The organism is Flavobacterium sp. IB48, assembly GCF_016405855.1.
GTDB lineage: Bacteria > Bacteroidota > Bacteroidia > Flavobacteriales > Flavobacteriaceae > Flavobacterium > Flavobacterium ginsengisoli.
On the sequence record NZ_JAEFCA010000002.1, the window covers coordinates 620,373 to 678,043 of the forward strand.

The 57,671-nt window shown below is 33.5% G+C and carries 51 protein-coding genes (1 of these 51 only partly in view); 21 read left to right on the forward strand and 30 right to left on the reverse strand.

Features of this window, described 5'->3' with window-relative positions:
* On the forward strand, positions 1-314 hold the 3' portion of the coding sequence (locus JC605_RS09705; RefSeq protein ID WP_198855980.1) for a succinate dehydrogenase/fumarate reductase iron-sulfur subunit. It extends 433 nt beyond the left edge of the window; the window shows 314 of its 747 coding nt (coding positions 434-747); its start codon lies off the left edge, out of view; it ends in the stop codon at positions 312-314.
* Positions 315-530: 216 nt separating this feature from the next.
* Here the strand turns inward: JC605_RS09705 and JC605_RS09710 are convergent, their stop codons facing one another.
* Positions 531-1,280, reverse strand: a complete 750-nt coding sequence (locus tag JC605_RS09710; protein WP_198855981.1) for a 4-hydroxy-tetrahydrodipicolinate reductase — start codon at positions 1,278-1,280, stop codon at positions 531-533.
* A 362-nt stretch (positions 1,281-1,642) separates the two neighbouring features.
* Between JC605_RS09710 and JC605_RS09715 the strand changes: the two genes are divergently transcribed.
* The 11 genes from JC605_RS09715 (at position 1,643) to JC605_RS09765 (ending at position 15,475) form a co-directional block, all read left to right on the forward strand.
* A complete protein-coding gene (locus JC605_RS09715; RefSeq protein ID WP_198855982.1) occupies positions 1,643-2,074 on the forward strand; it encodes a DUF1810 domain-containing protein in 432 nt (143 codons plus the stop codon).
* Positions 2,075-2,277: 203 nt separating this feature from the next.
* A complete protein-coding gene (locus JC605_RS09720; RefSeq protein ID WP_198855983.1) occupies positions 2,278-2,895 on the forward strand; it encodes a hypothetical protein in 618 nt (205 codons plus the stop codon).
* A 225-nt stretch (positions 2,896-3,120) separates the two neighbouring features.
* Positions 3,121-3,720, forward strand: coding sequence for an RNA polymerase sigma-70 factor (locus JC605_RS09725; RefSeq protein ID WP_198855984.1), 600 nt, complete (start codon positions 3,121-3,123; stop codon positions 3,718-3,720).
* A 67-nt stretch (positions 3,721-3,787) separates the two neighbouring features.
* Positions 3,788-4,891 (forward strand): FecR family protein, encoded by a 1,104-nt coding sequence (locus JC605_RS09730; protein ID WP_198855985.1) that lies wholly within the window; start codon positions 3,788-3,790, stop codon positions 4,889-4,891.
* Between the two features lie 10 nt (positions 4,892-4,901).
* Complete coding sequence (locus JC605_RS09735; RefSeq protein WP_198855986.1) at positions 4,902-8,261, forward strand: SusC/RagA family TonB-linked outer membrane protein; 3,360 nt, start codon at positions 4,902-4,904, stop codon at positions 8,259-8,261.
* Between the two features lie 4 nt (positions 8,262-8,265).
* Positions 8,266-9,726: a RagB/SusD family nutrient uptake outer membrane protein gene (locus JC605_RS09740; protein WP_233074079.1), complete on the forward strand. Its 1,461-nt coding sequence runs from the start codon at positions 8,266-8,268 to the stop codon at positions 9,724-9,726.
* Positions 9,713-11,176 (forward strand): hypothetical protein, encoded by a 1,464-nt coding sequence (locus tag JC605_RS09745; RefSeq protein ID WP_198855988.1) that lies wholly within the window; start codon positions 9,713-9,715, stop codon positions 11,174-11,176. The genes JC605_RS09740 and JC605_RS09745 overlap by 14 nt, the downstream gene beginning before the upstream one ends.
* A gap of 174 nt (positions 11,177-11,350) precedes the next feature.
* Positions 11,351-12,493: a cytochrome-c peroxidase gene (locus JC605_RS09750; RefSeq protein WP_233074080.1), complete on the forward strand. Its 1,143-nt coding sequence runs from the start codon at positions 11,351-11,353 to the stop codon at positions 12,491-12,493.
* A 165-nt stretch (positions 12,494-12,658) separates the two neighbouring features.
* Positions 12,659-14,113, forward strand: a complete 1,455-nt coding sequence (locus tag JC605_RS09755) for a sulfatase (protein WP_198855989.1) — start codon at positions 12,659-12,661, stop codon at positions 14,111-14,113.
* A 267-nt stretch (positions 14,114-14,380) separates the two neighbouring features.
* Positions 14,381-15,031: a VOC family protein gene (locus tag JC605_RS09760; protein ID WP_198855990.1), complete on the forward strand. Its 651-nt coding sequence runs from the start codon at positions 14,381-14,383 to the stop codon at positions 15,029-15,031.
* A gap of 45 nt (positions 15,032-15,076) precedes the next feature.
* Positions 15,077-15,475, forward strand: a complete 399-nt coding sequence (locus JC605_RS09765) for a tautomerase family protein (protein WP_198855991.1) — start codon at positions 15,077-15,079, stop codon at positions 15,473-15,475.
* A gap of 66 nt (positions 15,476-15,541) precedes the next feature.
* Here the strand turns inward: JC605_RS09765 and JC605_RS09770 are convergent, their stop codons facing one another.
* From JC605_RS09770 to JC605_RS09790, 5 genes are all read right to left on the reverse strand, one after another.
* Positions 15,542-17,542 (reverse strand): heavy metal translocating P-type ATPase, encoded by a 2,001-nt coding sequence (locus JC605_RS09770; protein ID WP_198855992.1) that lies wholly within the window; start codon positions 17,540-17,542, stop codon positions 15,542-15,544.
* 410 nt (positions 17,543-17,952) lie between these two features.
* On the reverse strand, positions 17,953-19,215 hold the full coding sequence (locus JC605_RS09775; RefSeq protein WP_198855993.1) for an efflux RND transporter periplasmic adaptor subunit: 1,263 nt from the start codon (positions 19,213-19,215) through the stop codon (positions 17,953-17,955).
* Between the two features lie 2 nt (positions 19,216-19,217).
* On the reverse strand, positions 19,218-20,465 hold the full coding sequence (locus tag JC605_RS09780; protein ID WP_198855994.1) for a TolC family protein: 1,248 nt from the start codon (positions 20,463-20,465) through the stop codon (positions 19,218-19,220).
* Positions 20,466-20,503: 38 nt separating this feature from the next.
* On the reverse strand, positions 20,504-23,623 hold the full coding sequence (locus JC605_RS09785) for an efflux RND transporter permease subunit (protein ID WP_198855995.1): 3,120 nt from the start codon (positions 23,621-23,623) through the stop codon (positions 20,504-20,506).
* 107 nt (positions 23,624-23,730) lie between these two features.
* Complete coding sequence (locus JC605_RS09790) at positions 23,731-24,054, reverse strand: DUF6660 family protein (protein WP_198855996.1); 324 nt, start codon at positions 24,052-24,054, stop codon at positions 23,731-23,733.
* A gap of 302 nt (positions 24,055-24,356) precedes the next feature.
* Between JC605_RS09790 and JC605_RS09795 the strand changes: the two genes are divergently transcribed.
* Both JC605_RS09795 and JC605_RS09800 read left to right on the forward strand, forming a co-directional pair.
* Positions 24,357-25,478 carry a hypothetical protein gene (locus JC605_RS09795; protein ID WP_198855997.1) on the forward strand — a complete coding sequence of 374 codons (1,122 nt, stop codon included), beginning with the start codon at positions 24,357-24,359 and terminating at the stop codon, positions 25,476-25,478.
* Between the two features lie 12 nt (positions 25,479-25,490).
* Positions 25,491-26,252 (forward strand): porin family protein, encoded by a 762-nt coding sequence (locus tag JC605_RS09800; protein ID WP_198855998.1) that lies wholly within the window; start codon positions 25,491-25,493, stop codon positions 26,250-26,252.
* Between the two features lie 6 nt (positions 26,253-26,258).
* Here the strand turns inward: JC605_RS09800 and JC605_RS09805 are convergent, their stop codons facing one another.
* Genes JC605_RS09805 through JC605_RS09825 form a run of 5 tightly spaced genes read right to left on the reverse strand, consistent with a single transcriptional unit; the run spans position 26,259 to position 32,825 of the window.
* On the reverse strand, positions 26,259-26,849 hold the full coding sequence (locus tag JC605_RS09805; RefSeq protein WP_198855999.1) for a chemotaxis protein CheB: 591 nt from the start codon (positions 26,847-26,849) through the stop codon (positions 26,259-26,261).
* Positions 26,828-27,640 carry a protein-glutamate O-methyltransferase CheR gene (locus JC605_RS09810; protein WP_198856000.1) on the reverse strand — a complete coding sequence of 271 codons (813 nt, stop codon included), beginning with the start codon at positions 27,638-27,640 and terminating at the stop codon, positions 26,828-26,830. The genes JC605_RS09805 and JC605_RS09810 overlap by 22 nt, the downstream gene beginning before the upstream one ends.
* A gap of 7 nt (positions 27,641-27,647) precedes the next feature.
* A complete protein-coding gene (locus JC605_RS09815) occupies positions 27,648-28,013 on the reverse strand; it encodes a response regulator (protein WP_198856001.1) in 366 nt (121 codons plus the stop codon).
* A 17-nt stretch (positions 28,014-28,030) separates the two neighbouring features.
* A complete protein-coding gene (locus JC605_RS09820) occupies positions 28,031-31,594 on the reverse strand; it encodes a response regulator (RefSeq protein WP_198856002.1) in 3,564 nt (1,187 codons plus the stop codon).
* 10 nt (positions 31,595-31,604) lie between these two features.
* Positions 31,605-32,825 (reverse strand): response regulator, encoded by a 1,221-nt coding sequence (locus tag JC605_RS09825; RefSeq protein ID WP_198856003.1) that lies wholly within the window; start codon positions 32,823-32,825, stop codon positions 31,605-31,607.
* 389 nt (positions 32,826-33,214) lie between these two features.
* Between JC605_RS09825 and JC605_RS09830 the strand changes: the two genes are divergently transcribed.
* Both JC605_RS09830 and JC605_RS09835 read left to right on the forward strand, forming a co-directional pair.
* A complete protein-coding gene (locus JC605_RS09830; protein WP_198856004.1) occupies positions 33,215-34,060 on the forward strand; it encodes an SDR family oxidoreductase in 846 nt (281 codons plus the stop codon).
* A 145-nt stretch (positions 34,061-34,205) separates the two neighbouring features.
* Positions 34,206-34,466 (forward strand): SemiSWEET family sugar transporter, encoded by a 261-nt coding sequence (locus JC605_RS09835; protein WP_198856005.1) that lies wholly within the window; start codon positions 34,206-34,208, stop codon positions 34,464-34,466.
* 60 nt (positions 34,467-34,526) lie between these two features.
* Here JC605_RS09835 and JC605_RS09840 read toward each other — a convergent pair whose 3' ends face one another.
* Entirely contained in the window at positions 34,527-35,339 is an 813-nt protein-coding gene (locus JC605_RS09840) for a hypothetical protein (RefSeq protein ID WP_198856006.1), read from the reverse strand.
* A gap of 439 nt (positions 35,340-35,778) precedes the next feature.
* The gene (locus JC605_RS09845) at positions 35,779-36,120 is read right to left on the reverse strand and encodes a hypothetical protein (protein ID WP_198856007.1); all 342 of its coding nucleotides are present in this window, start codon (positions 36,118-36,120) and stop codon (positions 35,779-35,781) included.
* Positions 36,121-36,332: 212 nt separating this feature from the next.
* Between JC605_RS09845 and JC605_RS09850 the strand changes: the two genes are divergently transcribed.
* On the forward strand, positions 36,333-39,155 hold the full coding sequence (locus tag JC605_RS09850) for a PAS domain-containing sensor histidine kinase (RefSeq protein ID WP_198856008.1): 2,823 nt from the start codon (positions 36,333-36,335) through the stop codon (positions 39,153-39,155).
* Here the strand turns inward: JC605_RS09850 and JC605_RS09855 are convergent.
* Positions 39,145-39,576, reverse strand: a complete 432-nt coding sequence (locus JC605_RS09855) for a response regulator (RefSeq protein ID WP_198856009.1) — start codon at positions 39,574-39,576, stop codon at positions 39,145-39,147. The two genes, JC605_RS09850 and JC605_RS09855, sit on opposite strands and share 11 nt — an antisense overlap.
* 237 nt (positions 39,577-39,813) lie before the next feature.
* On the opposite strand from JC605_RS09855, the gene JC605_RS09860 reads away from it, so the two are divergent.
* Positions 39,814-40,314: a pyridoxamine 5'-phosphate oxidase family protein gene (locus tag JC605_RS09860; RefSeq protein ID WP_198856010.1), complete on the forward strand. Its 501-nt coding sequence runs from the start codon at positions 39,814-39,816 to the stop codon at positions 40,312-40,314.
* 122 nt (positions 40,315-40,436) lie between these two features.
* Here JC605_RS09860 and JC605_RS09865 read toward each other — a convergent pair whose 3' ends face one another.
* The 3 genes from JC605_RS09865 to JC605_RS09875 all read right to left on the reverse strand — a co-directional run bounded on the left by JC605_RS09865 (position 40,437) and on the right by JC605_RS09875 (position 42,517).
* On the reverse strand, positions 40,437-41,150 hold the full coding sequence (locus tag JC605_RS09865; RefSeq protein WP_198856011.1) for a DUF72 domain-containing protein: 714 nt from the start codon (positions 41,148-41,150) through the stop codon (positions 40,437-40,439).
* Positions 41,147-41,878 (reverse strand): DNA-formamidopyrimidine glycosylase family protein, encoded by a 732-nt coding sequence (locus tag JC605_RS09870; RefSeq protein WP_198856012.1) that lies wholly within the window; start codon positions 41,876-41,878, stop codon positions 41,147-41,149. Before JC605_RS09870 ends, JC605_RS09865 begins: the two co-directional genes overlap by 4 nt.
* A gap of 66 nt (positions 41,879-41,944) precedes the next feature.
* Positions 41,945-42,517: a ferritin-like domain-containing protein gene (locus JC605_RS09875; protein ID WP_198856013.1), complete on the reverse strand. Its 573-nt coding sequence runs from the start codon at positions 42,515-42,517 to the stop codon at positions 41,945-41,947.
* Between the two features lie 187 nt (positions 42,518-42,704).
* Between JC605_RS09875 and JC605_RS09880 the strand changes: the two genes are divergently transcribed.
* Positions 42,705-43,226: a hypothetical protein gene (locus JC605_RS09880; RefSeq protein ID WP_198856014.1), complete on the forward strand. Its 522-nt coding sequence runs from the start codon at positions 42,705-42,707 to the stop codon at positions 43,224-43,226.
* Between the two features lie 76 nt (positions 43,227-43,302).
* Here the strand turns inward: JC605_RS09880 and JC605_RS09885 are convergent, their stop codons facing one another.
* From JC605_RS09885 to JC605_RS09920, 8 genes are all read right to left on the reverse strand, one after another.
* Positions 43,303-43,950, reverse strand: coding sequence for a DUF5661 family protein (locus JC605_RS09885; RefSeq protein WP_198856015.1), 648 nt, complete (start codon positions 43,948-43,950; stop codon positions 43,303-43,305).
* 89 nt (positions 43,951-44,039) lie between these two features.
* Positions 44,040-44,204 (reverse strand): DUF1328 domain-containing protein, encoded by a 165-nt coding sequence (locus JC605_RS09890; RefSeq protein ID WP_008463190.1) that lies wholly within the window; start codon positions 44,202-44,204, stop codon positions 44,040-44,042.
* A gap of 76 nt (positions 44,205-44,280) precedes the next feature.
* Positions 44,281-45,375, reverse strand: a complete 1,095-nt coding sequence (locus JC605_RS09895; protein WP_198856016.1) for a DNA topoisomerase IB — start codon at positions 45,373-45,375, stop codon at positions 44,281-44,283.
* 42 nt (positions 45,376-45,417) lie between these two features.
* Positions 45,418-45,657 (reverse strand): Rho termination factor, encoded by a 240-nt coding sequence (locus JC605_RS09900; RefSeq protein WP_198856017.1) that lies wholly within the window; start codon positions 45,655-45,657, stop codon positions 45,418-45,420.
* Between the two features lie 226 nt (positions 45,658-45,883).
* The gene (locus tag JC605_RS09905) at positions 45,884-46,474 is read right to left on the reverse strand and encodes a hypothetical protein (RefSeq protein ID WP_198856018.1); all 591 of its coding nucleotides are present in this window, start codon (positions 46,472-46,474) and stop codon (positions 45,884-45,886) included.
* A 14-nt stretch (positions 46,475-46,488) separates the two neighbouring features.
* Entirely contained in the window at positions 46,489-46,803 is a 315-nt protein-coding gene (locus JC605_RS09910) for a hypothetical protein (RefSeq protein ID WP_198856019.1), read from the reverse strand.
* A gap of 103 nt (positions 46,804-46,906) precedes the next feature.
* Entirely contained in the window at positions 46,907-47,782 is an 876-nt protein-coding gene (locus JC605_RS09915; protein ID WP_198856020.1) for a hypothetical protein, read from the reverse strand.
* Between the two features lie 33 nt (positions 47,783-47,815).
* Positions 47,816-48,856, reverse strand: coding sequence for a hypothetical protein (locus JC605_RS09920; protein WP_198856021.1), 1,041 nt, complete (start codon positions 48,854-48,856; stop codon positions 47,816-47,818).
* A gap of 154 nt (positions 48,857-49,010) precedes the next feature.
* On the opposite strand from JC605_RS09920, the gene JC605_RS09925 reads away from it, so the two are divergent.
* The gene (locus tag JC605_RS09925; protein WP_198856022.1) at positions 49,011-49,598 is read left to right on the forward strand and encodes a DUF4142 domain-containing protein; all 588 of its coding nucleotides are present in this window, start codon (positions 49,011-49,013) and stop codon (positions 49,596-49,598) included.
* A gap of 190 nt (positions 49,599-49,788) precedes the next feature.
* Here JC605_RS09925 and JC605_RS09930 read toward each other — a convergent pair whose 3' ends face one another.
* The 5 genes from JC605_RS09930 to galA all read right to left on the reverse strand — a co-directional run bounded on the left by JC605_RS09930 (position 49,789) and on the right by galA (position 57,034).
* Positions 49,789-50,772, reverse strand: coding sequence for an aldo/keto reductase (locus JC605_RS09930; protein ID WP_198856023.1), 984 nt, complete (start codon positions 50,770-50,772; stop codon positions 49,789-49,791).
* A gap of 155 nt (positions 50,773-50,927) precedes the next feature.
* Entirely contained in the window at positions 50,928-51,980 is a 1,053-nt protein-coding gene (locus tag JC605_RS09935; RefSeq protein ID WP_198856024.1) for an NAD(P)-dependent alcohol dehydrogenase, read from the reverse strand.
* A gap of 221 nt (positions 51,981-52,201) precedes the next feature.
* Positions 52,202-52,609 (reverse strand): cupin domain-containing protein, encoded by a 408-nt coding sequence (locus JC605_RS09940; RefSeq protein WP_198856025.1) that lies wholly within the window; start codon positions 52,607-52,609, stop codon positions 52,202-52,204.
* A 306-nt stretch (positions 52,610-52,915) separates the two neighbouring features.
* Complete coding sequence (locus JC605_RS09945; RefSeq protein WP_198856026.1) at positions 52,916-53,785, reverse strand: AraC family transcriptional regulator; 870 nt, start codon at positions 53,783-53,785, stop codon at positions 52,916-52,918.
* Between the two features lie 429 nt (positions 53,786-54,214).
* Positions 54,215-57,034, reverse strand: a complete 2,820-nt coding sequence (galA, locus tag JC605_RS09950) for a beta-galactosidase GalA (protein WP_198856027.1) — start codon at positions 57,032-57,034, stop codon at positions 54,215-54,217.
* 211 nt (positions 57,035-57,245) lie between these two features.
* Between galA and JC605_RS09955 the strand changes: the two genes are divergently transcribed.
* Positions 57,246-57,626: a hypothetical protein gene (locus tag JC605_RS09955; RefSeq protein ID WP_198856028.1), complete on the forward strand. Its 381-nt coding sequence runs from the start codon at positions 57,246-57,248 to the stop codon at positions 57,624-57,626.
* Positions 57,627-57,671: the final 45 nt, after the last annotated feature.

Here is a 57,671-nt window from a genome sequence, read left to right on the forward strand (position 1 = left end):
TTTCATACGAAACTGCAGAAGCTGCTTTTGATGCTGCTGCCTGTATTGGGTGCGGAGCTTGTGTGGCTTCGTGCAAAAATGCCAGCGCTGCTTTGTTTGTTGGTGCCAAAATAACGCATTTAGCACTTTTGCCACAAGGAAAATTAGAAGCCCAAACACGTGCGGTTTCGATGGCAAAACAAATGGATGAAGAAGGTTTTGGAGCTTGTTCTGATACGAGAGCCTGCGAAATCGAATGTCCGCAGGGAATTTCGGTGCTTTCAATTGCTAAAATGAATTTAGAATATATGAAGGCTTTGACTTTTAGGAAATAAGTTTTTTTTGCCACAAAGACGCAAAGACGCAAAGTTTTTCTTTTTTAAGTTTTAAAACTTTGCGTCTTTGCGAGATTAAAAAATACTTTAAATACATTGCGCTTATCCTTCGACTTCGCTCAGGAAGACAAATAGCGATTCAACTATTTTCAATAAAAAACTTTGCGAGATTAAAAAAAACTTAGTGCCTTTGTGTCTTAGCGGCAAAAAACAAACTTAAACCGTAAAATAAGGTGTCAAGATATCTTCAAAATTATAAAGCCCTTTTTCTTTTCCTTTTAGATTTTCAGCTACAAAAATGACTCCGTTTCCGAAGGCTTCTCTCGAAATCGATTCGTGTATTAAACGTACGGTTTGAAAAGGGAAACCAAAAATAACCTCGTGTTTACCAACTATTCCTCCTGCCCTAACAACATTTATATTTTCTTTATCGACATCAAGTGCTTCAGCAATTTTTACTGCTGTTCCAGATGTTCCTTCTTTGGCTTTAAAATGCTCTTCGTTTACTTCAATATCAACCCAAGGAGCAATTTTCTTTAAAAATTTCGCTGCAAACAATAAATAGTTAACTCCCAACGTAATATTTGGTGACCAAAATACTGTTGTTTTATCTGATAGTTTCTTGAGTAATTTTAGTTCTTTTTCCTTGTAATGGGAAATTGCCGAAATAATTTTTACTTTATATTTTGCTGCTGTTTCTCCATAAGTATAAATTCCTTCGTTAGAAGAAAAATCGATAATTACATCTACCGGATGTTTTTCTAATAATTCTTCAACAGAGGTATGAGAACTAGAATAGATTAATCCGGGTTCATCTGACTGGATTCCAAAAAACTCAGGAACCGATCTGTGTTCCAAAACATTGCTTTGTCTTAAAACCCATTCAAGGCTGAATTTTTTATTTTCTAATAGTATTGAAGCTACTGATTTTCCAGTTTTTCCGAATCCGATTAATCCTATTTTCATAAGCATTTATTTTTTTATGGGCGAAGCGTGCCCGGTTGAAAATATTGATATTGTAAAGTGGCCAATATCAATCCTAATTTTAATTTTTTAAGGCAGTTTTAGAACCGCCTGTTCATAAAAATAGGAAAATCATAACAGAATAACCAACAAAATCTTCATTTTATAACAATAAAAATAGTTATTAGTACGATTCCATTTGTTAATACAAGATGCAAGCGTCATATAATACACTTAAACGTTCTTTTAAATTATTCTATTTAAAATGTTAAAAAATGACTTTAAAAAAAAGATTTGATGATATACAAGTAAACATATTTTAACTAGATTTATGACCTGATATCCCCAAATTAATATCGTAAATAATGGCTTACAATAACAATGGATTACTTCGTTTTCTTGATGCTCAAAACAAATTGTATTTAACAGCTCTGGACGAAATCAAAAATGGCAAAAAAGAATCTCCTTGGATGTGGTTTATTTTTCCTCAAATAAAAGGAATGGGTTCGAGTGATACTTCTAAATTTTACGAAATCAAAAATGCTGATGAAGCAATTGCCTTTCTTGAGCATCCAATTCTAGGAAAACATCTTGTAGAAATTACCTCAGAACTTGTCAAAAAAGAAGAAAATGTTGCTGATATTTTCGAAAGTATTGATATAGAAAAGCTTCAATCGTGTATGACTTTGTTTGCAAGTGTTCAAAACAGCGAACCAATTTTTCAGGAAGTCCTGCATAAATATTTCGATGGTTCATCTGATTTTCATACGCTGCAGCTATTATATAGCAATCTTTAAAATTTTAGAAATATAGAATTGACAAATAAGATAAATAAGTCTGTAAAGACCTTTTTAACAAGGCTTTAGTGTCTTTCTTTTTGGATAAAACTCATTTTAAAAAACTTAACAAACTTTAATGTAAAATAAACTGCCATTTTACTATTTTTGGCCAAATTTTTAGAAAAATCTCAACAAAACAATATTTGCACAAATTAAAATTAATGAAAAAACTACTTTTTATAAGCATTTTATTAGTCCTTGCAATTTATGTATTCAGAGAAACGGTTTATAAACCTTATCTATGGAAAGAAGCTATGGAAACTCCAGAGCATAAACTAAAACTAGGAAGTTTTGTTTTTAGCAAACAAAGAGATGAAAATGGAAATAGTGGAACAGCAAAAAAATATTTTGTTTTTAAAGTCACCGAAATAAATGGCGATTATGTACGTTTTTCGATAGTTCGCAAATTATCTGAAAAAGGAACTAACAAATCTTCTGATTTTTCAATGCCAAGGGAGACTTATAGAAGTTTTAAACGCAATATCAAAAAAGTTACGGTAACAGGAATTTTACGTGAAGATTTAAATAAGGAAGGTGGACATACTGCAAACGATTATCTTTTAAAAAAATATCCTTCGTTAAAAAAATCGCTTTACTATTACGAGGAGATTCCTAAAACGGAAGAAAATATTAATGAACCTAAAGAATATTTTAATCTCGTTTATTCAAAAGAAAAAATCATCGAGAAGAGAAAGCTCATCCCGTATATTGTCTCAGACAATAATATTCCTGAACTAGCAAGGCATTTATCTCAAAGAGTATGTGTAATTCTAAATTAAACTAAGAACTCCCAATCGTTATAATTGGGAGTTTTTTTTTGAAAGTTTTCATCAAAAAGAATCTCTTTCTAAACCTATTCTGAATAATTTTTTGAGAAACGAGTAATAATTTTATTTTATTTAGAATTAATATAAATAAACTTTTATATTTGCCGCTTTCTGAGCAAAATTGAGTAATTCTTTAAACTTACCCTCTATTGCTTTTTTCAAAGTAAATTTCATTTAATGAACAATAATGCCCGTTTCGAATTAGATCTTTTTCTTTCCTTTAAGGAAGGCGACGAAACTGCATTTAAGTTTTTTTACGACAAATATTTTAGAAGAATCCAGTCTTTCAGCGTTCAGTTTATTTATGATCAAGACGAAGCTGAAAATCTTGCTCAGGAAGCCTTACTACATCTATGGCAAAATAAAGAAAACGTAGAATCTGTTAACGGAATTCAAGCTTTCTTATTTACTTATGCCAAATCAAAATGCTTGAATTTAATTCGTCATAATAAAGTGAAGGATAAATTCAAAAATGACCTCTTAAACCACAAAGAAAGAGAATTAGATATCGAAGTTTTAAATTCGATTCAGTTCGACACTTTAGAATTAACCGAATTAGAACGAATAATTCAGGAATCTATCAGCGAATTGCCTCCTAAAACTCGAGAAGTTTTCATCAAAAAACGTTTCGAGAATAAAAAAAATGCAGAAATCGCCGAAGAGTTGGGAGTTTCTTTAAAAGCTGTTGAAGCCCATATGACAAAGGCTTTAAAGATTTTAAAAACCAAATTATCTGATTATTTGTTCTTGATTTTTATCCTTATTTATAATAATTAAGAATAAAAGGTAGGGTATTTTAATTCTGAGGTGTACTTATAATGGCGAGAAGTTTTAAAAAGCATATATGACATCGGAAATAATAAATAAATACCTTTCTAACGAAGCTTCAGAACAAGAAGTTCAGGCACTTTTTGATTGGATTGAAGCATCTGAAGAAAACAAACAGCAATTTTTAAAGACTAAGAAAATTTGGGCATTAAGCACACTTTCTTCCGATTTAACAATTGAAACTATTCCGGTCATTCAAATGAAACCGAAAAACAAAATCAGACAGTATTTACAATATGCTGCAGTATTTTTAGTATTTCTAGGTTTGGGTACGACTATTTATTTATTTAATGGTCAGCCAGAAACTCCAAAAGAAATTGTTCTAGAATTGGGCGACGGCCGTCTGGAATATTTCTCAGGAAAAAACCAGACTACTCTTTTAAATGACAAAGGCGATTTGATTGCCAAAAAATTTCCGACCGAGATTGTTTACTTTGGCAAAGTTCACGATCATAAAGTAATTTATAATACGCTTTCAATTCCGTACGGAAAACGTTTCAAACTTAAACTTTCAGATGGTACCGTTGTGAGTTTAAATTCTGGAACAACTTTACGCTATCCGGAGCAATTTGGCTTAAACGGAAATAGAAATGTTTACTTAACTGGTGAAGCATTTTTTGAAGTTGCCAAAGACAAAATGCATCCGTTCATTGTTCATGCAAATCAGGCAGACATCGAAGTTCTCGGGACAACATTTAATGTGAGCGCTTATCCTGAAAATCCTACAGTTAATAGTACATTAATTGAAGGAAGCATTCGAATGTCTGAAGCTGTTAATCCTTCTAATGCTATTTTGCTAGAGCCAAACCAAATGGCTACATGGCAAAATAATTCTAAAAAACTGGTCTTAAAAGAAGTCGATCCAACCTTTTACGCTGCCTGGACAAAAGGCGAACTTGCTTTTAAAGACACTCCATTTTCTACAATCGCTAAAATTATTCAGCGTACTTATGATGTTGAAATTATCAACGAAAATTCTGATTTGGCCAAACAGAATTTTACGGGTACGATTAAAATCAGCGAATCTAGTGTCGAGAACATTTTAGACCTGCTAAAACGTGACACGCCTTTTAATTATTCTATTCAACAAAAAACCATTACAATCACCAATCCGCGATAAATAAACAAACATGACATTTACGATACAACCCGTTTTAAGAAAAATTCTGTTTTTCTTAGCTATTCTCATATCTGGATTTAAAGGATTTTCTCAGAATAAACTCATCAATATTCACGTAAAAAACAAACCTATAAGCCTAATTATCAAATCTATTGAGGAACAAAGTGATTTTAGAATCATTTATAATGCAAAAAAAATAGACACCGAGCAGCTGGCTGATTTAGATGTTAATGATGCTACTTTGGAAGTTGCTTTAAAGAAACTACTTAAAGGCACAGATATCTCGTACTACATTCAGAAAAAGCAAGTTTTATTAACCAACGCTGCTCCTGTTGACAGATCTAAATCTGCTGTTCAGGAAACAGAACGCATTATTAAAGGAACGGTTTACAGTGCAAAAGACAGACAGCCTCTTCCTGGTGCCACTATTCGTGTAAACGGAACTGGAATGGGTGCAATAACTGATGCAAACGGAAAATTTGCTTATGAACTAAAAGGCGATAATATTAAAGAACAAACTCTTGAAGTTGCTTATTTAGGAATGGAATCGCAATCGCAAATTGCTGGCTACAAAAAAGAATTTGTCTTTTATCTTCAAGAAGTTACAGACGAATTGGAGCAAGTTATTATTACTTCTTCATACGGAACTACTAAATTAAAAGAAGAAATTGTTGGAAGTATTTCGACTTTGCAAGCCAAAGATATTGCGGTGGAGCAAGCTTCTGAAAGTTTTGACAAAATGATCACGGGACAAATTGCTGGAGTTATGGTAGAAAATACTTCTGGTATTGGCGGTCCTGTAAAAATTAATATTCGTGGTCAGGGCACATTATCTTCTTTAAGCGGAGCAATTTCTGGAACTTCATCGCAACCGCTTATTATTGTTGATGGTGTTGTAATGAGCGAAGAATATGCTATTGATAGCAGCTTGTTTAACGGAAGCGGTGATTTTTCAGAAAACCTAGCTAATCCTTTAATGAAAATTGCTCCAGAAAATATCGAAACCATATCTGTTTTAAAAGATGCCGCTGCTGTAGGTATTTATGGTGCCGATGGAGCAAACGGAGTAATTTTAATTACAACTAAAAAGGGTAAAAAAGGAAAAACACAATTTGGCTTTTCAAATCAGCTTGGAGTTTCTTCTGCCGTTAATCAAATTAAATACTTAAACGGAGAACAATATACTGAACTGCGAAATGAGTATATGAAAAATACCACTCCTGGTTATGTTCCTGTTTCTTATAACGGAATAAATACAGATTGGTTTAATATATTAAATAGATCAGGTATTTATAACAAATACAATTTTAATGTTTCGGGTTCGACATCTAAATTTTCATACCGCACTAATGTTAGTTATACCAAAATCGATGAACCGCAAATTGGAAACGAAACAAAACAATTAAACGCAGGAATTAATTTAGGTTACAGCTCTGGCAAATGGGATATTAATTTAATGCTTAATCCTAGTTTTGTACAAAAAGATGCACCAAATATCTTTTATAATTTCGCTTATCTTCCTACTCTCGCAGTTTATAATGCCGATGGTTCTTATGCTGATTTGGGTGTAAGCGGCGCAACCAGAGGAAATCCTCTAGCTGCTATTGAGCAAAATAAAAACGAAGCGCAAACTTTTGGTCTCTTAGGAAGCTTCAATGTATCTTATAAACTTAATGACAACATTAAATTCTCTACTCTTTTTGGTATGGATTATACCGATAAAGACCAAGATCGCTACTTTTCTGCAGCAAATGAAAGCGGACAGTTTAACGGAACTTTTGTTTTGGATAAAATTACCTATCCAGCTTGGGGACGACGCGTTATAAATCAGCGAAATTCTACTAAATGGAACTGGCAAGGACAAGCTTTATTTGATAAAAAATTGAACGAAAGCAATGAAATTGATGGTGTAGTTGGTTTTGAACTTGCAGAAGATAAAGCTGATTTTAATTTCAAATCTGGAGTAGGTTTCTTAAATCCTGAACAGATTCATAATGTTACAGATGCCATAAGAGATGACAATCCAGATACACCAGCAGACGAATCTAAAGGCGGTCAAACTTACAAAAGCGAAATTAGCTATAACTCTAGAGTTTCTTTATTCTCTCAGATAAATTATAACTACAAAAAACGTTATTTTTTATTGGCCAATTACCGTCGTGACCAGAGTTCTGTCTTTGGAGATGATACTGATGTGGCTCATAATGGAGGTTTTGGTGCTGGATGGATTATTAGCAATGAAAATTTTCTAAAATCTAACTCTTGGATTGATTTTTTTAAATTAAAAGCCAGCTACGGTACAACCGGAAACTCTAAAATTGGTTCGTATAGATCTAAAGGTCTTTATAATATAAGCCAAAACGAATACAATGGTTCTATTGGAGCAACTACTGGAGCTTCGCCAAATGGCAAATTAAGCTGGGAAAAAAACACAAAATTCAATGCAGGATTTGATTTTAATGTTTTTAAAAGAGTAGAATTAACATTAGAATATTATTATGATGATAAAAGCAATTTAATTGCTGCGAGAGACATTCCTACAGAAAACGGTTATAATTCTATTCAATTAAATGCTGCTAGTATGTACAATAAAGGTTTTGAACTTACTACAAGAATCAAATGGATAAAAAGCAACGCTTTTAGATGGACAACGGCATTTAATATTTCTACAATAAATAATAAAGTAACTCATTTAAAAAGTTTAGGAAGCGATTATTCTCAGGCCAATATTGCAATGGCACAGAAAGTAGGTTACAGTACAACAACATTTTGGGGAATTAAATGGGCCGGCGTAGATCCTGCAACAGGTAGAGATCTTGTCGAAAAAAACGGTAAAATTTACGATGCTAAAACCTACGGCGAACTATATACCGTTGCAGACTGGGAACCTATTGGAGACAAAACAGCAGATGCTTATGGAGGTTTTTATAACACTTTTACTTTCTATAACAATCTTACTTTATCTGTTAGAGGTGATTATCAAATTGGTGGCGATTTACTAGCTTCAAGTATTCTTATCGATCAATATAATGTAACAACAAACAGAAATCTTTCTGTAAATGCTTACGATTATTGGAGAAACCCTGGAGATAATGTTTCGCAGTCAGCTGTAACCCTTTCGCCTATTCTTCCTAATTTAAGCAAGTATGTTTATGATGCTACATATATCAGAATCAGCAATATTAATTTAAGTTATAATGTACCGCTAAAAAATACTTTTCTAGATGCTCTTTCTGTTTTTGCAGATGCTACAAATGTGGCGTATTGGTACAAAGAAAAGAGCCCAAAAGGAATTAACGGAGTACGTGAGTACAATTATATTTATCCGCAAGCTAGAACAATTTCGCTAGGAGTTAATGCTAAATTTTAAGAAAATGAAATATTCAAAATACCTCTCTATATTTTTTCTAATGCTTTCATTACAAAGCTGTAGTGACTTTTTAGAACAGGAACCAGGAACGCAAACATCTATAGATGAACTTTTAAAAACCAAAACAGGAGTTTTACAGGCTCTTACAGGCCTGTACTCTGAAGTTGACGGCAATCTGCGTCCAGAAATATATGCTGTATATGCTGATCTGCAAGGTGGCAATATAAAATTTACACCTATTGCAACAGGAAGTCTTAAGGGACAAATCACCACACCATCATTAATTGAACAAGCCTATTCTTTTAATGATGTGGCAATTAGTAGTAATTATAAATCATTTTATGATAGCAGTTACGATATAATAAATCAGGCTAATTTAATTTTAGAATATACTCCTAAATTAACAGATGCTACTATTGCAGAGAAAAATCAAATACAAGCGCAGGCGTTGGCAATAAGAGCTTACACACATTTTCTTTTATCTCTTGTTTATGGTCAGGATTACAAATATACTGCCGATGCATCGCATTTAGGAGTTGTTTATAGCACCGAATCTATTAAATCTGGCATACAATACCCGATAAGAAAAACTATGGCAGAAACCTACGATTTAATTATCGCCGATTTAAAAAATGCCATCGATAATTATTCAGGCGCTACAGTGCTTGCTGGTCCAGAATATTCTTTTTTTAACCAAAAAAATACAAAAGCATTATTGGCAAGAGTTTATCTTCAAAAAGGAGATTGGGCAAATGCTTATGAAGTTGCAAATGATGTCATTACCAATTCTGGCGTTGTTTTAACCAGCAAAGAAAGCTTAATTTCAGAATGGGTAAAACCAGATCTTCCAATATCAGAAATTCTGCTTGAATTTACACCTAGAAAAGATGGCGAAGGAAATGTTTCATCATCTATGTCTCAAACTTTCGGTTATACTACAGATGTAAGCTTTCAAAAATACGCTGCTTCAAACGATTTGATTGATCTATACGAAAACACTGACTTAAGAAAACAATTGTTTCTTGTTAAACCGCTTTTTACTCTTGTAAATGGTGTACAAACTTATGTTGACTACAGTTTTACAAGAAAATATCAGGATAATGCCGGTTATGTGGCTTTCAGACTTAGCGAAATGTACTTAATTCGTGGCGAAGCTGCACTTGAAACCAACAGAGCCGATTTAGCAATGGCCGATATTAATATCATTCGTGCTCGTGCCAATGCATCATTACTAACCAATACAGCTAATCTTAAAGAAAACATCTTTTTAGAAAGAAGAAAAGAACTCTGTTTTGAAGGCTTTTTATTCTTTGATATTGCCAGAATGCATAAAGATGTTTCAAGAAATGACGGTTGTATGGCAACTGTTTGCAGTTTGACTTATCCGTCTTTAAAATTTGTATTGCCAATACCAACATTCAACACTAATCTTAACCCAAACTTGCACCAAAATGACTCGTATTAAGATATTCAGTATATTATTTACAGCCCTATTATACATTTCATGTTCTAAAGATGATTATAAAATAGGCTCTGAAATTGATCCTTACTTAAGATTTAATTTTTTAGTAAAAAGCGATAACACACCTCTAGAATACCCAGCTGTAAACGGAAATTTAGTTCCGCAATCAACTTATGAAAACAAAGCCATAAAAACCTTAAAAGTTCCTGTAGCCTTAACCACACGTGCCTTAAAAGGAACTGTTACTGCCAATTTTAGTGCCGAAACAAATGGTGCTAGTGACAGTTTTAGCTTAAAGCCTGCTAATCAGCTTTCATTTCAGGGAAGCAAAATAACCGATACTATTTTTGTATCATTCGATAAAAGATGGACTAAAGACCAAAGTATTACGCTAAAATTGGAAACCGTTTCTGATCCTGATATTCACATTGGAAATCTGAATACAGAATATCCAAACAATACTTTCAAAATCGATTTAACAAGCGTTGCGACTAATTATACATTTCCTGTAACGCAATACAATATAAAAGGCGAAATAGGCGAAAAAATAGATTTTAAAGTAAATTATCCAAATGGATTTTTTCCTGAAGAAATTGAAAATGTCGAAATTTTTAAATTTCAAAATGGATTCGAATATTCCTTAACACATGACGATTACCGAGATAATAGAACTTCTGTAACCTATCATCTAACCCTTTTAGAGGATCTTCAAAATGATGATGTTCGATACGAGTCAAAATTAACGTTAATCAATATTCCTAATTATACTGCTACAGGAAACATCAACTTAACTATTGCAAAACCTATAAAATCAGAAAGAGACGTTCAAGCATATCCAGCATCTAAATTTACAGATCCTACCAATGCCTTTTTTTTAACGTATGGAGAGCACTGGTTTAATAATAATGGAAATTGCGCATGGATGACTTTCAATGCTTTAACATTTCCGATTATAGTTACAAAAGACGATCCGAATGCAATATTATACAGTGATAGAGGAACTACAAATCCTAACGATGATATTTATCACGATGCTTTCAAAATTGGATTTAATGTCGCAAGCGGAACCAACACCGTAAATTCTTTTGGTTTAAAAAGATGGTTCTCTAACGAAAGTAATTCTGCAGCAATCTCTCCTGGATTTAATATCACTTCTGCCTTAGAATTTTTTCCAGCAAATGGAAATAGTAAAACTGAAGGAACTGTTTTGGTAATTCCGCAGGATATTACAATTGGATCTAGCGCCACAAATACTTATCAAATAGCTATTTCAGGAGAAGGAACGTACAAAGAAGTTAGCAACGGTTTATATGAAATTTCATTTGAATTAAAACTTACAAACGACAAACTGTTTGGAGGGACAGTTTCTACACAATACAGAATGTACAACAGTAAAACATATCCAAAACCAACTGCTTTAAGTATTGATTGTCCTAAAGAAGTTACTTTATAATTGTGAATTGTGAATTATGAATTGTGAATGTTATGCATAGCCAACTTTGTCAAAGTTCTAAACTTTGGCAAAGTTTTCGGAAGTTAAGACCGCCCGACTGTGACTAAGACTGAAAACTTGAAACTTGAAACTTGAAACTTAAAACTTGAAACAAAATAAAAAAACAAAAAAGAATTGAAAAAACTAATCATCCCAATCTTATTCCTGCTAAGCTTAATGGCTTATAAAAGCTTGGAAAATCCTGATTACATCGATATTCAGGAATTAAGGAAACGCTATTCCAGCGGAGATGCTTCAAAATGGCCTGCTGCGGCATTACATGAAAATATCGATAAATCAAAATTTCAAGATATTGGTGTGCTTCCTGCAGTTCCTTATCCTGCTTATAATCCGTATTCAAAAGAAAAAGAAAGTTTGGGAAAGATTCTGTTTTTTGATCCGAGATTATCTCGAAGCGGACAAATTGCCTGCGCTTCTTGTCACAATCCAGAATTGGGATGGACCGATAATCTCACGCGTTCTTTTGGCCATGACCGTCAAACGGGAAAACGTAACTCTATGACGATTCTAAATTCAGCATATGCCACTTCTCTATTTTGGGACGGAAGAGCTTCTAGTCTAGAAGATCAAGCGCAGTTTCCTGTTCAAGACCCTTTAGAAATGAATGAAAAACTGACAATTGCGGTTGACAAAATTGCCAAAATAAAAGGCTACAATTCGCTGTTTTCAGAAGCTTTTGGCGATAAAAAAGTGACCTTAGAGCGAATTCAATATGCCATTGCCACTTTCGAAAGATCAATTAATAGTCCTAAAAGCAAATTTGATCAGTTTGTAAGCGGAAAATCAGATATTTATACCGATCAACAAGTAAAAGGAATGCATTTGTTTAGAACCAAAGCACAATGCATCAATTGCCATAATACGCCTTATTTCAGCGATAATCAATTTCATAACGACGGCCAAACTTTATTCGGAACAAAAAATGAAGACTTCGGACGTTATAATGTTACTAAAGATGTAAAAGATATCGGCAAATTTAGAACTCCGACACTTCGTGAAGTCGCTAACACAAAACCATGGATGCATCATGGGCATTTCCCAACTTTATTAGATGTTGTAGAGTTATACAATTTAGGTAATCCTTCTCCAATTCAAAAGAAATATCTGGGAACTGCTAGAGATTCGCTCATTCCAAAAGTAGATCCAATGCTAAGAAAACTAGATTTGAGCAAAGAAGAGATTGGCGATTTATTAGCTTTTATCGAGACTTTAAGCACGCCAACGAGAAGAATCATTATTCCTGAAATGCCAAAATAAGTTAGTTGATGATTTGCACTTGCCCCAAAATTTGCAAATCTGTTAAGCCCATTTCTTTTTATGAAATGGGCTTTTTTTGTTTCTAAAATTCATCTTTTCAATATATTTGTGATCAACCAAACTTACACGCCATGCAATTATTTATTATCTCAAAAACCACAAATTATGAAAAGAAGCTTCTTCTTGATCTTGCTTTCTGCAATTTCCTCTTTAGGCATTGCACAAAGTAAAAACCGTACTTCTAAACCCAACATCATTATCATCAACATGGATGATATGGGTTATGGCGACACCGAACCGTATGGAATGACGGGAGTTAACACTCCACATTTTAATCAGATCGCTGAAGAAGGAATGCGTTTGACTAACTTTAATGCTGGACAAGCCATTTGTACGGCGTCTAGAGCTGCTTTGCTAACGGGCTGCTATCCAAACCGAATCGGAATGTCGGGCGTATTGCTTCCTGGAGCCAAACATGCTTTAAATCCGAATGAGGAAACTATTGCGTCACTTTTAAAGAAAAACGGATATAAAACCGCCAATTATGGCAAATGGCATTTGGGTAACGAATTACCGTACTGGCCAACTAACTATGGCTTTGATGAGTTTTTCGGAATCCCTTATTCTCACGATGTTTGGCCAATTGATTACGACGGCTATTCGAAAGTTACAGACGCAAAAGATATGCGTTCAAGCTTCCCTCCGCTTCCATTAATCAATAATACAACGATTATTGATACAATTGAAAACATTAAAGATGCTTCAAAATTAACGACTCTTTTTACCGAAAAAGCAATTGGTTTCATCCAAAAAAACAAAAAAAATCCGTTCTTTTTATATCTCACTCATCCTTTACCTCACGCGCCTTTGGCTGTTTCAGACAAATTTAAAGGTAAAAGCGATTTAGGACTTTTTGGCGATGTAATTATGGAACTGGATTGGTCTATTGGCGAAATCATAAGCACTTTAGACAAAGAAGGACTTGCCAAAAACACCGTTTTAATTGTAACCAGCGATAATGGACCTTGGCTTGTTTTTGGTGATAATGCTGGATCTTCAGGAGGTTTTAGAGAAGGAAAATCTACCACTTGGGAAGGCGGTACAAGGGTTCCGTTTTTAATTCGCTGGCCAGGAAAAATAAAAAATGGTACCGTAAACAGTTCTCTAATGACCAATATGGATTTATTGCCCACTATTGCCGCAATTACTGGCGCATCGTTACCAAAAAACCAAATTGACGGTTTAAATTTTCTTCCTTTATTGACGGGAAAAACGACTAAAGGGCCAAGAGAAGTTTTCTATTATTATTTTGGAGTTGGAAGCAATAATCTAGAAGCTATTCGTTACAAACATTGGAAATTGGTTTTCCCTCATAAAGGCACAACTTATAATAAAAAACTGCAAGGAAAAGACGGTTATCGTGGCGAAGGCGCTTCTGCAGAATTCCCAATGGCACTTTACAATTTAGCACACGATCCAGGAGAAGTACGAGATGTACAACAATTATATCCTGAAATTGTAGCCGAAATTCAGAAAATTGCCGAGACAGCACGAGAAGATCTTGGCGACGATTTGAATCATAAGATTGGAAAAAATATTAGAAAACCTGCAACATACTAAAACACAAAAGCTCGATAGTAATCGAGCTTTTTTATTTAAATGCAAAGATTAAATATGAAAGATTTTTTAAGAATCTCGTAACAAAAACTGTTTGCCTTTTTTGTAGCTTTAATAGATTATTTAAAGATGTCTTTTAACGTCAATCAATAATTATTAATTATTCTTTCATTGATGCATAAAATAGCGCTGTAAGTCTAATATAATTGACGTTTCTTAAATTTGTTCATCAATCAAAAAGAAGCTTTTTCTTTTATAAAATATACTACGATGAGAATAGATCAAATACAAATCAAAACAAACGATATTCAAAAAACGAAAGCATTTTATCAGAATATTTTTGGCCTTTTTATTCTGGAAAATGATCAAAAATCGATCACGTTTCAGGCTGGAACTTCCATTTTAAAATTTATTGAAGATCCCAGCTTTGATTCTATATATCATTTTGCTTTTAATATTCCCGAGAATCAGCTTGAAGAAGCCATTCAATGGTGCAAAGACAAAGTTGATTTAATTGTTTTGGAAGATAAAAGTGTCGTGACGAATTTTGAAAATTGGAATGCGCATTCTATTTATTTCTTCGATCACAATGGAAATTTACTGGAATTTATTGCTAGACATGATCTTAATAACGAACAAGTTGGCGACTTCAACGCTGCATCTATTTTAAGCATTAGCGAAATCGGAATTGTTACGGAAAGTCCATTACAATTAGGAAAACAATTAGTTGAAGAACACGGATTGCATTTTTTTACTCAAAATACAAATACCGATAAATTTGCTGCCATTGGCGATCATAATGGTTTATTAATTCTCGTTCAGCCCACTAGAAATTGGTATCCAACTCAAATTCCTTCTGAAAGTAATCCTGTGAAAATTACTTTGGAGAATAATGAAAATATAATTGAATTGGATTTTTAGTAATTAAAAGTTCCGTAATTTTATTTAAAATTTAAATGAATTAAAATGCCTTTCGTTAGAATCAGTCTACCAAAAACGCTTTCCCTTAAAACCAAAAATAATATTTCAGAAGTGGTACATCAATCTTTGATTGAAGAATTTAATATTCCTGTAGATGATTATTTTCATGTTATTGAAGAATTAGAGTTTCATCAGATAAAATATCCTAAAAGTTATTTAGGAATTTCACATTCTGAAGAAATCGTTTATGTGCAAATAACTGCTGGACAAGGAAGAACCTTAGAACAAAAGAGGAAATTGTATCAGCAAATAGCAACAAAAATCAGTGCCTCAACAGAAATTACAATCAATAATGTAATTATTGTTTTGCTCGAAAATAATGGTCTGGAAAATTGGTCTTTTGGTAATGGAGAAATTCAAGAGCCAAAGCACTTAAAGAAATAATTCTAAATATAAAAAACCCAATTCATTTGTTTGAATTGGGCTTTTCTATATAACTCAAATAATTATTTAAAACTTCATTCTCTGAATCCTAACCGCATTCAGAATTGCTAAAAGTGCCACGCCAACATCTGCAAAAACAGCTTCCCACATTGTTGCAAGTCCGCCAGCGCCAAGAATTAATACAAAAGCTTTTACTACAAAAGCCAATGTAATATTTTGCCAAACAATCTTTTTAGTTTGTTTTCCGATGTTAATAGCCATTGCAATTTTACTCGGTTTATCGTCCTGAATTACAATATCAGCAGTTTCGATTGTGGCATCACTTCCTAAACCACCCATTGCAATCCCGACTGTACTTAAAGCAATTACAGGCGCATCGTTAACACCATCGCCAACAAAGGCAATCGTTTCATTTTTAGCTTTAATTTCGTTGACTTTATTTACTTTATCTTCTGGAAGCAAATCGCCAAAAGCATTCTTAATACCGACTTTATCAGCTACAAATTGAACAACATTAGACTTATCGCCACTTAACATCGTCAATTTTACCCCTAAAGCTTTTAGTTTAGAAACCGTTTCTTTCGCATCTTCTTTAATTTCATCCGCAATAGTCAAATAACCTGCAAATTTACCTCCGTAAGCAATTGCAATTGTAGTGTAAACGATTGTTGAAGGATCGATATCATACGAAATGTTGAACTTATCCAATAATTTAAAATTCCCGACATGTAAATCTTTCTCCTTGTATGTAGCTTTTAATCCGTGCCCTGAAATTTCTTCAATATCTTTCAATTCTACCGAAGAATCAATGGTTCCAACATGATTATGAATTGCTGTTGCCACAGGATGAGAACTTTTATTTTCTAAAACATTAACCAGTTTTAAAATTTCGTCTTTATCAAATTCTGGTTTTATAATGACGTCCTGAACTTTAAAAACGCCTTCTGTCATCGTTCCCGTTTTGTCAACTACAACATTTTGAATCGTCGAAATGCTGTCTAAGAAATTACTTCCTTTAAACAAAATTCCGTTTCTGCTTGCAGCGCCAATTCCTCCAAAATAACCAAGCGGAATACTGATAACTAAAGCACAAGGACAAGAAATAACTAAGAAAACCAATGCTCTATATAACCAATCGGTAAAAACATAATTAGACACAAAGAGCATCGGAACCAAACAAATTGCAATTGCCAAATACACTACAATTGGTGTATATATTTTTGCAAACTTTCTAATAAACAACTCCGCAGGCGCTTTTTTTGCAGTGGCATTTTGAACCAATTCCAGAATTTTAGACAACTTACTATCGCTGTAAGCTGTTGTTACTTTTACTTCGATAATAGTATTTCCGTTTATCATTCCTGCCAAAACAGTATCGCCTTTCTTTTTGGTAGCCGGCTTGCTTTCTCCTGTTAAAGCAGCTGTATTTACAAAAGCAGAATCGGATAACAATTCGCCATCCAAACCTAATTTTTCTCCAGCTTTAAGCTGAATAATAGCTCCAATTTGAACGTCTTTGGCTTTGACTTTTACGGCAACATTATTTTCTAAAATATGCACCTCATCAGGACGCTGATCCAACAGTTTTTTAATGCTTGTTTTTGCTCTCTTAACTGCCATTCCTTGAAAAGTTTCTCCAATCGTATAAAACAGCATTACTGCAACACCTTCGGGATATTCGCCTATTGCAAATGCGCCAATAGTAGCAATGCACATGAGAAAAAACTCCGAAAAAACGTCTCCTTTTAAAATGCTTTCGTAAGCTTCTCGCAAAACAGGAATTCCAACAGGAAGATAGGCAATTGCATACCATACAATTCTAACATATCCCGCAAACCATTCTTGCTTAAAATAGTTGTCAAAAGCAATTCCTACAATCAGTAAAACAAAAGATATTATGGATGGCAGAAACAGTTTAAAAAGACCTCCATCTACATTGTGTTCGTGATCGTGTCCTCCGTGATCATGTCCGTCATTTTCAGAGTGAACAGGTTCGTCATGAGAACAGCAGCAGGAAGGTTTGGCTTTATTTTTTGTACTTTTTACTTCTTTATCTTGATGTATCATTTTTTGAATTTCAGGTTTAATCCCGATAGCTATCGGGACAAGTTTTATGTTCACAAAACTTTGTTTAAATTATGTCCTAAATTTAAGCATTTTGTATTAAAGTTTATTGTCGCAAAGACGCAAAGTTTTTATTTAACTGTGGCGAATTAATCTCGCAAAGTCGCAAAGACGCAAAGTTTTTTCTCATTTTATGTCATTTCGACGAAGGAGAAATCTCCGCGAGAAACTCCACAAAGATTAGATTTTAGGAACAGAGCTACTTACGGAGATTTCTCCTTCGTCGAAATGACAAATAATACGTTTATTCTCTATATAAAAAACTTTGCGTCTTTGCGACTTTGCGAGCAAATTCCACTCCAACAAAAAACTTAGTCCCTTAGTATCTTAGCAACTTAGCATCTTTAAAAAAACTAGTGCGAATGCTCTCCTCCGCCCTTCATTGCCGAAAGTAGATAAAATGCACCTTTGGTCACAATCTTAGCGTTGGCCGGAATATCATTTACAAACTTAACTTCTGTAAAACCTAAATCCGTTGTTCCTGGAATAACCTCAACAGCTTTAAAATGCACTTCTTCTTCATGAGCTTCTTCTTTTTCCCCCTCTTTATGCTCGTGTTTTTCTGCGGCCTGAACATCTTCTTGAATAAAAACAAAGTATTTATCAGCATTTCTCACGACGGCATCTTTTGGTAATGCTGGAACTGTTGCATTTACAATATTAATATTTGCAGAAACGTACATTCCTGGAATCAATCCTTTCGCATCAGCGGGATCAATTTTGGCGTGTACGGCAACCGTTTTACTTTCGTTAGAAAAAGATTTATTGATTCCGAAAATCTTTCCTTTAATTGATTTATTGGATTGATTTGTTAACACAAAATCAATTACTTGACCAATCGAAATCGAACCTAAATCTTTCTCATAAACATTTAAATCCAAATGCATCTGACTGTTATCAACGACTTCAAAAAGCGAAACTCCTGTATTTGCAAAAGCGCCTTTCGCAATATTGATTTTTCCAACAAAACCGTTTATTGGCGAAAGAATTGGTACAACTGGTGTAGATCCTTTTATATTAACATGCAAAGCATCAAGTCTATTTTTTGCTGCCTGCGCGCGAGCTTTTTCGGCCGCTAATTTGGCTTTTACTTCCTGAAAAGTCTTTCTCGGATTCACATTTTCGTCACTCAACGTTTTCTGACGATTGTATTCTAACTGCAGATATTCTACATTCGCCACCGCCGATTGGTAATCTTCCTGCATTCCTATAACTTCCAGATTTTGAATGGTTGCCAAAACTTTTCCTTTGTTTACGAATGTTCCCTCCAAAACAAAAATGTCTTTTACAGTTCCTCCAATCAAAGTCGAAACCTCAGCAGAATTTTGCGGAGGAACAGTTGTATAACCATTTGCTTTGATGATTTTATTCAGATTTCTATCTTCTACAATTCCTGTTTCAATTCCTACTGTTTTGTATTGAGAAGCGGTTAAAGCAACTTCTGTAGTAGATTTTTCTTCTTCAGAAGTTTCTTCTACCTTTTTTTCATTGCATGCTGTTAAGGTAACCGCAAAGCACGCAAAGACAAAGCGCAAAGTACGCAAGGAAACTAAACTTTGTGCTCTTTGCGTAATCTTAGCGTTCTTTGCGGTTAAATTCATAAGTATATTTTTCATGATTAATTGTTTTTGATAGTTGGAAATTGAAGTTCGATAGCACTTTGATTATAGCTGTGCGTTGCCTCTGCAAATTGTTTTTTAATATCAATTGCCTGATTTAAAAAACTGATATACGACCAATAACTCATGTCACCATTGGCATAACTTTTTTGGGCAGTTTCAATAATTTGATTGGCGTATTGCGACCCTTCATTTTGGAAATAGGCTAAATTCTTCTGCTGTTTTTCAAAGTTGTTTTTCAATTCTTCTCTTTGCAGATTCAGTATCATTTTATTTTTGTCTAAAGCCAATTGTGACTGCGAAATACTGATTTCAGCCGCTTTTGCTTTAGTTGTATTAACTCCTCCAAACAACGGAATTTGCAATCCTGCTGTAAAACCTTGAAACAAAGATTCTGTATTTATTGTCTGAGCAAAATATCCTAAACCTACTTTTGGCGTACGCAAAGCTTTAAATGTTCCAGCTTCTTTTTGATAGACTGATATTTGCTGCTGATAAAAATCGGTCATTAAAGCTTCGGCTGTTGTGTTTTGCTGGTTTTCTATAAAAGTGTATTGCAAAGCCGTATTCTGGTCTGGGGCAATATTTTCATCTGTCTGAATGAAAAATTGCAATTGCTTCTGATAAATTGCTAAATCATATTCTAATTGCGCTTTCTGAGTTTCAATTTCTTTTACTTTAGCTTTAGCACTAATGACTTCTATATTTCCACTTTCTCCTGTTTTAAAACGCAGTTCGGCATTTTTTAGAAATTTGGTATAAATATCATTCAATTCTGAATTGAGTTTCTGAATCGAAACGCCATACAAATATTGATAATATGCCAATGTCACTGCTTTTTCGATTTCATATGAAGACAAAGCTTTTCTTTTTTCGGCCAGTTTTGCCAGTTCTTCCTGTAATTGCCTATTGGCTTTTGTAATATTCCCTAACGGAAAAAACTGTTGCACAGAAACGTTATGATCGTAATCTGCACTATTGAACTGACCGCCTTGATACTGCACTTGAAGCGGATCTGGCTGAAAAGCTGCTTTTTTAAGAACAGTTTGTTTTTCGATTTCTTTATCGGCAATTTTTAAATCGATGTTGTTTGATTTGGCGAGTTCTATTGCTTTTTCTAGACTTATAGGTTGCTGTGCAAATGTTGCTGTACTTGCCAATAGGAACGCGCTTAACCGCAAAGTTCGCAAAGGAAGCGCGAAGTTCGCAAAGATTATTTTTCTTAAATTATATAGTAACTTTTTCATTTTCTTTTAAATTTTTCTTTGTGTCCTTTCCGTAAACCTTAGCGCTCTTTGCGGTTAAATCTCTCCAACAATAAATACAAAATCGGTAAAACAATTAAGGTTAATAAAGTTGCTGAGATTAATCCGCCGATTACTACGGTTGCCAAAGGTTTTTGCACCTCTGCTCCGCCACTTGTTGATAATGCCATTGGCATGAATCCTAATGAAGCTACGGCTGCGGTCATTAAAACAGGACGCAAACGTGTTTTAGTGCCAATAATAATTCGTTGAAATGCATCCGAAATACCTTCAGATTTTAATTGATTGAAATAGGAAATCAGTACAATTCCGTTTAAAACTGCGATTCCAAATAAAGCAATAAAACCAATTCCTGCCGAAATACTAAACGGCATTCCTCTCAGTGAAAGCGCAAAAACACCTCCGATAGCTGATAATGGAATCGCTGTAAAAATTAATAATGCTTGTTTTACACTTTTAAAAGTGAAATAAAGCAAAACTAAAATTAGTCCCAAAGCAATGGGTAAAGCGACAGAAAGTCTTTTTGAAGCTTCAATCAGATTTTCAAACTGTCCACCGTAAGTCACATAATAACCCGCAGGAAGTTTGAAACTTTTATCTAGTTTCGCCTGAATTTCTTCCACAACACTTTTAATATCTCTTCCACGAACGTTTAATCCAACAGTAATTCTTCGTTTTCCGTCTTCGCGGATAACCTGTACAGGGCCTTGCTCGTATTCAACTGAAGCAACTTGTGATAAAGGAACTTGTTGTCCACTCGGAAGCGGAATAAACAGATTGCTCACATCGGTAATATCGCCACGATTGTTTTCATCCATTCTTACGACAACATCAAATCTTTTGCTTTCGTCATAAATCTTTCCTGCAACTTCTCCCGCAAAAGACGAACGAATAATTTGGTTGATGTCTGAAATATTCAATCCGTAAAGAGCGATTTTATCATAATCGTATTTAATTGTAATTTGTGGCAGTCCTGTAACTTTATCGGCTTTTAAATCTCCTATTCCTTCAATTCCTTTTATTTTCGCTATTAATTCTGTTGCCTTAGCGTCTAGAATTTCCAAATCATCACCAAAAATCTTGATTGCAATATCAGATCGGCTTCCTGTCATTAATTCGTTAAAACGCATCTGAATTGGCTGAGAGATTTCGATATTTGCTCCTGGAATAATTTCCATTTCCTTTTTCATGGCGTTTGCCAATTCTTCCCAATTGTGGTATTTACCTTTCCATTCTTTTTTGTCTTTTAGAACAATAATCAAATCGCCGCTTTCAATTGGCATTGGATCAGTTGGGATCTCACCGCTTCCTATTTTGGTTACGATGGTTTTGATTTCTGGGAATTTGGCTTTTAGAATCTGTTCGTATTTAGTAGTCGTTTCAACCATTTGTGTGAGTGAACTTCCTGTCATAATTGTAGCATTGATTGCTAAATCGCCTTCTTCGATTGTTGGAATAAATTCACCTCCCATATTTTGAAAAATGATAAACGCTAAAGCAAATAATGCAACGGCAATAGAAAGCACCACTTTTTTAAATTCTAGAGCTTTTTTTAATAATGGCGTATAACGGCTTTCTAACCAAGCAATCATTCGGTCGCTGAAGTTTTCTTTGTGTTCTGTCTTTTTGGAAAGAAACAAAGCACTCATCATCGGAATATAAGTCAACGAAAGGATAAAAGCTCCAATAATCGCAAAACCAACCGTCATCGCCATTGGTTTAAACATTTTTCCTTCGGTTCCAATTAAAGCTAAGATTGGCAAATAAACTATAAGAATGATAATTTCACCAAAAGCGGCACTATTTCTAATTTTTGAAGCCGAATTATAGACTTCTTCGTCCATTTCTTCCTGCGTTAGTTCTTTTTTGTTTTTGAATTTCTGCAGATGGTGCATAGTGGCCTCGACGATAATGACGGCTCCGTCGACAATAATTCCGAAATCTATAGCACCAAGACTCATTAAATTTCCGCTTACGCCAAAGGCATTCATGAGAATCACAGCAAACAACATTGCTAACGGAATAACCGAAGCAACGATTAATCCTGCACGAAGATTTCCTAAGAATAAAATCAAAACAAAAATCACGATTAATGCTCCTTCTAATAAATTCTTAGCAACGGTTTTTATAGAATTATCTACGAGTTTTCCTCTATCAATAAAAGCTTCGGCAACAACTCCCTCGGGAAGACTTTTATTTATTTGCCCCATTTTTTCGTGAACACGATTTACAACAGCGCTAGAGTTTTCTCCTTTTAACATTAAAACCATTCCCGAAACGATTTCTCCTTTCCCGTCTTTTGTTGATGCTCCATAACGCAACGCAACGCCTTCGCGAACTTGCGCAACATTTCGAACCAAAACTGGCGAACCATTTCGGTTTTTTACGACAACATTTTCAAGGTCTTTTACGCCTTTTGCCATTCCGACACCACGAATAAAATAAGTGTATTGATCTTTTTCAATATAAGCGCCGCCTGTATTTTGATTGTTTTTTTCTAAAGCATCAAAAATTTCGGTAATTGTTACCCCCAAACTATTGAGCATATTGGGATTTACGGCTATTTCGAATTGTTTTAGTTTTCCGCCCCAAGTACTTACTTCCGCAACACCTTTAATTCCTTGCAATTGCGGAATAATAATCCAATCTTGAATGGTACGCAGTTCTACAGCGCTATATTTGTTTTCGTAACCTTTTTTAGCGTAAACATCGTATTGATAAATCTCTCCTAAACCTGTAGAAATTGGTGCTAATTCGGGAGAATTTACATAATCTGGAATGTTTTCTTCGGCTTGTTTTAGACGCTGGAAAATTTGCTCGCGAGCCCAGTAAATATCGACATCGTCCTCAAAAACAACCGTTACAACCGATAATCCAAAACGGGAAATACTGCGAAGCTCTATCACATCTGGAACTGTTTTTACAGCTCTTTCTAATGGATATGTAATTAATTGTTCGACTTCCTGGCTTGCCAATGTTGGCGCCGTTGTAATAATCTGAACTTGATTGTTGGTTACATCTGGTAATGCATCCAATGGTAATTTTTTAAGCGAATAGCTTCCCCAAGCAATTAGTGCAAGGGTAAATAATAGTATAACGAATTTGTTTCGTATACTAAACTGTATGATTTTATCTAACATTTGAATATATAATGACGTGAGAAATTAGACAATTAAATTGCCTGTAAACGTGTGGAAAATCCACAACTCTCTCGCCCGTTTCGATTTTCATCGAACAGGCATAATCATTATGCTATTTGAGGGGGTTGCCAAATACTTCCGTAGAAATTGGAAATAAAAACAGAATTATAACTTGGTAAAGCTATTGAAATTTGATTGTAAGTTTTAGGAAATTCAAAAGTTACAGCAGAATGGTAACTTAAAACCTGTGCACCGCAACAGTTACAGACGCAAAATGGAGAACATAAATCATTTGCTTTATCATGCGAATGATTATCTTCTGAAGTAAACTGAGCTGTTTTATGCATGGCGCTGTTTACTTCCATATCCGCACATGGCATATTAGATAATGCCATTAGGTAAATTGATAATATGATTGTTATCCATTTCACAGCTGTAAAAGTACAATTTATTTTTATTTTTTTTTCAGTTAATTAAAATTGATGATAGTAAAAATAAAATGCTAGTTAATGACCTGACAATTATTTCAATAGATTTTTTATTTTCTTTAAAAACTTTGTTGGAGGTAAGAAAATTTCGTTAACTTTAACAATAATTAACAATTCTTTAAGTCCCTCATTTTAACCTTTAAAAACACTTTTTCTATACGCCAAAAAAAATAAGCAGAGATTTCTTTACACCCATTAGTACAATTTATTTTTCGCAGTTTAATTAATTTTTAATACTCTAATCAATGAAATGTAAGACACTAATATCAGCCTCTTTATTATTTTTCAGCATACAGATTTTTGGACAAGTTTATACCGACAAAATTGTTGGAAAAAAAAATGAAGATTTAAAAGACAGTCTTAAAGTAGAAAAATACCCCTACGCTCTTCCTATCTGGGGCGAAAAAGTAGCCCAAAAAGGCTATAAACTTCCTTACTCCGCTGGAGTATCTGTAAATTATTTTTGGCAAACCTCTGATATAATTATCAATAATTTAAATGTTGGTTTTAATAATGGGCCTCAGTATAATTTGGATGAGATCGTTCGTTTTGACAAATCTTATGTTGAAGCTGGAGCGCTTACTATTCGTCCAGATATATGGCTACTTCCTTTTTTAAATATCTATGGCATCTTTGGAAAAGCCAATACTTCAACAAACATCAATGCCGGAATTTACGTTCCGGATGCTGATAATAACTGGTCAGAAGTTGCTCATTTTAATACAAAAGCAAACTTTAATGCTACAACTTTCGGTATTGGTATGACTCCCACAATTGGTATTGGCGGAGGCTGGTTTGCACTTGATATGAATATGGCTTGGACCGACATAAGTTCGCTTGATAAACCTGCTTTCTCTTATATCTTCGGTCCACGATTTGGTAAGACTTTTAAATTCAATAAACCAGATACAAATATAGCAGTTTGGGTCGGAGGTTTTAGAGTACACATTTCTGGAGATACTAATGGAAATTTGCCATTGTCTAATTTTATTGATCTTACCGGTGCGCAGGCTAAAGTGGATAGCGGTCTTCAAAAAGTATCCGAAAACCAAACAAAAGTAGATAACTGGTGGGATGGCTTGACTCCAGCTGAACAAAAAAATCCAGTTAATATTGCCAAGCACAACACGGCAGACAGAGCTTTAGACAGAGCGGGGACAATTCTTGCAACTCTGGATGGAGCATTGAGTACGGCCGAAAGCTCGTCTGTTCAATATTCGCTTCAAAAAAGGCCTAAAGACATGTGGAACTTTATTGTTGGATCGCAGTATCAATTCAGCAGACATATTATGTTTCGTGCAGAATGCGGTTTCTTAGGCTCACGTACACAAGTTCTGGGCAGTCTTCAGTATCGTTTTGGACTTTAATTCGGAAATCATATGAAAAAAGGTTTTCTAATCTTTGCCACTTTTTTTTGTATTACCACAGCACAATCCCAAGTCCTGATTTCCTTAATATTTGGAGATAAACTCAATTCGCAGTTTTTAGAGTTTGGTCTTGAAGGTGGTGCTAATTTTTCTACCATTTCAAACATGGGATCTTCCGCCTTAAATCCAGGTTTCAATCTTGGTTTTTATTTTGATTTGAGATCTAGAAAAAATCCAGCGTGGATGATCAATACAGGAGTAATTGTAAAATCACCCATGGGAGCCAAAGATATTCCAGTTTATTCTTTAAACGATGAAAATTTGGACAATACTTTTGCAGGTGGACACGTTAATCGCGAAATACGTTATTTTAATGTTCCTATATTGATTAAATATCAATTTAAGAATAATATCTACCTTAAAGCGGGTCCGCAATTTGGATTATTAGCCAAAGCATTTGATGAGTTTAAAAACGAAATCAACAACGACGATGTGGTCTACAAAAAGAACATTCGTGATCAAATTCATGTTATTGATGCTGGACTTGCATTTGGCGCCGGTTATCATTTGAATGTTGGACATGGTTTAAATCTAACAGTTCAATATTATTACGGGCTTGTTACTGTAATGAAAGGAGATGGACCAAACAATCAATATAACAGATCTTTGTATGTTACAGCAGGACTACCTATCGGAAAAGGAAAAGCTGCACAAAAAAGAGCTGAAAAAGAAGCCGAACTTAACAAAGTGGTTCTGCCAGAAGATGAAAAATAATATCTTTTATTCTTCCTGATTGGTTTCTTTTATAAATTCAAGAATCTCATCGGTGCTTAAAACAAAATCAGGTACCGTATGCAAAATGGCATTATTGGGCATAAAAGGCATGTCTGCAGAAAGCGGATTCTGGACAACGCTTATTCCGCCAAATGCCTGAATAGCCCTCAATCCGATTGTTCCATCAGAATTGGAACCCGAAAGTAAAATTCCGATCAAATGATTGCCATATATTTCTGCAGCAGACTCAAATGAGACGTCAATACTTGGTCTGCTGTAGTTTATTTTTTCTGAAGTGTCTAAAGACAGTGTTTCGTTTCTTTCAAATAATAAATGATAATTGGACGGCGCGATATAGATAAATCCTGGTTCTAGTTTTACCTTGTCTTCTACTTCTTTTACTATTATTTGCGATTTTAAGGCAATTAAATCTTCTAAGGTTTGTTCATCTGAATTTTTTCTATGAACTACTATTACAATGGCAAAAGAAATAGGCTTTTCTATAAAAGGCAAAATTTGCAATAATGCCTGTAAGCTTCCTGCCGAACCTCCAATTATAATTACTTTACAATTTGTTATTCTCTTACTTTTCTCCATATTTTCTCTTTAGCAAATTGTTTATATTTGGTTTGAGATATAGAATATTTTATCGTTTCTTTTGTTCCGAGTGCCAAAAATCCTAGAACAGCCAAGCTATCGTCGAATAGATTCACAACTCTCTTCTGTAGATTATTATCAAAATAAATTAAAACATTACGGCACAAAATAAGGTCAAACTCATTAAACGAATTATCTGAAACTAAGTTATGCTGTGAGAAAACCATTTTCTCAGAAAGATTCTCGTTAAACTTTGCAAAACCATAATTGGCAATGTAATAATCTGAAAAATCCTGTTGTCCGCCTGCATCGCGATAATTGTCTGCATAATCTTTTATCATTCGTAACGGAAAAATACCGCTTTTGGCTGTTTCTAGCACAGATGCATTTATATCTGTAGCATATAATATTGATTTATGAAGCAAGCCTTCTTCTTTCAACATAATTGCCATAGAATATACTTCCTCTCCCGTAGAACAGCCTGCATGCCAAATACGAATAAAAGGCTTGGGGCCTAAAAGTGGTAGGACTTCTTTTCTTAATGTTAGATAAAATGATGGATCACGAAACATCTCGGTTACATTAACCGTGATTTCGTCTATCATTCTTTTGTAATATTCTGGATCTGTGCGGACTTTAGATAAAAATTCATGAAAATGTTTAAATCCATCTAAATAAAAAACCCGGCTTACTCGTCGTTTAAGTGAAGCTCTCGAATAACTTCCAAAATCAAAACCGTAATATTCGTAAACATCATTTATAAGAGTTTCTAATTCAATATCTTCAATCATAATTCATTTAGATTTCTTCCAAAATCTGAAGTAATTTATCAACATCTACTGGTTTAGAGATGTAGGCGTCTGCTCCAGCTTGTAAACATTTTTCTCTGTCTCCTGCCATTGCCTGTGCTGTAACGGCAATTACTAAGGTAGATTCTTGCGACGGAATTTCTTTTATAAGCGGAATTGCCTCATAACCATCCATTTCTGGCATCATCATATCGATTAAAACTGCATCTATAGATGAGTTTTCTTTTAGTATTTTTAGAGCCTCTTCGGCGCTTAAGCAAGATAAACAATCATACGATTTTGCTTTTAAAGTGTTTACTAAAGCAAAAATATTCCTCGAATCATCATCTACGATCAAAACACGTTTCTTTCCCATTTACAGCATTTTAAAGATTAGATTTTATCATAAAGCCACACTCGCAGTAACGATAAAAGCTGGTCTACATCGACAGGTTTTGTAATATAATCTGAAGCACCAGCTTTAATACATTTTTCTCTGTCTCCAGTCATTGCTTTTGCCGTTACAGCTATTACAGCTAAGTTAAGGAATTTCGGGTTACTTCTTATCTTTTCTGCTGTTTCGTAGCCATCCATATTAGGCATCATCATATCTAGCAACACCACATCTGTATCTGGGTTTTCATCTAAAATTTTAATAGCCTCTTTTCCATCAAAAGCTGTAATTACATTCATTTTAAAGGCTTCTAAAGCTTTTGAAAGCGAATATATATTTCGTACATCATCGTCTACAATTAATACTTTTTTCTCAAACAAAATATTATTTAGCGAATTCAGCTTTTTGTGGTTTTCCTTTGCTGTGCCTTCTTTCTTTTCTTCTACTAAGTGAAGGAAAAGCGAAACCTCATCTAGCATTCTTTGGTATGAATGAGCCGTTTTTACAATAATCGAATCGGCATATTTTCTAATTTTCAGTTCTTCCTTTATAGACAAACTTTTTCCTGTAAAGACAATTACAGGAAGATTTTCTAATCCTGGACTTTTCTTAACTCCATCTAGAATTTCGTAGGCTTGTTTATCTGGGATTCCCATATCAAGAATTACGCAATCTACCTCTTCTTTTCCTAAAGCCGATAAACCTGCCGAAACTTCACTCTTAATTTCCGAATTGATATTATACGTTTCTAAGAAATAAGCTAAAGCTTTTGCGTGTTTCGGATTATCTTCAATAATTAAAACCTTCTGAGATTCTTTATTGATGATGTGCTCAATTCGCATAAAAACTTCCGGAATCTTGTCAAACGCAACTGGTTTATCTAAGAAATCTACAGCTCCTTTTAGCAAGCTTTCTTGCTTCAATTTATGCGATGACATAATGTGCACCGAAATATGTTTGGTGTGCGAATTATTCTTCAATTCTTCCAAAACTTCCCAACCGCTTTTAATTGGCAATTCGATATCTAATAAAATACCAATTGGTCTATAGATTAAGGCAAAATTTAAAGCATAATCTCCTCTTACAGCAACAACGCCTTTGTAACCTTTTTTCTGTGTAAAAGCTAATAATGATTTAGCAAAATTAATATCATCTTCTACAATCAAAATTACTTTGTCGCCTTCTACAATAGAATTTCTGTCGTCTTCAATTTCTGCTGGCACAACATCGCTAATGTATCTTGGTTTTTGTTCTTCATTTTCAGATTGAACTTCAATTTCTTCTGCCTCTGGAATTTTATTTACTGACACTTTATTGATTGCAAATCCTAATACAGGCAAACATAACGTAAACGTACTTCCTTCGTTTACTTTGCTGTGCAGGATGATTTCTCCTCTTAATAATTTAGCTAGTTCACGGCTAATTGACAATCCTAAACCTGTTCCTCCGTATTTGCGTTTTGTAGAACCATCAGCTTGCTGGAAAGCCTCAAAAATTAATGGTTGTTTTTCTAACGGAATTCCAATTCCGGTATCTTTTACAATAAAGCAGATTATTTTATCGTCGTCTGTATCAACCTTAATTTCAAGAGAAACAGTTCCTTTTTCTGTAAATTTAATCGCATTTGAGATCAAGTTTTTTAGAATTTGCTCCAAACGCATTTTATCTGTTTTGATAACAATTGGTGCTTCTTTGGCAATAATTTCAAAGTTGATATTTTTCTCTTTTGCTACCAGATAAAACAAATTATAAAGCGTGTCTGTAATCTCTTTTGTCGAAACATCTAAGAACTCTAGATCCATTTTACCAGCTTCAATTTTAGATAAATCCAGAATTTCATCGATTAATCCTAATAAACTGTTTCCTGAACTCTGAATTACTTTTGCAAATTCAATTTCTTCATTGTTCATTGTTTTATTGTTGTTTTCAGAAAGCAAACGGCTCAATAATAAAATCGAGTTTAAAGGCGTTCTCAACTCATGCGACATATTAGCTAAAAATTCTGATTTGTAGCGAGTTGTTAATTCTAAAGCCTCTGATTTCTTCTGAATTTCTGTATTTTTTTCTTCTAATAAAACACTTCTTTCTGATAGTTCTTCATTTGTTTGCTCCAATTCTTCCTGCTGTACGCGAAGTTCTTCTTCTGATGCTTGCAGTTTTTCAGTTTGCGCTTCCAATTCTGCATTTATAGCTTCCAATTCGCTGTGCTGAATTTGTAATTCTTCTGCTTGCGATTTGGTTTCTTCCAACAATTCTAAAACACGTTTACGATTTTGAGTCGCTTTCAGGGCAATTCCAATATTATTGGCTACAATGTTTAAAAATTCCAATTGCAGTACAGAAAAACCATAAATACTTGCCAATTCTACTGCTCCTTCTACTTTGAAATCCATAAGCGGAAGCGCTACAATATGAGTTGGTTTTATTTCGCCTAAAGCGTAATTAATTTGAATATCATCTGGCGAAAGTGTTTTCAATTCCAGCATTTTTCCCGAAACAATTGCCTGTCCGATTAAGCCTTCACCTTTCTTAATTCTTTCTCTATTTTTACTCGGAATATAACTGTATCCACCAGAAATTGTCATTTCTTCTCCGTCCAAAACATACAAAACTCCAGCGCTGCTGTTGGTATATTGGCACAAAAATTCGATTACATCTTTAGATAACTTCTGGATTGTTTTTTCGCCTAACATTTTATCATTTAAAGTCGCAACACCAGACTGAAGCCATTCTTTTTGAGATAATAAGTCGAACGAATTTTTTAGCGAATTTTTCATTTCATGAATAGAAGCTCCAAGCGCACCTAAAGTATCTGCTTTTCGATCATCGATTTGAACATCATAATTTCCTTTAGAAATTTGTGTTGCAATACCGCCAATTACTTGCAATCTATCAGCTGTTTCTTTATCCTTTTTTATTAATTCTTGTTGCAATAAAGTTCTTTCATTGTAATCTTTCAGAATTCTAATCAGGAAAACTATAGAAATAAGGAAGGCGATAAAGAAAGCAATCGCAATTAAAGCCAAACTATATCTGCCATAACGCTCTGAATTTGAATTGCGTTCATCTAAAAGCTTTTGTTCTGTATTTTCGACCTTTTTGATGATTGCACGCATTTCGTTCATCATATTTCGGCCCTCATTCAAATCAAAGATCAGTATTTGCTTGCTTAATCTCTTTTTTACAATCTGATTGTTTAGATATTTAAAGAAAGCTGAACGTTTGTCACGCAATTCTTCTAGTAATTTAGTTTGCGAAGGATTATCAGCTGTTAAACCATCCAACTTTTCAAAATAAGCATTGGCTTTTGCTTCAGAATCATTAAAACGGCCAACAAATTGCTCGTCTCCTGTAAGCAAGTATCCTCTCATGCTTGTTTGAGCTTCGGTAAGAATTGAGGAACCTTCATTTAGGTTGTAAATTACATCCTGAGTATGATTAACCCAAAAATTGCTGTTTAAAAGACTTTTAATGCTTATAAACGAGGCAACCGAGCTAATGGTAAGTACAAGCAACGAAACTAGCGAACTAATTAATAAATTCCTTTTAAAATTACCGTTCATATATGTCTAATTATTTTAATTCGTATTTTAAAGGAAGCACAATAATAAAGCTTGCTCCCTCGCCTAATTTGCTTTTGGCAGTGATTAATCCGTTGTGTTTTTCTATTATTTTTTTTGCAATCGCGAGTCCAATTCCTGTTCCTTCGTAACTTTGGCGGTCATTCAAGCTTTGAAAGATAATAAAAATACGGTCAAGATAAATTTCGTCAAAACCAATTCCGTTATCTTTTACCATAATTCTGCAGAATTTGCCATCTGGTGAAGTCGGGCTATCTATTGATTTTTCTAAAATGGTTTCAGAAGTGATCTCGATTACGGGTTTATATTCACTTCCAGAGAACTTCAAAGCATTTCCTATCAGATTTTGAAAAACCTGACGCATTTGACTCGGAATGCTATCTACTGTTGGAAGTTCGTTTGTTTTAATTGTAGCGTTTTTGCGTTCAATTAAATAATCAAAATCGCCCAATACCTCTTGTAAAACAACATTTAAATCGGTTCTTTCTGGTTTTACTTGAGCCGAAAGTCTAGAATAAGCTAACAAATCGGTAATTAAAGTCTGCATTCTTTCTGCCGATTTTATTGTCCTATCCACATAATCGATAGCTTTGTCGTCTGCTTTTAGATAAAGATCTTTTATTATTTTGATGAAGATTTGAATCTTTCTAATGGGTTCGTTTAAATCGTGCGATACTACCCAAGAAAACTGTTGCAATTCGTGATTTCGAAGCTCTAGTTCTTCATTTTTCTGAACCAATTCTTTTGTTCTTTCTGCAATTTTGATTTCGAGATTGTCCTGCGCTTCTTTTCTAATTTTGATTTCTTTAGAAAGCAGATCTTTCATCGCTTTAAGTTCGTTCTGCTGTTCGTAGATTTTAATGAAGGTTTTTACTTTCAGTATCAGTAAATCGCTATCTACTGGTTTGGTAATATATTCAACAGCACCAGTTTCATAACCTTTAAAAATGTATTTTTTCTCTGTGTTAAGTGCAGAAAGAAAAATAACAGGTATATCTTTTGTGCGTTTATTTCCAGAAAGAATTTTTACTACCTCAAAGCCATCAAGTCCAGGCATTTGAACATCCATAATAATAAGGCAGTAATCTGTTTTAAGGATTTTTTTGAGCGCTTCTTCACCAGATTCGGCACTATCAACATCGATATTATGCAGTTCTAATGTTTTCTTCAGGGCAATAATATTGGCCCTTATATCGTCTACAATTAATACCATGTCGGAAAGCTAAATCGGTTGTAAATCAAAATAATTGAATTTAAAATAAATATAAATATTTTCTTATTTTTTTAATGAATTGCAAAGTGCACCTCTTAAAAATGGTGCAGAAATTCTCAAATGTATAAAAAAAATAACGGGGAGGTTTTTTATTTAAACCGTAAATAGTTACAAAATTCCCATCTTTTCTAATCAGTTTGGAGATTCTACATGATTCTTAACTTATTAGAAATTTCTTATTCTTTAACATTTTTACAAAATGAATGTATTTTCATACAGGATTGCCCTTTTATTTTGATTGGAGCAAACAAAATTTCTTTTAAGACAAGCAAAATTTTAGTTAAGAACTAATTTTAAAAAGCAAATAAAAGCTTAAAAAGAGAGAAATCATGAAAAAGAAACAGACATTTCCCGAACAAAAACAAACTCTTCCTGGCAATGAATACTTGATGACACCTGAGCCAGAAATTATAAGAGAGAATTATGTTGGAAGCGGAAAATTACTTGGAAAAACTGCTTTTATTACTGGAGGTGACAGCGGTATTGGCCGAAGTGTTGCGGTTCATTTTGCAAGAGAAGGCGCAAATGTCGCAATTGTCTACTTAAAAGAAGACAAAGATGCTCTAGAAACAAAAGCGATGGTTGAAAAAGAAGGCCGAGAGTGTCTCTTAATTAGTGGTGATTTGAAAGATGAAAAATTTTGTCGCACTGCCATAAAAAAATGCCACACGACTTTTAAAAATATTAATATTCTGGTAAATAACGCAGCTGTACATTTTCCGCAAAATGAATTCGAAAAGATTACAAATGCTCAGCTTCACAAAACTTTTGAAACTAATATTTATCCTTTTTTTTATGCTACTAAAGCTGCTCTTGCTTTTTTAAAAGAAGGCGATGTTATTATCAATACGACCTCCGTGACTGCTTTTCGCGGAAGCGAACACTTAGCCGATTATGCCAGTACAAAAGGCGCAATTGTGAGTTTTACTCGTTCGCTTTCGAGTATGCTCGCTAAGAAAAAAATTCGTGTAAACGGTGTTGCTCCTGGCCCAATTTGGACTCCATTAATCGTAGCAAGTTTTGATAATTTATCTGATTTTGGAAAAAATAATCCGATGGAACGAGCCGGACAGCCATCTGAAGTTGCGCCTGCTTATGTTTTTCTGGCTTCTCAAGATAGCAGTTATATTACTGGGCAGTTCATTCATGTGAATGGTGGTGAATTGGTGGGATAGGAAAGTTTCTAAGATACTAAGACACTAAGATTCTAAGATGCTAAGATTCTGAGTTTTTCTTTTTGTAATCTACGCAATGAGTCTGATGACAAAACCAACGAATATCTTAGAATCTTAGAAACTCAGAACCTTAAAAAATAAAAAAATGAATTATATAGACATCATCGGACTTTTTGCTGGAGCGTGCATTACATTATCTACGATTCCGCAAATTATAAAGATTTGGAAAACAAAGAAAGTAAAAGAAATTTCGCTTCGCATGTTCTGCATTTTAACGTTCGGAATTGCAATGTGGATTCTGTATGGGATTCTAAAAAAAGATCTTCCCATTATTCTAACCAATAGTATTTCTTTTATTCTAAATCTTATTATGGTTTATTTCATTATCTACTATGAAAAAGAATAAGCAAAAAAAAACAGCCTGATCAAAGCTGTTTTTTTTGTAGATAAAGATATGGTATGCTTACTAGCTAGCTAATTTTTGATCAAATGACTTTAATTCCAATTGGTATTTTCGAGGTTGTAAGTTTCGTTTTAAAAACTGCACTGGCGCTGTAATTGCGGTTAGTTTCATATGAGATAGTTTTTTAATCTCACTTATTTGTTTTACTGCAAAGTTCAAAATAGGCTCAAACGGAGTAAAATAATTATAACTATGTTGTGCTATCTCTAGTTCTAAAACTTCTCTGAGAATACTTTTCATTAATAAATAACGAACTGCTCCTCTATTTGGAATTCTTTTAAGTTCCTGAAATTTCTCTCCAATTTTATGATTTTCGTCGCCTATATAAATATAATTTCCAGAATTGCTCGTAAATATTTTTTTCACTTGAGAAACAAAATCAGTTTCTTTATTTTCGATTGTTGTTGGCATTCCAATTATTGAAAATTGAATCTGCTGATGGCTTTGAAAATACAATACACTATTAATCATAGAAGAATTACTCATAATACCCGATTGTTGTTTTTTAAGACAATTAGTAGCTCCATCGGCACCAAAACTATGCAAAACATTTCCTTTCTCGCAATAAGCAAAAAACACAGGCGAAAACGGATTAGATTCGATGCTTAAACTAATTTCTTGATTGAAAGTTAAATCAAAACTGAGATAAGTCATTTCTTTTTCAAAACGAACTCCAGAAATACTCCCTCTTGCCCATTTTGATTTAATTGTTAATCTATATTCATTAGCATTGACTTTTAAGCTTCCGCCAAAACTCTCTTTCAAATTATTAAAAACAGCATCAAAGCTTCCAGTATTTAAGTAAAGTTTTTTCATAATAGGGTTTTGATTTAGTAAAGTGGTTAGTAACTATTTACGTACAAAAACTAACCTTGGTTTTTAACTTAATTTCTATATTCCAAAGTTCGTTTATATTGCCAATCAATTCCTTATACAATTTTGGTGAGATATTTCATAATTATTATTTTAAGGTTCTGAGATTCTAAGATGCTAAGGTTCTAAGGTTCTCATGCTTCAAAAAATAAAGAGCAAAAAAACTTAGTAACTTAGAACCTCAGTAGCTTAGAAACTAAAAAAAAAAGCAACCTAAAAAACTAAGCTTCTACCTTTCCCACTTTTCATAAACAGTAAGAAAAAAAACTTAGCATCTTAGAACCTCAGTAGCTTAGAAACTAAAAAAAAAGCAGCTGCCTCAAATAAATTTGAAACAACTGCTCATCAGCAAAATAAAAATACTAATCTATTTTTATTCTTTTTATGTTAATTCGTTTATGTCTGAATTTTTGGAATAATTGGCTTTCGGAATGTCTTTAAAAAATTCGGCTTCTTCCAAATCTGCCATTGGACCATATCCTAGCAAATGAGTTCCTTTTCCGCCATCTTTTGTTTCTATTACATATAAAATAGACATGTCATCGGGATCACTCATACCTTCATAACGATGATGCGCCACAATAAAAACATCTTCTGGTTTATAAGCAACTTTACTTTCTGAATCTATCAGACGATCACTTTCAAATAAATAATTTACCGTGTAGCCTTCATCTTGATATCTCTTTATATTATCGGTTTCGTGTTTTGAATCTTCCCTTTTCATTGCTTTTTATTTTTAACTGTTATTCAAATTTCCGTATAGAAAAGAGATAAAATTAACTCTAACGATTTTAATCTTGCCTCATTCAAAAATCGCATTTCTGCGAATATTTATTTTCACTAATTTTAATAACGCTTAATTAAAAAAACAAAAAATACCACATTTTGTGCCAATGAAAATGAACTCATTGGCAAGACAATAAAAACAAATTTTTAATGAATAATTACAACTATGATTTTTTAGCAAATGGCGGAGAAATGGGTAAACTTACCCGTACTAAAGATTGGAGCAATACAGCTGTTGGACCAGTAGAATCATGGCCTCAAAGTCTTCGCACTACTTTAGGAATTCTTCTAAACTCTAAATTTCCCATGTTTTTATTTTGGGGACCAGATCATATTTGCTTTTATAATGATGCTTATCGTCCAAGTTTAGGAAATAATGGCAAACATCCTTCTATTCTTGGAGAAAAAGGCGCTGATTACTGGTCTGAAATCTGGGATTTTATAAAACCTTTAATCGATCAGGTACTACAAAAAGGTGAAGCCACTTGGCACGAAGACCAATTACTGCCAATTTATAGAAATGGCAAAATGGAAGATGTTTACTGGACCTTTAGCTATAGTCCTGTAAACGACGAAAACGGAAAAACAAATGGCGTTTTGGTTATTTGCAATGAAACGACTAAACAAGTCATTACTCGCAAAAAACTCGAAGAAAGCGAAAGACGTTTTAGAAATACTGTTAAACAATTGCCACTCGGAATTTGTATTTTAAAAGGAGCCGATCTAATTGTCGAAATGGCCAACGCAACGTATCTTCATATCATTGATAGAGAAGAAAACGCAATTCTAAATAAACCTATTTTTGATTCTGTTCCCGAAACCCGAGAAACAACATATCCTATTTTAAAAAATGTTTTCGAAACAGGAGAACCTTATTATGCAGATGAATTTGCTGTAACCTTAAATCGTTACAACAAACAAGAATTAGCTTATTTTAATCTTGTTTTTTATCCTGTAAAAGAAGACAACAACATTACTGGAGTTACCGTTGTCGCTTATGAAGTTACTGAAGAAGTTAAAACTAGATATTTACTGGCCGAAAGAGAAAAAGCCTTTCGTGGCATTGTTATGGATTCGCCAATTGCAATGGCGATTTTTAGAGGCAACGATTTAACAATCGAAATGGCTAATAAAAGTATGATGCATAATATTTGGCAAAAAGAAGAAAAGGATTGTATTGGAATACCTTTATTGAAAGTTTTTCCGGAGTTAGAAAATCAAAAATATCCCGAATTATTGCATGATATTCTTGCAAGCGGAAAAACAATTCGCGAAAATGAAGCGATTGCCTATGTTGATATTAAAGGCAAACTGAAAAAATTCTACCTTGACTACGAGTATACACCGCTCTACGAAAAAAATGAAAAGGTTACGGGCATTATGTGTACTGTAAACGATGTTACTTCTAAAGTAAAATCAAGAAAAAAAGTTGAAACTGCAGAAGCAAGAGCACGTTTAGCTGCTGAAATTGCCGAAATTGCCATGTGGGATTTGAATCTTAAAACTAAGGAACTAATCTACAGCGATACCATTCTAGATATTTTTGGATTTGAAAAAGATAAAAAAATTGTACATCAAGACATTCGAAGCCGTATTCTTCCAGAAGATGAACATATTGTTTTAGACGCTTTTGCGGAAGCATTAAAAACGGGAATTTATAAATATGAAGCCCGAATTTTAAAACTAGACAATTCGATTGCATGGATTAAAGTACACGGAAAAATCTTTTTTGACGAAAATAAAGAACCATCTAAAATGCTGGGAACTGTAATGGATTTTACCGCCGAAAAAGAAAGCCAGCAGGTTTTGATGAAAAGCGAAAAAAAATTCAGACTCCTAGCCGATTCTATGCCGCAACTTATCTGGACAAGCGACACTTTGGGAAATCTAAATTATTTTAATCAAACAATATATAATTATTCTGGATTGTCGAAGGAAGAAATTGAAAAAAATGGCTGGCTTCAAATTGTACATCCAGACGATCGCGAGGAGAATGTAAAACTCTGGATGGAGTCTGTAAAAACAGGAAATGATTTTCTATTTATTCACCGTTTTAAACGTTACGATGGCGAATACAGATGGCAACTCAGCCGTGCAATTGCACAACTAGACGAATTTGGAAAAGTGCAAATGTGGGTTGGAACTAGTACTGATATTGAAGAACAGAAAAACTTTACCAATCAGCTTGAAGATCAAATTATACAACGTACCACACAACTGGAACTCAAAAACAGAGATTTGGTTAATATGAATATCGAACTGCAGTCGTTTGCTTATATCTCAAGCCATGATTTGCAGGAACCTTTGCGAAAAATTCAGACTTTTGCCAGTCGATTGACCGATTTGGACGAGCAGAATATGTCGGCGAGTGCCAAAACTTATTTAAGCAGAATTGAGTTTTCGGCAAAAAAAATGCAGAATCTCATTCAGGATTTATTAACCTATTCTCGCGCCAATTCTGCCGATCGTGTTTTTACATTAGTCAAAATAGACGAAATTGCAGAAGAAGTAATAAGTGATTTTTCTGATCGAATTGAAGAAAAAAATGCTATTGTAGAATATCATGATTTAGGAGAAGCTATTCTTATTCAGTTTCAGTTTAGACAGCTGTTGCATAATTTGGTAGAAAATGCTTTAAAGTTTTCTCTTCCTGGTGTAGCTCCAAAAGTAACAATTTCGGTTACAAAAGTTGATGGAAAATCACTTCCAAATGCTGAATTTAAAGACAAAATGTACCATCATCTTCAAGTGAAAGATAACGGAATTGGTTTTGAATTGATTTATAAAGAAAAAATATTTGAGGTTTTTCAGCGCTTAAATACTGAAAGCGAATATAAAGGAACCGGAATTGGTCTTGCCATCGTGAAAAAAATCGTCGAAAACCACAAAGGCTTCATCACAGTTTCTAGCGAAAAAGGTAAAGGCTCTACTTTTAATATTTACTTTCCAGATTTATCTGAAATTAATATTTAAACACAAAATTAGATTGCGTAGGAATAAATTTTTTCCAATCAATCTGCATTGCATGTTCTATAGATTTTATAATGTCGTTCATTAAAACTGGCTTTGTAATAAAGCAGTTTGCGCCAAGACTACGGCATTTTTCAATAATGCCAGGTTCACTTGAAGTAGAATAAATTACAACTGGAACATCTTTTTTACAATCTGACTTTCGAAGTTCTTCTAAAACATCAAATCCGTTTTTTCCAGGCATATTTAAATCCAAGAAGACTACGTATGGCGTAACTGGCAGATCAGAAATAGCGTTTAAGAAATGTTGTCCTCCAGAGTACGTTTGAAGTTTAATATTCTGGGGGATAGACTCTACTGCATCAGCAAAAATACACAAATCATCTTCGTCGTCATCGGTATAGAATATAGTAAAATCTGTCATTGTGTCTTTTGGCTTAGAAATTTAAATCTCAAATATAATGTAATTTTATGTAACAAAGAGATCTTGAACTAATTTCTTACAAAACGCAGCAAATTGAAATCTCATAATTTCTAAGTTTAATTATATAAGCTGTAAAAGGGTAAAAAGAACCAACTTTACTTTTAGCTTTTTCAAGTACAAGTAAAACTTTATTTGTCAAGCAATTAATTATAAAATATAACTTAAAAATATAATGTTATGGGCGATCATAAAGACCTTACAGATGAATTTGCAGTAGATAAAATAAAAGATCTTGCTGCACATATAAAAACGTGCATGTTTTGCACATATAACGAATACAGAATTCAATCTCGACCAATGTCTGTTCAGAAAATTGACGACTTGGGACAGCTATGGTTCTTATCTGACAGAAATAGCGGTCAGAATGCCGAAATTACTTTAAATCCGATGGTCGAAATTTTCTTTGCAGAACCTCACGATAAGTTTTTAACGCTTCATGGAACCGCCAGTATTTCGTACGACCGAGAAACTATTGAGGAATTATGGAATCCCGCAGTAAAAATCTGGATGCCGGGCGGTGTAGACGATCCGAATTTGAGTGTTATAAAATTTGTTCCTGAAGATGGTTATTATTGGAACAACAAAAACGGAAAAATGGTTGCTATTGCTAAGATGACCGCTGCATTAGTAACGGGAAAAACAATGGATGACGGAATTGAAGGAAGTTTGAAATTGTAGTTTTCTCTTTAACCGCTAAGTACGCAAAGGTTTACGCAAAGTTCGCTAAGATTATTTTTCTTTTGCGTGCCTTGCGTAAACCTTTGCGTACTTTGCGGTTAAACAACATTTCTAGAATAAAATTAAACAGTCATTCTTTTCAATTCTAAAGCATTTAAAATACCTGCTTCGCTTGCTGTGTTATTAAAATAGACAAATCCTTTCTTAGATTGAATTTTATGGTTTATGTGCTGTAATTCTTTTGTAGAATAGCTAGAATGAAACAATCTCGGAATTCCATGAAAACGAATGTAAAGCATTGGAAAATCTTTGAAAATAGTCTGAGGAAGATTGGGATGGCTCACACTACAGAATGTAATATTATTTGCTTTAAATGCATTCCAAACCTCATCATTCCACCAGCTTTCATGACGAAATTCTACTACATTTTTAAAATCGTAGTTTAAAATTCCTAGTATTGCTTCTAGTTTTTCTTTGCTAAAGGCATAACTCGGCGGAAACTGAAATAAAATAGCTCCAAGTTTATCATTCATTCCTTCTTTACAAATATTATAAAAATCGTTTAAACGGCTTTCGCAGTCTATCAGTTTTTTGATATGAGTAATTTCTTTTGGCACTTTGATCGAAAAGATAAAAAAGTCTGGCGTTTTGTTGTGCCAATTTTGAAAAATGCGAACGGTCGGAAATTTATAAAAACTGCCATTAAATTCATAAGTGTCAAAATGTTGGCAATAAAATTCAAACCATTTTTTAGTGGGAAGATTTTGAGGATAAAAAACAGTTTTCCAAAAACTGTTGTAAAAGCTGGAACAACCTATTTTTACTTGATTTTTCATATATATAATTGTTGGCAGTTAGGGCAGAAAAAACTTCTGCGTTTTCGTTCTCCAGTCTGTTTTTTTTGAAATGGCAGATTACATCTTAAACAAACACTTTTAGTATAGGCTTCCCAATGTTTCTTGAGTTCAAACTTCTTCTTCCAATACAAAAATTCGAAGCTGTAAGTCGAACATTCGCCAATAATCTGACTTTTTACATGAGGAGGAATTTTTTCTACAATCGATTCGGGATGAACATAACAGCGATATAAAACTTCATTTTTTATGATGTTCCCCACTCCAGAAAAAATATCTTGATCCAGAATCACATCGCAAATCATTTTTTTGGGCATTTTCTCAATACTCATCTGTGCTTTCTTCGGATTCCAATTTTCATTCATTACATCAACACTCCAATCGTAATACGAATTAATGTCACCTTCTAGAATTTTAATCGAACAGGTATAAAAATTAAGTTCTCCATCATCAAAGACTAAACTTAATCTGGGTTTAGATACCTTACGTTCGTTTATTCGATAGGTTCCAAACATCAACAGATGAATTTTTACAGTAAAAGAATCAAAACAAATTAAAAAATGTTTTCCCCAGGTTTTAAAAGCAAGCACAGTTTTACTGTCTAGACGAGAAATATCTGCATGAGTATTCCCAGAAACAGAAATCACTTTCTGTCCTGTAAACTGTTTCGCTTCTTCTTTTAAGATTACTATAGACGGACCTTCGGGCATATATATTATTTTTATTTAACTAAAAAATGCAGTTCGAAAACTGCACTTTCATTCATTTTTGAAGCTTTATTCAATTTCGGCGGCTTCGAGATTTATAGCATTTACAGCAACTTGTGTAAGCATTTTATCTGCTCCTTTTTCTTCATCAAGCGTTTGTTCCAATAAAGTAGCGGCTTCTGGCAAACCTAACGTTTCTGCAAATTGTCTTAAAGTACCGTAAGTGGCAATTTCGTAATGCTCAATTTTCTGACTCGCGGCAATAATTGCGGCATCTCGCACTACTCCAATTTCGGTTTCTTCCAACATTCCTTTGGCTTCTTCAATCAAACCTTCCATCGCGTCGCATTTTTTGGCTGTTGCTTTTTTACCAACAATTTCAAATACTTTTTCCAAACGAGTAATTTGCTCTTCCGTTTCAGTTAAATGATTATCAAGTGCATCTTTTAATTCAACAGAAGAAGCATTTTTCACCATTGTCGGCAAGGCTTTTGTCAATGCTTTCTCTGCCCAATAAATGTCTTTTAGACTATCTTCAAACAATTCTGTAAGTCCCGATGCGGCGTTCGACTTGGGCTTTGTTACTCCTCTTGGAATCGTTTCTTTTGCAGTAGCTGCTGTTTTATTATCTGTAGTTTTCATGGTATTATTTTTAATGATTAATAGGATTATAAAATTACTGCCTGTGTTTTGAGGGAGGTTATAAAATTTTAAATTAAAATTCCATTCTAAACACCTGTTAATTATACAATTACACTTCATGATTCTATAATAGATTCGCATCTCTTCATGGTAGCTTTGTAATTACTAATTATAAAAACTAGATGTCATGAACACTATCAATAATAAAAACAGAATTAATCGAGATTTGAATGAGCATATCTCAAGCGATAGAAATTTGAGCGAAGATCTTAAAGCTGATATCAAAAAACCTGATAACGATAACCGCGAAATTGCAGAAAGAGGTTATACGGTACGAAATGGTCATAATCCGAATAAACCGAATCCTGATCAAGATGATTATATCAACGATGATGATTTGGACGATTTAAATGACGATTTTCATACTGACAGAGATCTTGAAGACAATAACGATGATATTTATGAAGTTGAATTGGAAGATGAAAATGACGAATTCGATAATCCTTCAGATTTAAAAGAAGATGAATTTGACTTCAACGAAACTGAAGATGTTTTGGAAGATATTGACGATGAAGATTTTGATGATGATGATGAAGACGATTATGTTGAAGAAGATATTGATGAACACGAAAATGATTATATTGAAGATGATGTTCAAGAAGACAAGGATGATGAAGAATATCCAGAAAATGATCCACGCAAATTCTAATATCTTATTCTACTAAAAAAGAAAAAACCGTCTCGTAAATAACGAGACGGTTTTTTTGAGCATAAAATTTAACTACTTAATCTCCAATAATCTTCAATACTGGAATATCGTCCATACGCGCCAAGCGTTCTGCTAATCCTGCTCTGGCTTCGTTAAGTTCTTGTTCGGCTTTGCCCAATTCTATATACCATTTTTCTTTTCCAACTGGCGATGTTTCTAATTTTCTAACAATTTCGTAGATTTCTCCCTCTGCTTCCATCACTTTCAGTCTTTTATAATAAGTCAAACTTTCCGTCATGTGTGCAAGTGCAATCATAGCAGTTAAAAAAGGATGATTATTGGTCACATTTACATCTTTTACTCTGCCGTGTTCCAATTCAACTTTTAAGGCAAAAGCAAATTCTTCCATATTAAAAGCTTCATGTTTACTTTTCGGATCCAAATAGGCTTTTATCGCATGCACATTATTCATTGTCGAAAGATCAACATCGGTATGTTTTTTATCATTTAAATCTTTAAAAACAACATTTGCAATAGCTCTTGCCTCTGCAATTGTCGGGTCATTTTTAGGATTTTCAAAATCACGAACCGACCAATCCCAATCTTTAGGATGAATCGGTTTTATGTATTTTTCACAAAAATCTACCACATCATTTTTTAGGCTTACCATTTGATCTTCTCTTTTAATGTAAACATCCTGATAAGCACCGCTTTTTGTTCCCATGACTTGCTTTTTTTAATGAAACCACAAACGACACATCTACTAAGTGAAATGTGCCGTTTTTGATTTGTTTGTATTTACTGATATTTCTTCTATACTCTTGTTGATCTTCCGCTGATTAAAGAAATAACGAAAAGAACTAAAAATATAAAGAATAAAATTTTAGCTATACTAGCAGCTCCAGCGGCAATTCCGCCGAAACCAAATATTCCCGCCACTATGGCTAGAATAATAAAAGTGACTGTCCAACGTAACATAATAATAGTTTTTTAGTTAATAAAGATTTTGTTTGCATTTCAAACTTTAAGCTTTTGGAGAGATGCAGTAACTCTTTTATGAACAAGGCGTTTCTAAATTGATTTCGTAATTCTGAATCAATTCCGAAAACGCTATTTCCGATTTTGTAAAATATTTTCGAGTGCTTCGGCTTTTCTTTGCCAAATCGAAATATTTCTGAATAGAACCGTCTTCGTAAGTGGAAATCAAAAGCGGGTGAACGTAATAATCTTTGCATACTTTTCTTGTATTTCCAAGAGCTTCAGCTGTTAAATCAAAAGCAGTTATGATATTCTGCTTGATTTCTTTTTCTTCTGAAGTGATTCCCATTTCCATTAAACTTTCAAAGAAAATAATTGATGCTGCCCAAGTTCTAAAGTCTTTCGCACTGAAATATTCTCCCGAAATATTGTGCAGATATTCGTTTACAGCATGGCTATCCAAAACTTTTCTTTCGCCATTTTTATCGTAATATTTAAAAACTTCGTAACCTGGAATTTCTTCGCAACGGCTTACCAATTTTACCAACTTTTTATTGCGGGTTGTAATGGTATGAAGTTTTCCTTTTTTACCAATAAATTCAAATCTGAGTGAATTTTTATTGATGTTAATATGTCGTTTTCTAAGAGTCGAAAGTCCGTAAGATTTGTTGTCTTTGGCATATTTCTCATTTCCGATTCGAATATGCGTCTCTTCCATTAATCGGATTACCAAAGCGATAACTTTTTCTTTAGACCATTCTTTCTTTTCCAAATCAGTATCAACTTGTTTTCTTATGGATGGAAGTTTAGCTCCAAATTCAGCTATTTTATAAAACTTTGTTTGGTTTCTAATCAGATTCCATTTTGGATGATAACGATATTGTTTTCTGTTTTTTAGATCTGTTCCAACAGCTTGTAAATGACCATTTGTAACACCTGTGATGCGAACATTTTCCCATGCGGGCGGAAGAACCAAACTATTAATTCGTTTAATTTCGTTTTTGCTCTTCACCTCTTTTCCGTTCTTTTTATAAACGAAATTCTCTCCTTCGCGGCAACGAACAATTGTCAATTGCTTATCATTAATGTATTCTAAATCCAGTTTTTCTATTACTAGATGTGGCGCTTTTATTAGCTGATTCATTAAATTTTCTTTTCTCGCCGCATTCATGATATTCAAATTTTTATCACAGAAACAATACTGTATTAAAGTTTAATTATTTCTTAAAGAATCAATTAGTTTCTCTTTATTCATATAAGATCTTCCTTTTATTCCCACTTTACTGGCTTGTTTCAAAAGTTCTTCTTTAGTCCATTCGTCATAAGGCTTTGCTTTTCCGCCTTTCTTTCCCGCATCTGGCGTGTTGGCAATACGTGCCGATTTCTCTTTGCTGTATCCTTTTTTTACCAATGCTTCATATTGCGCTTCATTCTTAATTCTTGGATTTGGCATGATTTCTATTTTTTATTGGATTAAATTCTAAAAATCTGATAAATCAAAGTTCCTCAAAATGTTAAGCGAATCTGTTATAGAATTTTGGTCACAAATTTCATATTTGTAGGATGGGAATTGTGAAAGTGGAAATGTAAATTTTTGTTTTTTTGTGAAATGTAAAATGTTAGGTGCAAAAAAAATCCCAACTCTTTTGAAGTTGGGATTATAATCATCTTTTCTAATCTTATTTTTCTAAATAGCAATATCCTTTTAATTTAATTGTTTTTAAAGCAGTTACAAATTGATTTTGAGTCTTCTCTTTTAAATCAAAACCATAGAAAGCCATTTTTACCTTATTAAAATCTTTAGAATTTCCTTTTAAACTATCAATATAAATACCTGTTGCACCAAATTCTACATTAGTAGGTATTGTCATTTTAGCTTTAAAACAATCTATGGAATAAAAAACAGATTTATATTTTTGATATTTGCCAAAGTCAATATCTACAGACAAAGAATCAACGATTAAATGTTTCGTTTTTTTCAAAAGCTCTTTTTCCTTTTTCGTTAATTCAGCATAACTGTTTTTATCAAAAACTAAAGCAAAATCATTTGAAACATCTCCAGAATACAAGCCAATATCAAAAATCAAAGAATCTTTTTCTGGTGTAATTATTCCACCCACATAACTATCAGTTCCTTTAACTTCTAATTTATTCCATTGCTCTGGAACTGTTATTTCAAAATCTCCAAAATCAATCGTTTTAACTTCTGATTTGGGTTTACATGAAATTATCAAAATAGACACTAAAATTATAACAATTATTTGTTTCATTTTAAATGTTTTTATTAACTCCAACTCATATTGATTAAAACTTTATTTCCCGTAATTTCTACCCTTCCGCCATAAGATTGTAAGCTTTTCGGATGAATTTCATAAACTTTAGTATTTTTTCTAATTTTTGGAATATTATTTTGGAAACCTTTGCTTTGTTGCATCCATTTCTTTATTTCAGATTCAGAACTTTCAAATTCAATTATAAATTGTCTAGTAAAAATTGAACCTCTTTTTTCCATACTAATAATTTCTGCTTTCTCAGGAAGATTTTCAAGTTGTCCCCAACTTAGGGCACATTTAATAGCATCTTCTTTCTGCCAAGGCATTACAAAAGATGAAAAGCAATTTAGATATAGAAAAAATATTATAAGTAAAAAAAGTATTGAAATTATCTTAGCGATCTTCATTTAATAATAAATTTAAAAACAATTAATCACATTTTATATTCTTATAGTCCTGAGTTTTTTCATCATATTCCATACAAGTCCTTTTTATTAAAATCATTTTATTGTTAACGACTTTATATTCTGCTCTTTGAATGCTTCTTCCTGCGCAACATTGATTGTGTTCGTAAATTCTTTTAGCTGTACTATCAAATTCTAAAGAAGTGCCGCTAAAGCTACTCTCAAAATATTTTCCTGTTTTTGGATTATACAAAAAGTATATTCTCGAAGTATTTGGTCCTGCATAACTAGATTCAAAAACAGAAAAATCTTCAAATCCGTCAAAATTATAATCACCAATATCTATGTTATCCAATCCCCAAAGCTGGCATTCTACATCGACTTTCTGAATTAATTTATCGGTCTTTTTTTCTATGATTTTCACGCCCGAAACCTTTGAATAAAAACTGCCTTTTTCTTTAGAAATAACCAATTTAAAATATTTGTCTCTAAAAGAAACAGGTTGCAAAATTTCTATTTCTGTCCATTCTACATCATTTCCATGCTTAACATCAAACTCTTTGGTCAAACTAATTTTCAGTTCTTTTCCAGAATTTAAATCTCTCCAAACTCCATTTAGCTGCTCGCTTTCTTGGTCGTAATTTTCAAAAGTTAGTTTTGCTGTTTCTTTATCATTTTTATCTTTTTCAGTAAAAACTAAAGTTTTCCCGGTAAGCTTAGCGTTTAAAACTATTGGAGTATCATAATTGGAATATGCATAAATTGCAGATCCTTGTCCATCAGAAAAATAAACTTCAGACACAAACTCGATTGGATATTTACCAATGAAACCTTTGTAATTGATTTGGGCTGATAGAGAAGCTATCGCTAAAAGAAATAGGAGTGTAATTTTTTGCTTCATGAATAAGATTAAGAAATAATTATAAATACCAATTTAGTTTTTCCTCATTGCTAGATATTTTTCCATCTGACTTAACTCTTCGCTCATAAAATGAGGATCATTACTAATTGTTCTAAATTGATTTATGGCATCAATATTTGCTAAAACTCCTTTAATAAACCAAGGAAATTCGTTTGCTAAGGAATTCAGTTTGGCAATAGCTCTAAGTGATTCACCTTGATTACTTAAAGAAACGGCATGCTCATATCTGAAATTTGGACACCAATAATACTCTTCAGCCAATTTGTCCCAAGTATCTAAATCGCAATTCCCCAGCGCCAGAAATACTGCTGCAAACACAGAAGAATCTATATAATTTTTAGAAAAAACAAAATAATTCAGTAATGGAATATTGCTTCTCTCGTCTCCCTTAATTTTGCTTTCAATAACTTCGTTCATTAAATCATGTGCTTTCTTTCTATCATCTTCATTATCCGATAAATGTAAAACTGTAGCATATTCAACTTTTACTATTTCTACGTCTGGCCTCGTTTCATAGGCTCCTTTTGCAAAATGTAATGCGCTTTTATGCGAATCCAGAACGCGATAAAGTTTAGACATCGAAACCGCTAATCTTATATTATCAAAATCTTCTTCTTTTACATTCTTTTCATAAAATTCAATAGCTCTAAGTCCATACCTATCTTTTATGAATCTTTCAATTACTTGCCATTTTAGCAACTTGGCAAATTCTGTTTCATCCCACAAAAAAAACAATGCAGACCTTCTATCCCAAACCGATCTTATACTCTTCCAATCATTAAAAGTTCCCTCAAATGCTTCGTGTTCTTTGTAAGAAACACCATTATCATCTGTTAAATTTAATGACGGATTAAAATCTGGAGTTGAATAATATCTATTTAAAGAATCATACAACTCATTTTTAAACAATTCAGATGTATTTGTTGTCAAAGTACTTTTAGCTAAATATTCTTCTAAAGGATTATTAGTCTTTTGAATAGTTTCTGTTTGTTTATCATCTTCCGATGAGACATTTTTATCACTCTTTCCAAAAATTCTTTTGAATAAACTCATATTTACTATTTTGTGATTTTAAGATTTGTTTTACAAACATACATTTTAAAATGATACATAAGCATCCAAATCCTATAACAATCTCTAAAAATCCTGTAAGGTATTCCTTTAACTTCTCAATAATTTTACATTATAACATTAAACTATTAAAATCATGAAAAAGTTATTATTAGCCGGAAAAGCCATTTTAGGAGCTGGACTTATCATTATATTCCTTCAATCTTGTAAAAACGAAACCAAACAGGAAGATCCAAAAGAAGTTGCTGAAGATGCAAACGAAGCAAAATTTGATTCTATTGACAGCAAAGAAGATGACTCTGAATTTTTAGTAGATCAAGCCGAAATTAATTTAGCTGAAATAGAAATTGGCAAACTGGCTCAAACAAAAAGTACTAACGCCGAAGTGAAAAAATTTGGTAAAATGCTTGTCGATGAACACACTAAATCGGCTTCTGAAGTGAGTGCTTTAGCAAAAACAAAAAACTTTACTCTGCCAACTTCTTTAACTGAAGAAGGTCAAGAAGAATACAATAAACTAAACGAAAAATCTGGTGTTGATTTTGATAAAAAATTTGCCGATATGATGATTGACGGTCACGAAAAAGCCATCAAAAAACTAGAAAAAGCGGCAAAAGATGCTAGCGATCAAGAAGTAAGAACTTGGGCTTCTAATAATATTGCAGGTTTAACAGCACATTTACAACACGCTAAAATGCTAAAACAAAACCTTGATAAAAAGTAAAATAATTAAGATGCTAAGATTCTAAGGTTCTGAGATTCTAAGTATAATGTATCTAAGAACCTCAAATCTTTGCTAAAAAACCCCTCAAGAGTTGAATTGCTTGAGGGGTTGTTTTTTTTTAGATGCTAAGATTCTGAGCTTTTCTTTGTGTTAAAATCTTAGCAACTTAGAATCTCAGAACCTTAGTATCTTATTTACCCGCTATCTTCTGCAGATGCTCTGGATATCTTGAGCCTTCAATTTTAATTTTTGAAGCAGCATTTTCGATTTCTGATAAATCTTGTGCTGAAAGTTTTAGATCGACAGCGCCAAGATTTTCTTCTAAACGATGTAGTTTAGTAGTTCCTGGAATTGGTGCAATCCAAGGTTTTTGAGCCAAAATCCATGCAAGAGCTACTTGTGCGTTTGTTGCTCCTTTATCTGCGGCAATTTTAGACAATAAATCAACCAACGCCTGATTTACTTTTCTTGCTTCTGGTGTAAAACGAGGTAAAGTGTTTCTAAAATCGGTGCTATCAAATTGCGTATTTTCGTCAATTTTAGCAGTTAAAAAACCTCTTCCCAACGGACTGAAAGGCACGAAACCAATTCCTAATTCTTCTAATACTGGAAAAATTTCTTCTTCTGGAGTTCTCCACCAAAGTGAGTATTCGCTCTGAAGCGCAGTGACAGGCTGAACTGCGTGCGCACGACGAATGCTTTCTACGCCCGCTTCTGAAAGTCCAAAATGTTTTACTTTTCCTTCTTGAATTAAATCTTTTATCGTTCCTGCAACGTCTTCCATAGGCACATTCGGGTCTACACGATGCTGATAATACAAATCGATTACATCTGTATTTAATCTTTTCAGTGAACCTTCGATGCTTTTTCTAATCCACTCTGGACGGCTGTCTAATCCTTTTTTAGAATCGCCTTCCAAAAATCCGAATTTTGTAGCAATTACAATTTTATCACGAAAAGGCGCTAAAGCCTCTCCCAATAATTCTTCGTTTAAAAATGGTCCGTAACATTCAGCTGTATCAAAAAAGGTAATTCCTTTTTCATAAGCCGAACGTAACAAACTTATCATTTCTTTTTTATCATGAGCTGGTCCATAACCAAAACTCATTCCCATGCAGCCAAGTCCTAATGCTGAGACTTCTAAGCTGCTATTTCCTAGTTTACGTGTATGCATGTTTTTAAAGTTTCTAAGTTACTGAGATACTAAGGTTCTAAGTTTTTTTACTTTGAGCTGAATCCCAGCGTCTTGGATTATTAATTTCTAAAATAGCCAAAATTATAGACACAAAAGAAAAACTTAGCATCTCTGAATCTTAGCAACTTAGCATCTTATTTAAGTGATGCCATATCAATAACAAAACGATATTTGATATCGCCTTTTAATAATCTTTCGTAAGCGTCATTTACATCATTTACGCCAATTACTTCTACGTCTGCCGTAATGTTATGTTCTGCACAGAAGTCAAGCATTTCTTGAGTTTCTGCAATTCCCCCAATTGCTGAACCTGCAAAACTTCTTCTTCCTAAAATCAGACTGAAAGAAGTTACAGGAAGAGGATCCATTGGTGCTCCAACAAGTGTCAATGTTCCGTCTACTTTCAGTAAATTTAAATACGAATCAATATTATGCTCTGCAGAAACACAGTCTAAAATAAAGTTCATACTTTTTGCATGTTTTGCCATTTGCTCTGGATCTGTAGACAAGATAACTTCATCTGCACCAAGGCGTTTCGCATCTTCGAATTTAGACATTGAAGTGGTTAAAACCACTACATGAGCTCCCATAGCTTTAGCCAATTTGATTCCCATATGTCCTAAACCACCAATTCCTACGATTCCAACTTTTTGTCCAGGACCAACTTTCCAGTGTTTTAACGGAGAATACGTTGTAATTCCTGCACATAATAGTGGCGCAACAGCCGAAAGTTCTAATTTATCTGAAATATGCAATACGAAGTTTTCATCAACAACAATACTTTGAGAATAACCTCCAAAAGTTTGTCCTCCTAAATGTTCGTCGGGAGAATTGAATGTCAAGATGCTTCCTGGATCACAATATTGCTCTAAACCTTCTTTACATTGCTCACATTCTCTACAAGAATCTACCATACAGCCTACTCCTGCTAATTGACCAACTTTGAAACCTTTTACATGTTCTCCAACTTTAGTAACACGGCCTACAATCTCATGTCCCGGAACAATCGGATAAATAGTGCCATGCCATTCATTTCTAGCCGAATGCAAATCAGAATGACAGATTCCACAATACAAAATTTCGATTTCTACGTCATGCGCCTGTACAGCTCTTCTTTTAATATCTAAGGTTTTTAATGGTGCTTCGGCAGCTTCTGTACCAAACGCTTTAATGCTTTTTGTTTCCATAATTTTTTTATTTGTTGTTATTGTTTTTTTGTTTTAGGTCTAAAACTGTTGAGAAATCGCAATAGAAATCTGGCTGATTTACATTGATTTACAAATAGTTATATAAATTTCGATTATTTTAACCTAATCAAAAAATAAAATCTGTTATAAATCAGTAAAATCTGCGTAAAACTAAAAGTTCTTAAAATTTTAAAATCTCAGAAGCTTAGAATCTTAGTGTCTTAGCATCTTTCAAAAGAATAATATTCTTCATCAGTAACACTGTCCAGCCATGTTCCAGAACCTTTGTCTACTTCTGTAACAATGGTAATATGAGAATACTTTATTTTTGGAGTTGCTCCATACCAGTGTTCTACTCCAGGTAAAACTGTGATTACTTTTCCTTTTTCGATAAGATTAATTTGTCCGCCACGTTCTTGGTAATATCCCATTCCATCGGTTACAATGATTAATTGCAGACTTGCATTACTGTGCCAATTACTTCTTGCTCCAGGTTCAAAAGAAATATCTTTAATTACAGTATTTTCAGGATGAATTTCGCTTGTCTGCTTTTTATATGACACTTCGCCTGTCATATAAGTATTTGGAATTTTACCTTCTTCGATTACAGCAGTGAAATGTGTCGACATAATTTCGTTGTTTTTAGGTTAATAATTAATTTTAAATTCTTATAAGCTTATTTGAATGAAATAATCAGTACATCGAATCTCTTTTCAGAAAGAGATTTTAATTTTAATTAATACTTTAAAAATTTATATTTTTCTATTATCAAAATTTAAAACTAAATGCAAAGCGGAGCATGCTTTTGTGAAGTGTTATTTAGTCATTAAAAAAACTGATACAAAGATTCGTTGTTTATTTCAGGGCAAATGTAGAACAATACTACAATGCTGAAATAACAATATTCAAACAAAAAATTAAGAAATTGAAACAATTTACATTCGAAGCGATTTCGGAACTGTTCCTGTAAGTCTTTTGAAGTAATTATTGAAATAACTCGGATATTCAAATCCTAGCGAATAACCAATATCCGAAATACTCCAGTCTGTATGCTGTAATAGAGCTTTTGCTTCGTTGATAACTCTCTCGGTAATATGAGCTGTAGTCGGTTTTCCTGTAATTTCTTTTACAGAACGATTTAAATGATTTACATGCACAGAAAGGCTTTGTGCATAATCTTGAGGCGTTTTTAAAGCTAAAGGCTGGTTTTTAGTCTCAATTGGAAACTGTCTTTCTAGCAATTCTAAAAATAAAGAAGTAATTCTTGAAGAGGCGTTTTTATGTTTGAAAAAACTCTCTGAAGGCTGCATTTTCATTGATTCATGAATAATCAAATTGACATAACTGCGCATTAAATCGTCTTTGAAAGCATAATCGGTTTCGTATTCTTCGATCATTTTTTGAAATAACGAATCGATAAACACTTTTTGTTCAGGAGTTAAAGTAAAGATCGGTGTTCCTCCTATTTTAAATAGAGGTGATTCTTGAAGAGTTTCTGAACGATCTTTTGTTTTAAAAAATTCCTCAGTAAAAACGCAGGCATAACCTTCAAATTTCTCAGAAACCGTTTCCCAAGAATATGGAATAATCGGATTGCCAAAAAACAGAATCGTCCCGTCTGTTTCTATTCCGCGGTCAGCATACTGTATAATGCTTTTACTAGTGTTGATACAGATTTTATAAAAGTCTCTTCGGCTATAAACGGGAACTTTACTAAAATCTCCATTTATAGGATACACTTTAAATCCCTTCATTTTTAAATCTGAAGTAAAATCGCAATTCTGAGTTTCTGTCTGATTATTCATTTTGCAAAGTTATGAAAATCAAACATTATTCTTTTGTTAATTTTTTGTTTCAGGTTTAAAGTTTTAGGTTTTCGGGTTTAACCGCAAAGAGCGCGAAGAATTACGCAATCCCGATAGCTATCGGGAGCAAAGTTTTTAGTTTTGAGAAAGAAATAGCTCGCAAAGTCGCTAAGACGCGGAGTTTTTTTTTAATTGCCTCCAGTTTTAACTGGAGGTTTAAAAAAGACAAGCATAGAAAAGGCTTTAGCCAAACCGAGAACTGTTTGGCTAAAGCCCTGATAACATTACAATCATTTCACATCCAGCTAAAGCTGGACGCAATTCATTTATAACTATTTTAAAAAGAGCCTTTGCGTCTTAGCAACTTTGCTAAATTTTATTTTTTAGCGTCCTTTGCGCAAATCTTAGCGTGCCTTGCGGTTAAAAAAACTAATTATTTAAACTCGCTGATCGCAATCCTTTTCCAGAAGCAGATAAAACAACTTCCTTCACATTTTCATCTTTCTGAATTATGATTTGAGCATAACCATTAAAAAGCTTTCTTTTCCAAGATTCCGCTGGTGTTATTACTTGAATAATTCCTGGATCCGTATTCATAACATCCCAGTCTTTTACTTTCTGTAATGGTGTCGCTGCAATGTGAATCGTGTTTTTGCCTTCTTTTAAAATAGATGCATTTAGAATATATTTTTGCGAATCTTCTTTGCTTGATTCTACTTTATTTCCATTTACAAAAACTACCGTTTCTACTCCTATTTTTTTATAAAAGAAACTTACCACATTTGAAACTGAATTATTTTTCAAATCAAATTCTCCTTTATAAATATAGGATGGTGCTTGTTTTTTATAATCTCGATCTTTAAAAGCTTCTGTCCATTCTTTCTCTAAATAACTTGGCAATTGCTGTGGCAAAGTTGCATTTGCTTCTTCTCTTTCCTTAAAATTATTTATAGCAACCAAACTAATGTCATCAATAAACTGATCGCTTTCTAATGAAGTTGGATCGCCATTTCCAACTCCTAAAATTTTTCCGCCTTTTATCGAAAATGTGATTTCGTCATTTGCAGTTGGAACATGCAAACCATTTTTATCAGTCGTTTCAACCGTTACAACAGAAACATTTCCTTTTAAAACATTTTCTTTATCTAATGACAATTTGATGTTTTCTGCTTTTCCCGTTGTTTTTTGAACTTCAGAAAGTACTTTTTTACCGTCTTTATATCCAACAGCTTCCAAAGTTCCGGGAGTATAATTTACTTTCCATTCTAAATGGCTATTTTGTTCCATTTTCTTTTTTCCTAAACTCTTTTTGTTTAGAAAAAGCTCTACTTCATCGCAATTCGAATACGCCCAAACATCGATTTCTTTGCCTTCCATTCCGCTCCAATTCCAATGCGGAAGCAAGTGCAGAACTGGTTCTTTTCCCCACCACGATTTTAAGTAAAAAACATTGTCTTTCGGGAAACCGCAAACATCCATCATCCCGAAATAAGAAGTTACAGATGGCCAACCATAAGGCGTTGGTTCTCCGCGATAATCAAAACCTGTCCAAATAAACATTCCTGCCAAATAAGGTCTTTCTGCATAGAATTTCCAACCTTCTTCTATACTGTAAAAAGTTGGTCTTGGTTTTTTATCATAAGCACTTTGATAATGTTTGGCATCATCTGTAAAGTAAATTCCTCGTGTTGCAAAAGTCGAACCTTCTTCGGTTCCCATTCCTGGCTGTTTCTTAAACTGACTTCTGTGTGCATCAATATCTCCGTTTCCTAAATAATTATACCCCATAATTTCAACCACAGAAGAAATTCCGCTTTTAAATCCGCTGCTGATTCCAACTGTGACAGGCCTTGTCGGATCAATGCTTTTGCTGAAATCCTGCATGATATTGGTAATTCTTTCACCAGTAATTCCTCCCTCGATCTGCCATTCTTCATTTCCAACCGACCAACAGAAAATACTTGGATGATTGCGATCTCGTTCCATCATTCGTTGCAAATCATTTAAATGATAATCGTTTATTCCCATTAAACGGGTTTCATCAATAACTAGCATTCCAAGTTTATCGCAAGCATCTAATAATTCTGGCGTTGGCGGATGATGTGAACAACGATAGGCATTCGAGCCCATTGCTTTCAGTTTTGCGATTCTATAATACTGAATTTCATCAGGAAGTGCTGTTCCAATTCCTGCGTGATCTTGATGATTATTAGTCCCTTTCAGTTTTACATGTTTTCCGTTAAGAAAAAAACCATTTTCTGGATCGAATTTTATGGTTCTGATTCCAAATGAAGTTCTATATTCATCAATTACTTTTCCTTCGCTTTTTATTTCTGTAATTAACTGATATAAATTAGGTGAATCAATATCCCATAAAAGCGGATTTTTGACATTCAATTTTGATGAATATGTTTCTGATTTGTAAAATTCTGGAGCCGAAACATTTTCAGAATTCGTTGCTACTTGCTTTCCTGAAGCATTTAAAATAGTTTGACTTATTTCTACATTTCCTTTATAATGGCCTTTATTTTCCAATTTAACTTCTGCATTAACTAAAGCATTATCATTTGAAATTTCTGAAATTACATAGGTTCCATTTTGTGCCACATGAAGTGGATTTGTTTTTTGCAAATAAACATGCCTGTAAATCCCTGCTCCTTCATAAAACCAGCCCTCTTCCATCGAAGCATCAACTCGAACAACAACTGTATTTTCTCCGCCATAATTAACGTAAGCCGTTACATCATATTCAAAACCATTATAACCGCTTTCTTCGGTTCCTAAATAAAATCCGTTAAAAAATACTTTTGAATTTCTAAAAACGCCATCAAATTTTAGAGAAATAATTTTCCCCAAATCTTCATTCGAAATGGTTATTTTCTTTCTATACCAACCAATGCTCTTTTCAGGATAGTTTTTTCCTGCTGCTTTAAATCCGTGACTAAAACTTGCGCTTTCGTTAAAAGGCTGTTCAACTGCCCAATCGTGTGGCAAATCCAGTTTTCTCCAAGCTCTATCATCAAAATCTTTTGCGGCAGGTCCGTCGGCAAATCCAGTTTTGGTCAAATACGAAAAATAACCTTCTGCGTGACCAAAATCTTTTTTTGTGTCATATAAATGACCGAGTGAAAAACGCCAATCTTTATCAATCAGAATAAGATCTCTGTCCGATTTGCGCTGTGCAAAAACAGGAATTGAAAATAGAATTAAGAAATAAAGAATAGTTCTCAAGAAAAAATTGGTTTTCATAGGTTTGGTTGTTAATAAAATCAAATAGCGATAAAAATAAAGCTTTTAACAAAGAAAGATTAATAGTATTTTATCAAAACATGATAACTCATTCATAACAAATAGTTATAAAGCGGTTTCTAAAATTTAGAATGAATCTAATGGCTTCAGATTCAAAAATGATTTTCTTTTGATGTAATTTTATATTAAAATCATAAAAAGCAATTATACGATGAGTACTATTATCAACGAAAATAGACTACAAAGTACTTTTAAAAGCCTTGATCATAAGATTAACAAACTTAATGATCAGAAGATTACCGCTTTTTTTGAATCTTTAGGATTGTTAGAAAGAAAAGACGTTCCGAAAGACTTTTTGAATTGGGAAAACATTCTAATCGTTGTTCCAAATCGACATGTTTCGCACGAACTGAAATACTATAAATATACGATTTCACGAATTTCATTTTTAACAAATCCTTACGCAGATCAAATTCATATTTTTGATCTCAAAGATTGGAAAAGCGCATCGGGAAACAAAACGCAGTTTCAGATTAGAGAAATGCTGAAAACTAGTTTTGGAGGTGTAAAGAAAGTAATTAAAGAGTCTTAGAGAAAATTAAAAATTTAGAATTAAAAGCCCAATCTATATTGGGCT

Bases quoted from the DNA above. Each gene is read 5' to 3' on its own strand.
- JC605_RS09865 (WP_198856011.1), bottom strand. From the start codon at position 41,150: ATGAAAAATCAAGTAAAAATAGGTTGTTCCAGCTTTTACAACAGTTTT.
- JC605_RS09810 (WP_198856000.1), bottom strand. From the start codon at position 27,640: ATGATTGAAGATATTGAATTAGAAACTCTTATAAATGATGTTTACGAA.
- JC605_RS09860 (WP_198856010.1), top strand. From the start codon at position 39,814: ATGGGCGATCATAAAGACCTTACAGATGAATTTGCAGTAGATAAAATA.
- JC605_RS09835 (WP_198856005.1), top strand. From the start codon at position 34,206: ATGAATTATATAGACATCATCGGACTTTTTGCTGGAGCGTGCATTACA.
- JC605_RS09900 (WP_198856017.1), bottom strand. From the start codon at position 45,657: ATGCCAAATCCAAGAATTAAGAATGAAGCGCAATATGAAGCATTGGTA.
- JC605_RS09880 (WP_198856014.1), top strand. From the start codon at position 42,705: ATGAACACTATCAATAATAAAAACAGAATTAATCGAGATTTGAATGAG.
- JC605_RS09785 (WP_198855995.1), bottom strand. From the start codon at position 23,623: ATGTTAGATAAAATCATACAGTTTAGTATACGAAACAAATTCGTTATA.
- JC605_RS09935 (WP_198856024.1), bottom strand. From the start codon at position 51,980: ATGGAAACAAAAAGCATTAAAGCGTTTGGTACAGAAGCTGCCGAAGCA.
- JC605_RS09745 (WP_198855988.1), top strand. From the start codon at position 9,713: ATGACTCGTATTAAGATATTCAGTATATTATTTACAGCCCTATTATAC.
- JC605_RS09925 (WP_198856022.1), top strand. From the start codon at position 49,011: ATGAAAAAGTTATTATTAGCCGGAAAAGCCATTTTAGGAGCTGGACTT.
- JC605_RS09820 (WP_198856002.1), bottom strand. From the start codon at position 31,594: ATGAACGGTAATTTTAAAAGGAATTTATTAATTAGTTCGCTAGTTTCG.
- JC605_RS09915 (WP_198856020.1), bottom strand. From the start codon at position 47,782: ATGAAGCAAAAAATTACACTCCTATTTCTTTTAGCGATAGCTTCTCTA.
- JC605_RS09850 (WP_198856008.1), top strand. From the start codon at position 36,333: ATGAATAATTACAACTATGATTTTTTAGCAAATGGCGGAGAAATGGGT.
- JC605_RS09735 (WP_198855986.1), top strand. From the start codon at position 4,902: ATGACATTTACGATACAACCCGTTTTAAGAAAAATTCTGTTTTTCTTA.
- JC605_RS09720 (WP_198855983.1), top strand. From the start codon at position 2,278: ATGAAAAAACTACTTTTTATAAGCATTTTATTAGTCCTTGCAATTTAT.
- JC605_RS09830 (WP_198856004.1), top strand. From the start codon at position 33,215: ATGAAAAAGAAACAGACATTTCCCGAACAAAAACAAACTCTTCCTGGC.
- JC605_RS09940 (WP_198856025.1), bottom strand. From the start codon at position 52,609: ATGTCGACACATTTCACTGCTGTAATCGAAGAAGGTAAAATTCCAAAT.
- JC605_RS09755 (WP_198855989.1), top strand. From the start codon at position 12,659: ATGAAAAGAAGCTTCTTCTTGATCTTGCTTTCTGCAATTTCCTCTTTA.
- JC605_RS09895 (WP_198856016.1), bottom strand. From the start codon at position 45,375: ATGAATGCGGCGAGAAAAGAAAATTTAATGAATCAGCTAATAAAAGCG.
- JC605_RS09825 (WP_198856003.1), bottom strand. From the start codon at position 32,825: ATGGTATTAATTGTAGACGATATAAGGGCCAATATTATTGCCCTGAAG.
- JC605_RS09765 (WP_198855991.1), top strand. From the start codon at position 15,077: ATGCCTTTCGTTAGAATCAGTCTACCAAAAACGCTTTCCCTTAAAACC.
- JC605_RS09845 (WP_198856007.1), bottom strand. From the start codon at position 36,120: ATGAAAAGGGAAGATTCAAAACACGAAACCGATAATATAAAGAGATAT.
- JC605_RS09885 (WP_198856015.1), bottom strand. From the start codon at position 43,950: ATGGGAACAAAAAGCGGTGCTTATCAGGATGTTTACATTAAAAGAGAA.
- JC605_RS09920 (WP_198856021.1), bottom strand. From the start codon at position 48,856: ATGAGTTTATTCAAAAGAATTTTTGGAAAGAGTGATAAAAATGTCTCA.
- JC605_RS09805 (WP_198855999.1), bottom strand. From the start codon at position 26,849: ATGGAGAAAAGTAAGAGAATAACAAATTGTAAAGTAATTATAATTGGA.
- JC605_RS09890 (WP_008463190.1), bottom strand. From the start codon at position 44,204: ATGTTACGTTGGACAGTCACTTTTATTATTCTAGCCATAGTGGCGGGA.
- JC605_RS09945 (WP_198856026.1), bottom strand. From the start codon at position 53,785: ATGAATAATCAGACAGAAACTCAGAATTGCGATTTTACTTCAGATTTA.
- JC605_RS09875 (WP_198856013.1), bottom strand. From the start codon at position 42,517: ATGAAAACTACAGATAATAAAACAGCAGCTACTGCAAAAGAAACGATT.
- JC605_RS09930 (WP_198856023.1), bottom strand. From the start codon at position 50,772: ATGCATACACGTAAACTAGGAAATAGCAGCTTAGAAGTCTCAGCATTA.
- JC605_RS09710 (WP_198855981.1), bottom strand. From the start codon at position 1,280: ATGAAAATAGGATTAATCGGATTCGGAAAAACTGGAAAATCAGTAGCT.
- JC605_RS09840 (WP_198856006.1), bottom strand. From the start codon at position 35,339: ATGAAAAAACTTTACTTAAATACTGGAAGCTTTGATGCTGTTTTTAAT.
- JC605_RS09775 (WP_198855993.1), bottom strand. From the start codon at position 19,215: ATGAAAAATATACTTATGAATTTAACCGCAAAGAACGCTAAGATTACG.
- JC605_RS09910 (WP_198856019.1), bottom strand. From the start codon at position 46,803: ATGCCTTGGCAGAAAGAAGATGCTATTAAATGTGCCCTAAGTTGGGGA.
- JC605_RS09740 (WP_233074079.1), top strand. From the start codon at position 8,266: ATGAAATATTCAAAATACCTCTCTATATTTTTTCTAATGCTTTCATTA.
- JC605_RS09780 (WP_198855994.1), bottom strand. From the start codon at position 20,465: ATGAAAAAGTTACTATATAATTTAAGAAAAATAATCTTTGCGAACTTC.
- JC605_RS09715 (WP_198855982.1), top strand. From the start codon at position 1,643: ATGGCTTACAATAACAATGGATTACTTCGTTTTCTTGATGCTCAAAAC.
- JC605_RS09760 (WP_198855990.1), top strand. From the start codon at position 14,381: ATGAGAATAGATCAAATACAAATCAAAACAAACGATATTCAAAAAACG.
- galA (WP_198856027.1), bottom strand. From the start codon at position 57,034: ATGAAAACCAATTTTTTCTTGAGAACTATTCTTTATTTCTTAATTCTA.
- JC605_RS09955 (WP_198856028.1), top strand. From the start codon at position 57,246: ATGAGTACTATTATCAACGAAAATAGACTACAAAGTACTTTTAAAAGC.
- JC605_RS09870 (WP_198856012.1), bottom strand. From the start codon at position 41,878: ATGCCCGAAGGTCCGTCTATAGTAATCTTAAAAGAAGAAGCGAAACAG.
- JC605_RS09905 (WP_198856018.1), bottom strand. From the start codon at position 46,474: ATGAAACAAATAATTGTTATAATTTTAGTGTCTATTTTGATAATTTCA.
- JC605_RS09815 (WP_198856001.1), bottom strand. From the start codon at position 28,013: ATGGGAAAGAAACGTGTTTTGATCGTAGATGATGATTCGAGGAATATT.
- JC605_RS09855 (WP_198856009.1), bottom strand. From the start codon at position 39,576: ATGACAGATTTTACTATATTCTATACCGATGACGACGAAGATGATTTG.
- JC605_RS09730 (WP_198855985.1), top strand. From the start codon at position 3,788: ATGACATCGGAAATAATAAATAAATACCTTTCTAACGAAGCTTCAGAA.
- JC605_RS09725 (WP_198855984.1), top strand. From the start codon at position 3,121: ATGAACAATAATGCCCGTTTCGAATTAGATCTTTTTCTTTCCTTTAAG.
- JC605_RS09795 (WP_198855997.1), top strand. From the start codon at position 24,357: ATGAAATGTAAGACACTAATATCAGCCTCTTTATTATTTTTCAGCATA.
- JC605_RS09770 (WP_198855992.1), bottom strand. From the start codon at position 17,542: ATGATACATCAAGATAAAGAAGTAAAAAGTACAAAAAATAAAGCCAAA.
- JC605_RS09800 (WP_198855998.1), top strand. From the start codon at position 25,491: ATGAAAAAAGGTTTTCTAATCTTTGCCACTTTTTTTTGTATTACCACA.